This window comes from Cupriavidus necator (assembly GCF_040578825.1).
Taxonomy (GTDB): domain Bacteria; phylum Pseudomonadota; class Gammaproteobacteria; order Burkholderiales; family Burkholderiaceae; genus Cupriavidus; species Cupriavidus necator_E.
On the sequence record NZ_JBEFLI010000027.1, the window covers coordinates 1 to 55644 of the forward strand.

Sequence of the window (55644 nt, forward strand, 5' to 3'; positions counted from 1 at the left end):
CTACCCAGCGCCCACACTTATCGGTTGTTTGTTTGTTAAAGAACTGCGCTAGCGGCTTTGCCGTTTTGCGTCGCTGCGTTGTCAGCAGCAGAGAAACAAGATTATGCAGAGCTTTCTTCGTTTCGTCAACCGTTTCAGCATCTTTTTTTGCTGCGGCCAGCGCTGCAAACTTCGCTGCGCCAACTGACCGGTCGACCCCGCAACCCTTGCGGCGTCTGCGTTGCAGCGCTGCGGTGTGTTGCGAGGGGGCGAATATTAAGCGAGCCAAACGGGGTTGGCAAGCACTTTCTTGGAAACCCTCAAAAATTGCTTGCAAGTGCCGGAAATGCCGCTTCCATCGCCCCACATTGGGCTGTATAGAATGACTGTTCCGGCCCGCCGGGCCGCCTATTCCTATAGATGGGGACGTTCGATGACTATCCAAGCAACCTGGCAGCCGAGCCAGGGCAATACCATCTGCCATTTGAGCAATGGCACTGCCGAATGGCAGGCCGATCTGGATGCCGCCGCGGGCGGCGACACCAAGTACCCCAGCCCGCACGACCTGCTCGATTCGGCGCTGGCCGCCTGCACCACGCTGACCCTGCAGCTCTATGCCAGGCGCAAGGACTATCCCATTACCGGCATCCATGTCTGCGTTGCCCATGAAGAGGCGAACGGCACTTATACGATCAAGCGCGAAGTCAAGATCGCCGGCGAAGTGGCGCCCGATGTGCTGAACGACCTGCTGCGCGTCGCCAACCGTTGCCCGGTTCACAAGACGCTGTCCGGCCAGTTTTCGATTCAGACATCGATTGGCTGATCCCGGCATTGCTTCCACAAATGATAATCGTTATCATTTGATTCCTCAGGTTCAGACACGCCTGAGTCAGCAAATGGGTTAGCCGGACACGTTTTCGTGTCCGGTTTTTTCTGGCCCCCCTTCCTTCCAAACGGCTCTCGCACAAACTGTGGCAGTGCGCCATGGATGTCATCGTCCTGACGCAAGCGCTGCGATACCGTATCCCTGCCGATGCAGGCCCAACCGCGCCCACCCGTTCGGGGGACAAGGCGAACGGTGTGTTGGCTGACCCACCAAGGTTTCGTCGCTTTGCGGCCAAAGCGGCGCCGCGCGCTTTGTGTGGTCTGTATCGCAGGCTTACCATGAACGGAAAGCAGAACAACAAAAAAAGCGCCTACATATCGTAGCGAGCGGGGGGAGCGTCCTTGACCAACTTCATCGAAACGTATTGCTCGCAAGTACGGCTTGCGGGCGCGGCCGGCGTGATCGGCAAACCGGTCCTGGTCGCGCAGGACAGCACGTACACCATGCACTACGTGCCGTGCGAATACCTGAATCCCGATGCTACGCTGGTGCTGGTCAGCACCACGCCCGGCCACGCCCACATCCGGCTGGCCGCAGAGGTTACCGAGGAACTATTGCGCGCCCATGCGTCCGGACGCGTGATCCAGCGCGAGAACAAGCGGCGCGTCGAACTGGGCGGCAAGCTGGTGCGGCCCAACCTGATCCGCATGCTCGACCATTTCCGCGTGCCCGAGCTGGTAGGCCTGCCGCATGCTGCAGCGCTATGGGATGAGGGCTTCGAGCGCCTGCAGCCATTGTCTTTGCTACCGCATGCCACCACGCGGCGCGGCCTGGCGTTTGACGGCCCGCTGGAGGAATTGCTGGACGTGCCGATGCTGCGGGAGGTCCTTGAATCGCAGTTTCTCGGCGCCATCCAACAAATGCGCACCGATGCGCTCTACATCGCGCTGGGCCGTACCGCCTGGGCGGGGCTGCAGCATGCGGTCAGCCGCCGGCTGCTGGCGCGGCAACAGCTGCTGGGCATGATGCCGGTGCCGGCGCGCGCCGGCAGCATGGTGCGCTATTTCCTGCGTGAAATCGCCGCCAGCGACCTGTCGGCCAAGGACCCGGTGCGCCATCGCGTCGCCTGGCTCGACGCCGCCCATGCCGAACTGGAAGCCAATGTGCGCAAGCTGCGCCCTTCCACCGAATCGGATCCGCACGCCGCCTACCTGATAGCGTAAAGCGGCCACTCGCCTTCACCGTTGTGATGCGCCCCACCGAAGGGGGGTCCTGGCGCTGCGCATTTGCGCCGATAACGTCTCCTGAGGAAACTGACTTCCTCGCATTCCCGATTTGCGGCCCCGCGTGGGCCGCGATTTTTTTGGGCGGTCGAATGCTACAGTCGGCACAGGCTTTGCGTCAGGCAATGACCAAAACCTGTCCGAACCTGATCATGACAACGCCGCCCGCCCTGCGCTTTGCTTCACGTTTTGCCATCTATGTCACGCTGCTGCTGGCCGCGCTGCCTTCCCTCGCACTTGACAGCACGCCGGGGCTGTCGGTTTCCGCGCGCAAGCCGGGCAGTGCGCTGCCGTCCGACTGGAAAAACTTACCGGTCGCCGAAGGCAAGGCCAGAACCAACTATCAACTCGTGGCAGACGGACGTCGCACAGTGCTGCAGGCCGAGGCCAGCCATTCCGCTTCGGCGCTGATGCATGAGGGCAATGTCGACCTGTCCCGCACGCCGGTGGTCGCCTGGCGCTGGAAGGCCGAAGGGCCGATCCCGGGCGCGGACAACCGCGACGGCGCGCATGAGGACGCGCCCGCGCGGCTGGTGTTCTTCTTCGAGGGCGACAAGAGCAAGCTGTCGCTCGGCGAGCGCACCGCGATGCAGCTCGCCAGGACGCTTGGCGGCGAGGAGCTGCCCTATGCCACGCTGATGTATGTGTGGTCGTCCAGCGCCAGGCCGGGCAGTGTCATTCCCAATCCGCATACCGGCCGGGTACAGATGATCGTGGTCTCGGGCGACGCGGACGATGCCGGCAAATGGCAGAGCCTGCGCCGCAATGTGGTGAAGGACTACGAACGGGTGTTCCACGAGCCGCCAGGACCGTTGAAGGCGTACGGCATCATGACCGATACCGACAACACCAACACCACCGCGCGCGCCTGGTACGGCGATATCCGCTTCCTGCCCGGCGGCTGAGCCGGTTAAGCGGGTGGCGGTGTCTGCAGCACGCTGTGCCGCAGCGCCGCCGCTACCTGCATCATCAGCGGTGCGCCGTCATCGCCAGCGAACCCCTGCGCCGCACGCGCTTCGCGCACGCTGACGATCTTGCCCGCATCGTAGCGCCGACCGCTGTCGATGGCCGCCTCGAACGCATTGGCGCGCGCGTTGATCTGCTCCGGGTCGGCTGTCACCAACAACACCGCATGCGCAAGCACCAGGTGGCGCTGCCCGTCGGGCGCCTGCATCGCGGCCGGCGCGCGCCGCCAGTACTGCGCGGTGCCGGCAATCTTGCGCGCCGCGCCGGGCGGGCCCCATGCCAGGTTGTAGCGTCCGTCGCAGAACGAGCCGGCCACCGCCTGCCAGTGCGTCTCCACGTCCAGGGATTGCAGCGCCGTGCCGATGACCTCGCACAGGTGCTGGTAGACCGCGTCGCTGAGCGCTCCCGGCGGCCGCCCGACCGCGTAAGCCAGACTGAGGTTGAGGATGCCGGGCCCCTGGGGCACCAGCCCGCCGCCCGACATGCGCAGGAATACCGGGCAGCCCTGGCGCGCGAATTCGGCGCGCGCCGCTTCAAAGGCCGCGTGGCGCTGGTAGGTGCGCGGCACCACCAGCGACAGCGGCGCCTCCCAAAGGCCCGCTACCTGTCGCCCCTGTGCCGCGAGGTCGAGCAATGCCAGCTCGTCCTGCAGCGGATCAGCGTCAGCGGCAACAGCGGCATTGGCAAACTCAAACGGCATGGCATGTGCCCGGTGACGGCAATGCGCCGAGTCTAGCAAGGCTAGCTGTTGAGCGCATCGAAATAGGCCAGCGCCTTCGACGCGTACATCGCACCGGGGCCGCCGCCCATCTCGATATTGATGGCCAGCACTTCGGCAAGCTGCTCACGCGCGGCGCCATGGCGCAGTGCCTGGCTGGTATGGAACAGCACGCAGTCGTCGCAGCCCTTCTGCACCGCCAGCGCGACGGCGATCAGTTCCTTGACGGCTGCCGACAGGCTGCCGTCCTGCGTAGCGGATTTCATCAGCCCCTGGAAGGCACTCATCGCACCGGGCTGGGCCTTGCCGAGCGCGGCGAATTGCTGGTTGATCTGCGTGAGCCGCGTCTTCAGTTCTGTGGTCATCGGGATTCCTTTCTTGTTCGCGCGGACGGGGGCGGCGCCCGCCGTCCGCGCGCGCCGGCTTCAGCCGGCGAGGTGCTGCTTGAGCAGCGCGTTGAACTCGTTCGCCTTCTCCATCTGGCTCATATGGCCGGCATCGGCAAACACCTTGACGGTCGCGCCCGGCGGCGCGGCTTCGGCGTGCTCGGCCGGGATGATGCGGTCCTGACCGCCCCATACCACCAGCACACGCTTGCCGCCGTCCGCCAGCCGCTGGCCCGGCCGCTCGCTTTGCCGGCCGCCGCCGAAGAGGCTCTGTGCCAGCGCCGCCAGCGCTTCGGCGACGCCGTCCAGCCGCTTGTAGCGCAGCAGGTCGTCCAGCATCTGCCGGCTGACCAGGCCCGCATCGGCAAACAACAGCTCGACCACGGGTTTCAGGTCGCGGCGCGACTGCGCATTGACGAAGCCTTCGGTATAGGCGCTGTTGACCGCTTCGCCGAAGCCCACCGGCGACACCAGCGCTACCGACAGCACCCGCTGCGGCGCATCCACCGCAAGCTGCGCGGCCACGCCGCCGCCCATCGAATGGCCGACCAGGTGCGCGGTGTCGATGCCGGTCTCGTCCATGAAGCGCGCTACGAAGCCGGCCATCTGCGCCAGCGTCGTGCCCGCGAGCCGCGGCGACGACTGGCCGTGGCCGGGCAGGTCCAGCGCCACGACGGTGTACGCGTCGGCAAGCGGGTCGAGGTTGAACAGCCAGTTGTCCAGGTCACCGCCAAAGCCATGGATGAAGAGCACGGTCTCGCCGCCGCTGCCCTTGCGGGCATAGCGGACACGGATGCCGTCCACCTCGGCAAACTGGTAGGCGGAAGCGGCGTCTTCCTCGCCGCCGTCGTCCACCGGCGTTTCATAGGCCGCGACATACGCATCGATATCCGCATCGCTTACCTCCGCAGGGGCCAGCACGCCAAGCAGCGCCTTGACCGGCAGCACGTCGCCGGCCTGCGCCACCCTGCGGCGCAGCGTGCCGGCATCCGGCGCCTCCACCGCATTGGCGATCTTGTCGGTTTCCACGTCGAGGATCGGCATGCCAACGGTGATCTCGGTGCCTTCGTCGACCAGCCAGGCATTGACCGTGCCTTCCTTCATCGACAGGCCCCACTTGGGCATCACGATCGGGGTAATCGTGGAAGGAGTATTGGAAGGAGTAGCGGTTGCCATCAGTGCTTGCCTCCCTTCATGGTTTTGCGCACGGCATTGGCGATCTGCGCGGCGCTGGGGATATACAGGTCTTCCAGCGTGGGCGAGAACGGCACCGGCGTATGCGGCGGGCACACCATCTCGATGCCGGCCTTGAGCGCGCCGAAGGCCTGCTGCGCGACCTGCGCCGAGATATCGGTGGCGATATTGCAGCGCGGGCTGGCTTCATCGACCACCACCAGGCGGCCGGTGTTCTCGACCGATTCCAGCACCGTGTCCATGTCCAGCGGCGACAGCGTGCGCAGGTCCACCACTTCCGCTTCGATGCCTTCCTTCGCCAGCGTCGCCGCCGCTTCGAGCGCGCGATGCACCATCAGCCCGTAGGTGACGATCGATACGTCCTTGCCGTCGCGCACGATATTGGCCTCGCCGAACGGAATTGCGTAAGCACCCTCGGGCACCTCGCCCTCCAGCCCGTACAGGTTCTTGTGCTCGCAGAAGATCACCGGGTCGTTGTCGCGGATCGCCTGGATCAGCAGGCCCTTGGTGTCATACGGCGTGGACGGGCACACCACCTTCAGGCCGGGGATATGCGTGAACAGCGGCGTCAGCATCTGGCTGTGCTGCGCGGCCGCGCGGAAGCCGGCACCGACCATGGCGCGGATCACCACCGGGGTTTCGGCCTTGCCGCCGAACATGTAGCGGAACTTGGCCGCCTGGTTGAAGATCTGGTCGAAGCAGACGCCCATGAAGTCGATAAACATCAGCTCGGCGATCGGGCGCATGCCGCATGCCGCGGCGCCGATGGCCGCGCCCACATAGGCGGACTCGGACAGCGGCGTGTCCAGCAGCCGGTCGCCATGCTTGGCGTACAGGCCCTTGGTCACGCCCAGCACGCCGCCCCAGGCGTCCTTCTCACCATCTGCGCCGGCGCCGCCGACGATGTCTTCGCCCAGCATGATGACGCTGGGGTCGCGGGTCATTTCCTGGTCGATCGCCTCGTTGATCGCCAGCTTGATGCTCAGTTTACGAGCCATGATGTGTCTCCTGATTGTTTGGGTTTCGCTCGGCGGATCAGTAGCTGACGTAGACGTCGGTGAGCAGGTCTTCCGGCCCCGGCAGCGGCGCGGCCTTGGCTTCCTGCACGGCATGCTCGATCAGCGTGGCAACCTCGCGGTCGATGGTGTCCAGTTCCTCGCGTGCGATCACGCCGGCCTGTGTCACGGTGCGCGCGAACAGCTTCAGGCAATCCTTGTTGGCGCGGATATCGTCAAGCTCGCCGGCGGCGCGATAAGTCTGCGCATCGCCCTCGAAGTGGCCGTAGAAACGGACCATCTTGCATTCGAGCAGCGACGGACCGCCGCCTTCGCGCGCGCGGCGGATGACTTCGCCGGCGGCTTCATGGACCGCGAAGAAATCGGTGCCATCCACGGTCACGCCGGGGATGCCGAAGCCGGCAGCACGATCGACGTAGCTGTCGACGGCGGTGCCGTAGTCGCGCGAGGTCGATTCGGCATAGCCGTTGTTCTCGATCACGAAGATCACGGGCAGGTTCCACACCGCCGCCAGGTTCAGGCTTTCAAGGAAGGTGCCTTGATTGGAAGCACCGTCGCCGCAGAAGGTAATGCCGACCTCGCCCTTGCCGCGGAACTTGGCCGCCAGCGCGGCGCCGCAAATCAGCGGCGCGCCGGCGCCAAGAATCCCGTTGGCGCCCATCATTCCCCTGGACAGGTCGGCGATATGCATCGAGCCGCCCTTGCCGTTGCACGAGCCGCCCTTCTTGCCGTAGATCTCCTTCATCATCGCCACCGGATCCACGCCCTTGGCAATGCAATGGCCATGGCCGCGGTGCGTGCTGGCGATGCGGTCGCCGTCATGCAGGTGGTGCAGGATGCCGACGCCCGCGGCCTCCTCACCCGCATACAGGTGCACGAAGCCCGGGATATCGCCGCGGCCGAAGTCCACGTGCAGGCGTTCTTCGAAATCGCGGATGGTGCGCATCTTCCGGTACACCGTCAGCAGCGTCTCCTTGTCGAGCGGCAGCGCGGCAGGATCTTGCGAGGCTCTTGCTGTCATGTCTGTCTCCTTGGTTTTTCAGGTGTTGCACTTCAAGAAAGGCGGGAAAGAATGCGGGCAGGCGCGCCCGTGCTTCATCAAACGGCCGCGTGTTGCGGCAGGCTGCGCATCAGGTGGTGGCGCGCGGCATAGCGCATGCAGGCCGCCACGTCGATGCTGCGAAAAGCGTGTTCGTGCAGCGTGATGGTGACTTCATCGCCGGGGCCGAAGGCCAGCTCGCGTTCGCCGTCGAGCGCGACGATGCCGCTGCGCTGGCGCACGCGGTGCGGGCGGCCATGTTCGAGCCGCTCCCAGCCCGCCACCGGCACCGTGCACATCAGGCCCGGCGCGATCGGCGCGCGCAGGTCGAACTCGCCTTCGCCGGGCGCAGCGAGTTCGATCGCCAGCCCGCCGGGCGCGCGCCGGTCCAGCGGCTCCAGCAATCCGGCGATGGCCGACAGGCCGATGGCCTGCGGGTCGGCAAAGGACACATAGACGGCGGCGAGCGTGTCGGTCTTCCACAGCGCGCGTGCGCCGATGAAATGCTCATGCGAGATCACCGCGTCGACCAGCGCGATATCGCGGCGAAAGCCACCGTCGCCGTCACGGATGACGATATCGAGCCGCTTGTTCGATGCCAGCGCTTCCCTGTCCGGCACGCAGCGGGTGGCATAGAGCCCGGTGGCGAGGCCGGTGATGGTGGGCTCGCGCATCTCGGGGTAGGCGTTGTTGGTGCCGGTGGAGAGTCCCGCGATCGGCACCGCGCCGCATTCGCGCACTACCGCGCGGTGGGTGCCGTCGCCGCCCAGCACGATGATCGCGGCAACGCCGGCATCGGCCATGCAGCGCGCGGCATGCAGGGTGTCGTCAACGCGCGCGGTGACGGGCATATCGAGGTATTCGACGGCGGGCAGGCCGGAGTCCGGGCCCTGCCGGCGCGCCAGGTGCCGGGCCAGCATGACGCGCAGCCCTTCGCGGTCCGGCATCATCAGCACGCGCGGCACGCCGCACGATGCGAGCGCGGTCAGCAGCCGCAGCACGATATTGACGCGGTCGGCCAGTTGCAGGCTGTTGGCGTTGGCGATCACGCGGCGGATATCGCGAGCGGAAATCGGATTGGCGATGATGCCGACTACCGGCGCGCCGGCGCCCGTTGCGTGCTCCATTGCCTGTCTCCTGTTGTCGTTGTCGTGACAGGCGTATTTGCAATGGATGTGCCAGCGCGCGCAGGCACCGCAGACGCGAAAATCCGAGGGATTACCCGTATGAAAAGGACAAGCAGCGACGCTGCGCTGTGACAGGTGTCACAGCGCAGCTGTACAGGACATGGACAACCGTATCGCGGCCGCGCGGCCTCGCCGTGCAGCCTACTTGTCAGACGGCTCCGCCGCGCCGTCGCGCCGGTTCGGCGACTGGATGCCGTAGCGCTCCATACGCCGGTACAGCGTCATGCGGCTGATGCCGATCTGGCGCGCGACGGCGCTCAGGTTCCAGCCCGATGCGCGCAGGTACTGCATCAGCAGCATGCCTTCGGGCGGAAGCTGGTGCGGATCGAATGATGCGGTGTCAGCAGGCTGCATTTGTGCCGACGCCGGCAGCGCGGCGCAAGCGGCAGGTGCCGCCAGCCCGTCCGGCAGGTCGTGCAGGTCGATATAGCCGCCAGTGCAGACCGCGCGCGCGTACTCCAGCACGTTGCGCAGTTCACGCAGGTTGCCAGGCCAGCGGTGGGCATGCAGCCGCGCGCGCGCCGCCGGCGACAGCGTGATCGCATCGCCGGTACCCTGCTGCAGCAACTTGCCGATCAGCCAGTCGAGATCGGTACGCGCACGCAGCGGCGGCAGCTCGAAGCGCGCGCCGTTGAGCCGGTAATAGAGGTCCTCACGGAAGCGACCCTCGCCGACCAACTGCTCCAGGCTGTGGTGCGTGGCGGAAATGACCCGCAGCCGCACCGGCACCGGCCGCGCGGCGCCCACCGGCAGCACCTCGCCCTCGGCCAGCACGCGCAGCAGCCGCGACTGCAGCTCGCGCGGCATGTCGCCGATCTCGTCCAGGAACAGCGTGCCGCCGTCCGCCTCCTGGATCAGGCCGCGCTTGCCGCGCGGGCCCGCGCCCGAGAAGCTGTTGGGCAGGTGGCCGAACAGCTCGCTTTCGATCAGCGATTCCGGGATCGCCGCGCAGTTCACCGCGACGAAGGGCCCCTCGCGGCGCGCGCTGGCCTGGTGCAGCGCCTTGGCGAAGAACTCCTTGCCGCTGCCGGTTTCGCCATGGATCAGCAGGTTGATCGGCGAATCGAGCAGCCGCGCCGCGCGCTGCAGTTGCTGCTGCAGCGCGGCATCGCCGCCGGTCAGCGCCGCCAGCGCGGCGGGCATCGCCACCGGCGTTTCGGTGACCGGCGCCTGCCAGCGCAGCGCGGGCGGCATCACGCTCAGGTACAGCAGGCCGCCGCTGCGGTTGAGCGCCACCAGCCGCTGCTCGCTCGGGCGCGAATACACATAGCGGCCCAGGTCTTCGAGCCGCGCGTCGAACAGCTTCTCGAACGGCTGGCCCAGCACCGTGGCGCCGTCCAGCTCGCCCTCCAGCATCAGCCTGGCGCGATGGTTATGGCCGACGATGCGGCCGGCATCGTCGAGCGCCAGCAGGTACTCAGGATTGACGTCGACGAACTCGGGCGCCACGTTCAGCTTCAGGATCCAGTCGCGCCGGTGCGCGCGCAGGAAGTTGGCGTTCTCGATATGCGCGGCATAGATGCGCACCAGCTGCAGCGCCAGCCCCTGGCTGTCCTTGGCCTGCGGCGAGGTCAGCGCCGAGATGTCGAGGATGGCGTGCAGGTTGCCGTGCGTGTCGAACAGCGGCGCGGCGGTGCAGGTCAGCGGGATATGGGTGGCATCGAAATGGTCGGCCTGGTGCACGGTCAGGGCCTGGCCCGTGGCCAGCGCGGTGCCGACCGCGCAGGTGCCGGCGCCGCTCTCGCTCCATTCCGCGCCCAGGTACAGGCCCGCATGGCGCAGCGCGGCATCGCTGCGGGCGTCGCCGATATAGTCGACGGTCACGCCTTGCGCATCGGTCAGCAGCACCACGTAGCCGAGCCCGCCCACCTGGCCGTACAGGCTCTGCAAGCCATGGCGCGCGATGCGCGCGAAGTCGTCGATGCGTTCCTGGTGCTCGCGCAGCCGCGGCTGCGGCAGGATGCGCGCCTCCTGCATGCGCGACGGGTCAAGCCCGTACTGGTGTACGCAGCGCCGCCACGAGTTCTGGATGATGGCGTCGTGCGCAATCCGGTCCGCCAGCACGGCCGGCGGGGCTAGATAGGTGGTGGCCTGGACCACCGTCTCGATGTGCTCGCGTTGCCGCAGGTCCATCGCTGTCTCCTGGTCGTCGCTGCCGCCAGTCTGGCTGACTGTCGGGCGGACTATCGGGGCGCGGGCTGCGTGGCTGCGCCTCTCTGGTATTTCCGGGGCTTCTAATGTATCCGAGCGTATCGGCAGGGTGCAAATGGGAATCGCTGCGTGGGTAGTTTGTCCGGGAGGCAAGTGCTGCGCAAGGCATTGATGGCGGTTTTTTCTTCTACATGTTGTCGTTGCTCGACGCCTCTCTCGTTGTCGTTGCTCGACGCCTCTCTCGTTGTCGATGATCGATGGCTCACGCCGTTGGTGACATGTTGTCGTCGGTCAACCGCTTGGTTCCGCCCTCCTGGGCGGGTCACTTTTTGTCCGAGCGACAAAAAGTAACCAAAAAGCGCGTCGCCTGAGCGGCTGGCTATCAAGTACGCGGCGTTGGTGGTTCGGGCGGCGGTGATTTCCGTTCGATGTGGTCAGCCGTTCGACCCTGCTAACGCCAGGTGAGTCAGTGACAGTGCCTGGCGAATTCCCACTTTTGGACGATCCCCAAGACGGGCGTAGGCCGCCTGCTAACCGGGGCATCGCGTCAACGCCTACGGCTGCGCTGCGCGCGGCTCATCATCTGGGGCGAGGCGGCGGGGCCGGAAGCGCGTCGCTGCGCTCGCACAGCGACGACGCCGGTCACGGCTGAACAATCGCGGACTAGAGCGCAGTCGGTGGATCTGCCACCATTAGACGCCGCGCGCAGCGCAGCCGAAGGCGTCCCACCAATAACCTGGTTAGCAGGTTGCCAACAGCCCAAAGTCGGGTTCGTCCAATAGTCCGTCGACGCAGGCACCAGACAGGGAGCGTAGCTGGCTCGAACGGGCAACCACGCAAACCGGCAACCATCGCCGCTTGAACCACCAATACCGTGCAATGGATAGCCAGCCGCTCAGGCAACGCGCTTTTTGGTTACTTTTTGTCGCTCGGACAAAAAGTGACCCGCCCAGGAGGGCGGAACAGAACGGTTGACCGGCGACAACATGTCACCAACGGCGTGAGCCATCGATCATCGACAACGAAGGAGTCAGACGCTCGCCTCGCTCTTCAGCCTGCGCGCCGCTTCCGCCGCAATGGCGAACGAGCGCAGCCGCGCCTGGTGGTCGAAGATCTGGCCCGTCAGCATCAGCTCGTCCGGACGCAGGTCATCGACAAAGCGCTGCATGCCGACACGCACCGTGTCCGGATCGCCGACCACGGAGCACGCCAGCGAGCGGCGGATATGGTCGGCCTCGCTCTCGGTCCACAGCGCCTCGATATCGTCCACCGGCGGGCGCAACTGGCCCGGCGTGCCGCGCACCAGCGCCAGGAACTGCTGCTGCAGCGAGCTGAACAGCCGGCGCGCTTCGTCACCGGTCTCGGCCGCGAACACATTGAGGCCGAGCATCACATAGGGCCGCTCCAGCGTTTCCGACGGCCGGAAGGTGCGCCGGTACAGGTCCACCGCCTGGCGCATAAAGCCCGGCGCAAAGTGCGAGGCAAAGGCGAACGGCAGTCCCATCGCCGCCGCAAGCTGCGCGCTGAAGAGGCTCGATCCCAGCAGCCAGATCGGCACCTTCAGTCCCGCGCCGGGCACCGCGCGCAGGCGCTGGCCGGGGCGCACGTCATCGAAATACGCCTGCAATTCCTCCACGTCCTGCGGGAAGGTATCGGCGCTGTCGGCGGACAGGTGCCGGCGCAACGCGCGCGCGGTGGACTGGTCGGTGCCGGGCGCGCGGCCCAGGCCCAGGTCGATGCGGCCGGGGTACAGCGACGCCAGCGTGCCGAACTGCTCGGCGATCACCAGCGGCGAATGGTTGGGCAGCATCACGCCGCCCGAGCCCACGCGGATGGTCTGCGTGCCGTTGGCGACATAGCCGATCAGCACCGCGGTGGCGGCGCTGGCGATGCCGGGCATGTTGTGGTGCTCGGCCAGCCAGTAGCGGTGGTAGCCGAGCTTCTCGGCATGGCGCGCCAGGTCGAGCGAATTGCGCATGGCCTGGCCGGCGTCGCTGCCCTGGGGGATAGGGGCGAGGTCTAGCACGGACCAGGCCACGCCTGCTCCGGTGGGGATATGTTCGCGAGTCATGATGTCGATGGCAGGCGGCGTGCGCCACACGTGGCGCCGCCGCGGCAATGCGGATGGTTCGCTATCTTAGTGAGGCCGGGCCGAACGTGCTGGCGGCCGGATCGCGGCCCTTCGGGCGGCGTGGGTATCCATGGTTTCGGCGGCGCGTGCCTCAGGCCAGCAACGCGCGCCCGACTACGCCGCCCAGCACGCGCTGGCCGATTGCATGCCCCAGCGCACGGTAGCTCTCCCACTGCGCTTCATCGAAGAACTGGTCGCCGGTGGCTTCCTGCGGGAACGCAGGATGGGTCGCGCCGTAATGGCGCACGTCCGCCGGCGCCCATGACACCAGCCGCGGCTTGATCAGCACGATGCGGCAGACGCGCGCGCGCGGCGTCGCGCAGTCGGGCCCGGTGCGATAGACGTTGAGCAAGACCGCGCATTTGTCGGCGCTCTTGCCCGCGCCATCGCCGCCCGGCGGGAAATCCTCCGGCACGCCGAACACGCGGCTCAGCACCGGGTGCGTGGAGGCGGCCTCGGTGTCGACCACGATCTCCAGCCCATGGTCGATGCGCGCCAGCCGGATCAGGTTGGCGAGGTCGCCGAAGCGGTAGTCGGGATCGCCACCGCAATCGCACAGCACGATCAGCGACACGTCGCGGTCCGGGCGCAGCAGCTCATAGACGCCGGTGTTGTCGAAATGCCCGCCGTCCGACAGGTATTGCCAGCCGCGCCGCGTGCCGTGGAAGCGCGCGGACAACTCGCAGCCCAGGTAATACTGCGTGCGAAACAGCGCAATGCCGGCGGCCAGCCAAGGGTGCGTGGCGCGTTCGGGATGGCGCCTTGCGCGGCCCCGGCGGCCGCCCTCGCGCGCGTGGCTGGCCGGGTACGACGGCCACCACGTGCCCAGCCGCAGGTTGGCGAGGCCAAGCAACAGCGAGGTGCCCAGCGTGGTGGCGCGTCCCAGCCCGGTCGACACCGCCGCGCCCGAGATCGCGATCCAGTCGCCCACGGTGCGCGATTCGGCCAGCTTGCCCGACGACGGCCAGGACACATCGGGACAGCAGGCCCAGCCGTCGACGGTGAAGCGCGCGTAGGCATCGGGTGCGATCGTGGCCGCCGCGCCCGGCTGCGCCACGCAGGCGCCGGGCGCCAGGCACAGCGGCTTGCCCTTGCGGTCGCGCTGCACCAGTTGCTCGGCCGGGTCGACTGTAAGGTTCAGCGTGACGTTGATCAGGTGCAGCGGCGCGAGCACGCGCGGATCGTAGTAGGCGTTCAGGCTGAGTTGGTCGCCTGCCACCGGTTCGGCCACGCTGAAGCGTTCGCGGTGGCTGCCGTCCGGGTCGGCGGCCGGGTCCGGCGGCACGAAGCGTTCGCCGTTGGAGGCGCCCAGGAACGCGCGTGTCAGCCGCGCCGCGTAGAACGGCTGCAGCGTCGACAGGTTCAAAAAGCCGGCGAAACGCCCCGCCACCAGTGCCAGCACCAGCGCCACCACGGTCAGCGTGAACAGCGTCGGGCCGGTATAGGCGTTGCCATAGACCAGCCAGTCGACCGGCTCGCGTCCGTCCCACCGCACCCACAGCACCAGCCACGACCACACCACGAACAGCAGCAGCGCCAGCAGCGCGGCCGCCGCCCCCGCCAGCAGCGACACCGGCAGCCTGGCGCACAGCGCGCGCCACGGTGTGTCGATGCTGCCCTTGCGGTCTTCATCGAGCCAGCGCGAGCCGTAGCGCACCAGCCAGACCAGCACGCCGAGCAGGCCCGCGGGCAACGCCGCGCCCCAGGGCTGGTGGGCGGCGTGGGCATACAGGTAGGCGGTGCGCCCGGCGGTATCGGCAATCCCCAACGCCACCAGCCACAGCGTCAGCGTGAATGCACTGCGCAGCGCGCGCGTGGCGCGCACGCGATAGGCGGCCACGGTGGGCGGCTCGCCGCGCAGCAGCAACAGGCAATACAGCACGCCCAGCAACGTCAGCACGCCGAGCGTGGCGAACAGCCCGCCGCTGACCAGCCCATGGCCCAGCCATTCCGACCAGCGCGCCGCGGCCAGCAGGAACAGCGCGAGCAGCGTGGCCACCAGCGGCGCGGGGCTCAGGAAGCGCGCTGCCGCCTGCGGGTCGTTGGCACGCGGATAGATCAGCCAGTACGCCAGCCCGGGCGGCACCGCGCCGGCTACCGCCGACACCAGCGGCAGCCACAGCAGCGTGCTCCACCAGATCGCGCAGCGTCCTTCGTTGAAGGCCTGGCGCGCGTCGTGCAGCAGGTCCATCTCGTAGCGGCCGAGCCCATAGGACACGCCGACCGCGATGTGTTGCCCGAGCGCCAGCACCGCCAGCAGCACCAGCAGCGCGCTGCCGATCACGTAATGCATGGCGAGCCAGTTGCGCACCACCAGCGCGGCGGCATAGAGGTTGTCGCCGGCGCCGGTCGGCGACAGGTAGCGGCCGTTCTCGCGCAACCACGCCACCGCGCCGCGGCCGGGATCGGCGGCATAGGACACCGAGGTACGGATGCGCCCCGGCGGTTCGCATTGCAGCGTGTGATAGGCGTCGGCCGCTGCCTGGACCGGGCCGGTGCCGCGGCGCAGGCGGCCGGGCACGAACAGGCTGACGAAGAAGGCTCCCAGATAGCCGCCGCCGCTGACGGTGGACAGGTAGTCGAACTGCGCCAGCATCGACGCCAGGCCCGGCACCGTCTGCGCGGCAGCGGCGGTGGCAGCGGCCGGCGTGAGCGGATGCGGTGCGGGGCTTTCCGGCTCAGGCGGCGGTTGCACGGCCTCGGCAGGCAGGTCGGTAGCCGACATCGCCTGCATCACGCCCAGGCAGAAGGTGGCGCTGCGGATGCCGCCGCCCGACAGTGCCAGCGCCCAGTTGTGCTGGCCGTCAGCGGTGCGCGGCGCGATGCCCAGCTGGCGACGGCGGTGCGCGATGCGGGCGGCCTCGTCGCCGGTCCCGCTGGTTCCGTGGTGTTCCGCGGCCATGCGCGTCCTCCCGGTAGCAGTCGGTCTGCGCCAAGTATAGGCGGCGGCGCTCCGCCGTCGGCATCGCCGCGATGCGTTCGGGCTGGTTCCCGGCCTTCGCAGTGGCGCCGATCACGCTCACCATCGGCATCCTGATCGGCTTCCCGCCGACGGTGCTGGCGGTGCTGGGCGCAAGCAGCAGTTCCCGGCCGCGATGATCGGCTTCGCGGCGGCGGCAGAAGGCCATTGCATAGCACGGCCAGCCCGGCAAAAATCAAATTTGAAACTCAATATTGCATCTCGTCATTCAAATAGTGATTACGTATCGCAATTCATAATATAATTTTTAATTATCAGAAATAATGAATAAATTGAAACATTTCACTTATTTACGTTGAACACTTGCACTACGTTTCCTAGGCTAGTTAAGCAGCAGTTCCGCTGCATATTGCTTCAACGTAGCAGCCTTCAATTCAATGGAGTAAATACTCAGAGAATTGATTTCGCCACTTATTAAATTCACTTTTTGAAAAAGGAGTAGGAAGATGACCGTTTCATTGAAAGATGCCGCGGAAATTCATGAATTTACCGTTGACGAGATCGAGCCGATCGTGGCCAATGTGAAATATGCCCAGCGCAACGATGCAGAAGTACAGCCGGTTGTTGCCAACGTCAAATATGCTCGAGAATCGATCGCCTTGCTGGAGATGATGAATGGACCGTCATGTACTATGGGCTTCATGCAGCAAGTCCGACCATCTGGGATGTTGCAAAGGTCTTTGCAGATCAACTGGCCCTGTCGATAGGTTATCGGCCTGGCGGCCGCGTCGATATTGACTGCTTTATTGGTAGATATTCATCCACATATATCGGCATCCATGTGGATCATGCACATAATTTCGGGTTTACATTGCGAGATGGAAAAACTATGTTCACATGGCCCGGAACCCGTTCTGATCTTCTTGGAGCGAATTTTCCAAACTATGAGCTGTTCAAGTGGCTCCACGTTGCCGAGACCCAATCTGAGGTCTCGGTAAATGTGAATATCGCATTTTGGGAAACAGGTAACGATTCCCAACTAAATGCGAACTACGTGAAACAATTGCTGCGTACGCCTAACCGCACCCGTCGTGACATTCGTTCCTCGGGGATCGCGAATCTGAATCCCGATGACGCGCTTCTGCTTTCATCGTTAAAGGCGTTGCTTGGCGAGGCTACATTAAAAAGGCGCATGATGGTCTCCCAGCTCATCTCGGACACCAGTGGTCGCTTGAACGTTGGTCGGCCAATCGTCGAAGTCGATGAACTTGATGATGTCATAGCCCTTAACAACATAAGTACCCTGCAGTGGATACCGGTATTGGAGGAAGGCAAAGTTCTGGTTGCGGCAAACGGCCACTGTGCCAGTTTTAGATATAGCCGGCAGTTAAACGATTTCCTGCACCGTCTGTCTATCGGGCAGCAAGAATGCATCTCTCACTTATCGAACGGGAGTGAGAACCATCTCAACAGTGACTTCTTGAGTGTTGTTACAGCGCTGGCGCGGTGGGGGGCTCTTTGATGGACATTAGGAATCGATTTGCTCTCATTTTTATTTTTGTCTCTTTGTCATTTGGCAGTTTCGCTGATGAAGCGGCCCAAGTGACCTTTGCCTTAAGGCTGGCTGACAACACTTCCTCGGTATCGGCATTGCTCGCTGCCGGTCTGATCGGGGGCATTCTTTCCGGCCCAATCGCTCCTACGATACTTCAATGTATTGGTCCTCACAAGACAATGCCTGCGGTGTTTTTGTTGCAGTCGCTTCTGATAGCGATTGCATCTTTGGCCAATCATAGTTGGAGCTACATCGCGATATCAATGGCACTCGGATGCACCGGCTCTCTTCTATGGACAGCAATTATGGTAGCTATTCCATGCTATACAAACGAAGAACGGCGCATCGATCGCATAACCCGAGTAACCCAATCAGTGCGAAACATGGGATATGTCGGTGGACCTGCCCTGGGAGGATTTTTATATGGCATAGCCGACAACTCACGAGGACTATTGCTGTTAGCATCGCTGGTTCTTCTTGCCGCGCCTGCAACTGCAATATGCTTCAAGATACTTAATATTTCCGATCAAGAGACTGATCATGCGCCGACGCAAAAAAAGAAGAATGCTGGATTCGCCCTGCCCGATCTTCTTCGCTCAGCCGGAGTGATCCGTGCCGTCTCTCCGTTGTTAATGACGGTGATGCTGACGTCTACCCTCAACGTGTTGCTGATATTTCGAGTCCGTACCGAGCTGCAGCTCAGCGCCGAGACCTATGGACTCGTTATCAGCACGCTTAGTATCGGACTTATTCTTGGCCCCGTCGCTCTCTCGGGAATTTTTGCAAGGTTTGGCGATGCTGCTGGGGCCTCCATTGCCGCTAGCATCATCGGCCTTGGAATTTTATGGGTCGCTTTGACAAACGTGGCGTGGAGCATCATGTGCGCCACGTTTTTGATCGGAGCCGCAAACGGGATTCAAAATGCGCTCATGGCAAGTTTCATGATGAAGGCGATAGATCCACAGCGTCGCGTCAATCATATGCCAGCCTACGTGTTTTGCATCCAGACCGCAGTGTTACTTGGTTTCATGAGCGCCGGATTAATCAATATCTCACACGTGAGCAATGCGCTTATGGCTGTTGGAGTCGCGACAGCGATCGTCGGTGGATGCGGCTTCGCGTTAAATTCGAAAAACCGATCAAGCATTATTGCGAACAGGAGATAACTGATGGAGGGTATAGGACGCTTCGGGCCAAAGCTAACCGACACGAGAGAAATTAGACTGCAGCCTCCCCTGGATCGCATTGCAATCCACCCAAGATAAGCCGCCAAGAAAAATCACAATTTGCGCCAAGAACGCCTGACAGGTGACGAGGTTCGAGTGGCCGCCGCCCTGCTTGCGCTGGCTGTTTAGCGCAAGCAGGGCGGCGGCCAATAGAGGATCATTTCTCGATCCTCGCTTGGCTCTGATGCCCCTGTCCGATCTGTTCGCTACGCTTAGCCAATATCTGCATACCCAGGTCTTTCGCGACCTTGCCCGTCATGCCGAATATCCGGCTGCATTCACCCGTCAGCGTAAGCTCACCCTGCCAACACTGATCGCCTTTATGCTTGGTAACTTGCGCATGGGGGTGCAAGCCGAACTCGATCAATTCTTCGCCGCACTCGCCCGCCAAAATACCTTGTGCCGAGGCGTCAGTGAACAAGCGTTCGCCCAGGCTCGCAGCAAACTCAGCGGCGATGTCAGACCGTCCGGCTGATCCGGCAGATCTCGCCAGCCGGCAAGGTACGCGTGCTCATCACCAATCTGCTCGACAGGCGCCGCCATCCGGCCGCCACCTTCCGCGATCTCTACGCGGTCTACCCGGACCTGTCGGTATTCCAGACCGCGGGCAAGCGCTGAGCGCAGCGCCGACGGCCTGGCAGGTTCAGGCCGCTCCGGCCGGCCCTGGCTGGTTGGCCGCCTCGGTCGGGGCGGTGCCGCCGTGCCGGCGCTTCCATTCGTCGAAGCCGCCGGCCAGCGCCCAGGTCCTGGGATAGCCGGCGGTGCGCAGGCGCTCGGCCAGCAGCGCGGCGGACAGTTCGTTGGGGCAGGCGCAATAGACCACGATGTCGGCCTGCTCGGGCGGCACGCCGAGCGCGTCGAGGCTGTCGAGCGCGCCCTGCATATCGAGCACGACCGAGCCGGGGATGCGCTCCATCGGCACGTCGCCATGGGCGCGCACGTCGATCACCACCGGCAGGCTGCCGGCGTGCCGGCGCGCCTCCAGTTCATCGACGCTCATGCGCGGCACGCGCCGGGTGCGGCGCAGCAGCCGGAAGCGGCGCCACCAGCGCCACGCCAGGAACAGCGCAAACGCGGCCACCACCGCAATGACGGCCATATGCCCGTAGGTGCTGAACGCTTCCAGGATGGCATCGATAAAGTCGCTGAACACCACGCCGATCAGCAAGGCGCTGCCGGCCCACACCAGCGAGCCGAGCGCGTCGTAGAAGAGGAACACCGGCAGCGGCGTGGCGGTCATGCCGGCCATCGCGGTGGACAATGCGCCGGCGCCGGGCAGCAGCTTGGCGAACACCAGCGAACGCGGGCCCACGCGCAGGTACAGCGACTGGGTCTGGCGGATGCAGGAGTCGGGCGACATCGACACCTTGCAGATGGTGCGCAGCATCGGCTGCCCCAGCCGGCGCCCGGCGAAGTACCAGCCGGTATCGGCAATCAGGCAGGCGACGATCACCGCGGCCAGCACCGCGCCGATCGACGGCCCGGTCTCCTGCACGCCCAGCGCGCCGGCCACGAACAGCATCGGATACGCCGGAATCGGCAGGCCGGCCTGCTCGACCAGCACGTTCAGGAACACCAGCATCAGCCCGTGGTTTTCCAGCAAGGCCTGTAACTCTCCCACCGCGTTCTCCCCGTCAGTCCAGGATGCCAGTGTGCCAGTCGGGACGATCCGATGCACCGGGCGCGTTTGCATGGGTGTTTCAAAATTTCCTGAGGGGGAGGGCGGCAGCGGTATGCTGTTTGCGCCACTCGTCGAATTACGTTGTCCTACAACCTGGCAAAGTGCTCGGCCAGGCCAAATCCCGGTCAACCCGCAACGCACCGCCACACTATTGCCATTCTGCGCTCATTGTCGTACGATGACTGATAACTCGATTGTCCCGCAGGACCGGGTTGACCGACAACCGCCACCCTGGGCCCCGGGCCCGATCTGGAATTCGCCAATGCTCGCACCCAACGAACTCAAGCAAATCGTCTCCGAAGGACTGCTCTCGTTCCCCGTCACCGACTTCGACCGCAACGGCAACTTTGCCGCGAAGCCCTATGCCGGCCGCCTGGAATGGCTGGCCCCGTACGGCGCCACCGCGCTGTTCGCCGCTGGCGGCACCGGCGAGTTCTTCTCGCTGACCCCGGCCGACTACGCCGCCGTGGTCGACACCGCGGTCAAGACCTGTGCCGGCAAGGTGCCGATCCTGGCCGGCGCCGGCGGCCCCACCCGCACCGCCATCGCCTACGCGCAGGAAGCCCAGCGCCTGGGCGCCGCCGGCGTGCTGCTGCTGCCGCACTACCTGACCGAAGCCAGCCAGGACGGCATCGCCGCCCACGTGGAAGAGGTCTGCAAGTCGGTGGATATCGGCGTGATCGTCTACAACCGCGCCAACTCGAAGCTGGACGCCACACAACTGGCCCGCCTGGCCGACCGTTGCCCCAACCTGATCGGCTTCAAGGACGGCGTGGGCGATATCGAGGCCATGGTCAGCATCCGCCGCAAGCTGGGCGACCGTTTCTCTTACCTGGGCGGCCTGCCCACGGCCGAGGTCTATGCCGCGGCCTACAAGGCGCTGGGCGTACCGGTGTACTCGTCGGCGGTGTTCAATTTCATCCCAAAGACCGCGATGGACTTCTACCGCGCCATCGCCGCGGACGACCACGACACCGTCGGCCGCCTGATCGACAACTTCTTCCTGCCGTACCTGGCCATCCGCAACCGCAAGGCCGGCTATGCCGTGAGCATCGTCAAGGCCGGCGCCCGCCTGGTCGGGCGCGACGCCGGTCCGGTGCGCGCGCCGCTGACGGACCTGACCGATGAGGAAATGGAAATGCTGGGCACGCTGATCAATAAGCTCGGCCCGCAGTAATCCGTCCTGCCATTGCACCTCGACAGGCCGGCCGCGGGGCACATTGCCCTCCGGCCGGCTTGTTCCGCTTGTTCTCACACAAATTACGCTGACAAGGAATCCTCCCATGCACATCACCGGCGACATGCTGATCGGCGCGCAAGCCGTGCGCGGCACCGAATCCCTGCTGCAGGCTCTTAACCCGGCCACGGGCGAAGCCCTGGGCCCCGATTTCCACGGCGGCGGCCAGGCCGAGGTCGAGCGCGCCTGCGCGCTGGCCGAAGCCGCCTTCGACACCTACCGCAACACCACGCCCGAGCAGCGCGCGGCCTTCCTCGAGGCTATCGCCGCCGGCATCGAAGCGCTGGGCGATACGCTGATCGAGCGCGCCCACCTGGAAAGCGGCCTGCCGCTCGCGCGCCTGCAGGGCGAGCGCGGCCGCACCGCCGGCCAGCTGCGCCTGTTCGCCACCGTGCTGCGCGAAGGCCGCTGGCAGCAAGCCACCTTCGACCCCGCGCTGCCCGAGCGCAACCCGCCGCGCCCGGACCTGCGCATGCAACGCATCGCCATCGGCCCGGTGGCGGTATTCGGCGCCAGCAACTTCCCGCTGGCCTTCTCCGTGGCCGGCGGCGACACCGCTTCGGCACTGGCCGCCGGCTGCCCGGTGGTGGTCAAGGCGCACTCCGCGCACCTGGGCACGTCCGAGCTGGTCGGACGCGTGATCCAGAAAGCGGTGCAGGACGCGGGCCTGCCCGAAGGCGTGTTCTCGCTGCTGCTCGGCGCGGGCAATGTCGTGGGTACGGCGCTGGTGTCGCATCCGGCGATCCAGGCAGTGGGCTTCACCGGTTCGCGCTCGGGCGGCATGGCGCTGATGCAGGCGGCCAACAGCCGGCCGCAGCCGATCCCCGTGTATGCGGAGATGAGCAGCATCAATCCGGTGTTCCTGCTGCCGGGCGCGCTTGCGGCACGCGGCGCCGAGATCGGCCGGCAACTGGTGGACTCGCTGGTGCTCGGCGTCGGCCAGTTCTGTACCAACCCTGGCCTGGTGATCGGCATCGAAGGCCCGGCGCTGGAACAGTTCCGCGCCGCGGCGCTCGACGCACTGGCGGGCAAGCCGGCGGCCACGATGCTGACGCCTGGCATCCACGCTGCGTATGAAAAGGGCGTGGCGCAGTTGTCGTCGCTGGAGGGGCTGCAGCGCATCGGCGACGGTGTCGCCGCCACGGGCGTGAACCAGGCCCGTCCGGTGATGTTCGAAACCACCGCGGCGCAGTTCCTGGCCGACCACCGGATGCAAGCCGAAGTGTTCGGCCCGTCGACGGTGCTGGTGGCCTGCCGCGACCTGGAGGAATTGCTCGTGCTGGCTCGCCAGCTCGAAGGGCAACTGACGGCAACCATGCAGCTCGACGACGCCGATCACGACGCCGCGCGCCGCCTGCTGCCGGTGCTGGAACGCAAGGCCGGACGCGTGCTGTGCAATGGCTATCCTACCGGCGTGGAAGTCGCCTATGCGATGGTGCATGGCGGGCCGTTCCCGGCGACTTCGGATGCGCGGTCTACGTCTGTGGGGGCGACGGCGATTGACCGGTTCTTGCGGCCGGTTTGTTACCAGAATCTGCCTCAGGCGTTGTTGCCGGAGGCGGTGAAGGGATAATCCCGCCGGCGGTTTGCACCCCTCTCCCGCGCGCGGGAGAGGGGTGCGATCACCAGCGATGGTGGCTTCAATCTGGCTCGCAGTGAGCTAGCCCTTTGCCACTGCGCCACTACTACTCCGCAAAGGTTGGTAAACCCCAAAACGCCCTCGGACTGAGGGCGTTTTGTGCCTTTTGCTGCGGTGAGGCACAGCCGGCATGGCCGGCCGCAAGCTCGCGCTCAAGCCTCCAGCTTGATCCCCGCCTGCTTCACCACGCCAGCCCACCGCGCCTGCTCGGCAACAAAGAACTTGCCGGTTTCAGCCGGCGTCATCGTCACCACTTCAGCCCCCTGCGCCACCAGTTGCGAACGCAGCTCCGGCGCGCGGATGATTTTGATCAGCTCGGCGCTGAGCCGTGCCACCAGCGCATCCGGCATGCTGGCCGGCGCCATCACGCCCTGCCACGTGCCTGACTCGAAATTCGGCACGCCCTGTTCGGCGATGGTCGGCACGTTCTGCAGCAGCGGCATGCGCGTGCGCTTGGACTGGGCGATGACCTTGAGCTTGCCCGACTGCACATGCGGCAGCGTGGCCAGCATGCCGTTCATCAGCACCTGCGCGCTGCCGCCGACGGTATCGGCAATCGCCTGCGAGCCGCCCTTGTACGGCACGTATTGCCACTTGGCGCCAGTGGCCTGCTCCACCGCCACGCCAGCCAGGTGCGGCGCGCTGCCGATCGCGGTCACCGCGAAATTGAGCTGGCTGCGCTTGGACAGCTCCACCAGTTCCTTCACGCTGTTCACCTGCACCGACGGATGCACCACCAGCAGGTGCGGCGAGTAGGCCAGCATCGTCACCGGCTTGAGGTCCTTGGCGATATTGAACGTGAGCTTGGTGTAGACCGACGGGCTGATCGCCAGCGCGCCGATATCGCACAGCATCAGCGTGTGGTTGTCGGTGGCCTGCGCCACCAGCGCCGCGCCGACGTTGCCGTTGGCGCCCGGCTTGTTGTCCACTACCACGGACTGGCCCAGTGCCTCGCCAAGTTGCTTGCTGATCAGGCGCGCGACGATGTCGGACGAGCCGCCGGCGGTGTACGGCACCACCAGGCGGATCGGCCGCGTCGGCCAGGCCTGCTGCGCGGCGTGTGCGCCGGTGGACAGGCCCGCGAGCGGGCCGGCGGCGATACCCGCGGCCAGCGCGGAAGTCTGCTTGAGGAAGCTACGGCGTCCCTGGGTCATGATGCGATGTCTCCATTGTTGTGTTGCGCGGGCGCCGGCGCGGCACAGCGTGTGTGCGGCGGCCGGCGCGGTCGGCAAGTAGGTTGGTTGCGGTTGAGATTGCGGTTGCGGTCGCGCTCAGTCCAGCACGATGCGGCCCTTCTCGATCACGTTCTTCCAGCGCTGCAGCTCCTGCGCCTCGAACTGGTTGAACTGCTCCGGCGTGTTGGCGACCACTTCAAAGCCGTTTTCGGACAGCTTCTGGCGCATCTTGGGATCGTTCAGCGCCGACACCAGCGCACCGTGCAGGCGGGTCTTCACGTCGGCGGGCAGGCCGCGCGGCGCGGCGACGCCTTGCCACGAGTAGACCTCGACTTCCTTGACGCCGGCTTCGGCCATGGTGGGCACGTTGGGCAGTACCGCCGAGCGCTTGTCGGAAGTCACCGCCAGCGCCTTGAGCTTGCCGGTGCGGACGTGCTGCAGCACCGCGTTGATGTTCTGGAACGACACGTCGACCTGGCCGGCGAGCAGATCCGAGATCGCCGGCGCGCCGCCCTTGTAGGGCACGTGCAGGCCGTCGGTACCGCTCTTCTGCCAGAACAGCGCAGCGGTCAGGTGATCGGACGAGCCCGCGCCGGACGAGGCAAAGCTGACCTTGCCCGGGTTCTTTTTCATATACGCCACCAGGTCCTGCACCGTATTGGCCGGGAACTCCGGCTTGGCCACCAGCACGTTGGGCGCACGCACCGCCACCGTCAGGAGGTCGAAATCCTTGGCCGGGTCGTAGGCCAGGTTCTTCTGCAGGAACGGGTTGACGGCGAAGACGCCGATGGAGGCCACCATCATGGTGTAGCCATCGGCCGGCGCGCGCTTGACGAAGGTCGCGCCGATCGCGCCGGTGGCGCCAGGCTTGTTGTCGACCACGAAGGGCTGGCCGAGCTTTTCATTGAGCGGCTGGGTCAGCATGCGCGCGATGGTGTCGCTGGAGCCGCCGGCCGGGAACGGCACCACCACCGAGACCGGACGTTGCGGCCAGTCCTGCGCCGCGGCCGCGCCACCGGCGGTCAGGGCCGCCACGACGAAGATGGAGCCGAAAGCAAAGGCATGCAGCCAGTTGTGCAGGCGCGCGGCGCCGCTGCGTTGGGATGAAAACATCGTTGTCTCCTGCAAAATCTCTTCTAAGGGATGGCCGGCTTGACTATGACGGCGCCGGCCCTGCCGCTTGTCTGGTTGGTTGGGCGCGCCTCGCGGCATCGCTGCCGCGCTGCCGTCAGCGCACCATGCAGGGCGCCTTGTTGTTGAACTTCCAGCCCGGAATCAGGAACTGCATGGCGGCGGCGTCGTCGCGCGCGCCCAGTCCCTTGCTCTGGTACAGCGCGTGCGCGCGTGCCAGCGCATCCATGTCGAGCTCCACGCCCAGGCCCGGGGTCTTGGGCACCTGCACCAGGCCGCCCTCAATCTTCAGCGGCGCCTTGGTCAGGTGCTCGCCGTCCTGCCAGATCCAGTGGGTGTCGATGGCGGTGACGCGCCCCGGCGCGGCCGCGGCCACGTGGGTGAACAGCGCCAGCGAGATATCGAAATGGTTGTTCGAGTGCGAACCCCAGGTCAGCCCCCATTCGGCGCACATCTGCGCCACCCGGACCGAGCCCTGCATGGTCCAGAAATGCGGATCGGCCAGCGGGATGTCGACCGACTGCAGCCGCACCGCATGGCCCATCTGGCGCCAGTCGGTCGCGATCATGTTGGTGGCGGTGGGCAGCCCGGTGGCGGTGCGGAACTCGGCCATGATCTCGCGGCCGGAATAGCCGTCCTCGGCGCCGCACGGGTCTTCGGCGTAGGCCAGCACGCCGCGCTTGTCGCGGCACAGGCGCACCGCTTCGGCCAGCGACCAGGCCCCGTTGGGATCCAGCGTGATGCGCGCCTTGGGGAAGCGCTCGGCCAGCGCGAGGATCGCTTCCATTTCTTCCTCGCCGCGCAGCACGCCGCCCTTGAGCTTGAAGTCGTTGAAGCCGTAGCGCTCGTAGGCGGCCTCGGCCAGGCGCACCACCGCCTCCGGCGTCATCGCCACTTCATTGCGCAGGCGGAACCAGTCGTTGTCGGCATCGGGCTCGGTGCGGTAGTCCAGCGTGGTGCGCTGGCGCTCGCCGATATAGAACAGGTAGCCCAGCATCTCCACCGCGTCGCGCTGCTGGCCTTCGCCCAGCAGTGCCGCCACCGGCACCTCCAGGTGCTGGCCGAGCAGGTCGAGCAGCGCCGCTTCCAGTGCGGTGACGGCGTGGATGGTGATGCGCAGGTCAAAGGTCTGCAGGCCCCGGCCGCCGGCATCGCGGCTGGCAAAGGTGGCGCGCACGCGGTTCAGCAGGGCCTGGTACTGGCCGATGGGCTGGCCCACCAGCAACGGCCGCGCATCCTCCAGCGTCTGGCGGATGCCCTCGCCGCCCGGTACCTCGCCCACGCCGGTATGCCCGGCGCTGTCGCGCAGGATCACGATATTGCGCGTGAAGTACGGGCCATGGGCGCCGGACAGGTTCATCAGCATGCTGTCGTGCCCGGCCACGGGGACCACGGTGAGCTCGGTGACTACCGGGGTATGGGTGGGAGCGGCGGCGGATTGGGTCATTTCGGGGGTGTCTCCAGGCATTTCCATGTCGGGCGCAGTTTCGTTCACCCGGCACATGTTGCGTATGTTATCTGTCATCGTATGACTGATAACCCAGTATAATGAGGGCATCTCGACCCGGTCAAGTCCGGGAAACCCCGCCCGTATCCGCCATGCCGAACTCCACGCCTGTACAGTCCGCCCCGCCTGTCACTCCCGCGCCGCTGCGCCGCCGCGGCCGCACGCTTGCCGAGGAAGTGGTGCAAACCCTCGGTGAAGACATCCGCCAGGGCCAGCTCAAGCCGGGCGACAAGCTACCGACCGAGTCGGAGATCATGGCGTCGATGGGTGTCAGCCGCACCGTGGTGCGCGAAGCGCTGTCGCGGCTGCAGGCCAGCGGCATGGTAGAAACGCGCCATGGCATCGGCACCTTCGTGCTGGCCCGCGCCGCCGAAGCGCCCTCGCCTTTCCGTATCGGGCCGGATGCGCTGGGCACCGCCATGGACGTGATGGCGATGCTGGAATTCCGCGTCAGCCTTGAGGCCGAGGCCGCCGGCCTGGCCGCTACCCGCCGCACCGATGCGCAGCTCGCGGCGATGCGCCAGGCGCTGGACGATCTGAAGCGCAACGCCGGCGCCGGCAACGACGCCGTGGACAGCGACTTCGCCTTCCACCTGGCCATTGCGCGCGCCACCGGCAACCGTTATTTCACCGACATCATGGGCCACCTGGGCACCATGGTGATCCCGCGCAGCCGCCTGCAGGTCAGCACGCCCGAGCGCGAGCAGTACCTGGAGCGCGTCAATATCGAACATGAAAACATCTACGACGCGATCGAGCGGCGCGACCCGGACGGGGCCAAGGCGGCGATGCGCATGCACCTGACCAACAGCCGCGAACGGCTGCGCAAGGCCTCCGGCCCGGCCTGACCGGCTGGCCATCCGCTTAAGCGCGGCTGGCCAGCCTAGTCATACGATGTCTAATGAGATAGGCGCCGTGCGCTCACGGCGTCAGCCGGCAGCGGCGTGCGAAATCGACCAGCTCTACCAGTGAAGACACTTGCAGCTTGGCCATGATGCGGGCCTTGTAGCTGCTGACGGTCTTGTTGCTGATGAAGAGGCTGGCGCTGATGGCCTTGTACGACATGCCGCGCGCCAGCATCTGCAGCACCACCAGCTCCTTGTCGGACAGGCGCCGCAGCATCTCCTCGTCGGCGGACATGGCCTGGCGCGGCGCACCGTCGCGGCCCATGGCCGGGAACACGGTATAGCCGGCCAGCACCGCCTCGACCGCGCGCAGGATTTCCTTGATGTCCTGGGTCTTGCTGACGAAGCCCTGCGCGCCCGCCTGCCATGAGCGGCTGACGAACACCGCCGGGTCCAGCGCCGTCACCACCAGGATGCGTATCTGTGGATGGATCGCGCGCAGCCGTGGCGCCACGTCGAGCCCGCTCGAGCGCGGTATGTCGAGGTCGAGCAAGACCAGGTCCGGCATGCGCGCGCGCACCAGCTCGATCGCGCACTGTCCGTTGTCAGCCTCGATCACCTCTTCCACGCCGAGCAGTTGCAACAGGTGGTTCTTGAGCACCAGCCGCATCGCCGGATGGTCGTCAACGATCAGGATGGTTGTCATGCTTGGTTCCGTAGTCGTGGAAGGCATCGGCTGAAGGAACAACCAGCGCATCCCTGCAAGGGGGTGGGATGGCTCTGCGGCGTGCAGGCAGGCCGCTGCGATGCAGCGGCCAGTATAGGGAGCCACGGCGGCGCGGAGGTTGGGCGAATTCTGCAACGTATTGCAGGCCGCGCCCTATGGCGGCCTCAGACGCAAGGGCACGCCTGCCGATGAACCAGGGTGCCTGCCCCTTCCCACGACAAGGGCAACGGTAAATGGCCAGTGGTGCTACTCTCTAAGCCGGTGATTCATCCTGGAGAGATCACGTGCCCCGCAAGACCCCCATCGAGCGCTACCGCAACATCGGCATCAGCGCGCATATCGACGCCGGCAAGACGACGACGACGGAACGCATCCTGTTCTACACGGGCGTCAACCACAAGCTGGGCGAAGTGCACGATGGCGCTGCCACCATGGACTGGATGGAGCAGGAGCAGGAGCGCGGCATTACCATCACCTCGGCCGCCACCACCGCCTTCTGGAAAGGCATGGCCGGCAATTATCCCGAGCATCGGATCAACATCATCGATACGCCGGGACACGTCGACTTCACCATCGAGGTCGAGCGCTCGATGCGCGTGCTCGATGGCGCCTGCATGGTCTACGACGCGGTGGGCGGCGTGCAGCCGCAATCCGAAACCGTCTGGCGCCAGGCCAACAAATACGCGGTACCGCGTATCGCCTTCGTCAACAAGATGGACCGGGTCGGCGCCGACTTCTTCCGCGTGCAGACGCAGATCGCCGATCGCCTCAAGGGCCGGGCCGTGCCGATCCAGATCCCGCTTGGCGCCGAGGACCACTTCCAGGGCGTGATCGACCTGGTCAAGATGAAGGCCATCGTCTGGGACGATGCCAGCCAGGGCGTGCATTTCGAATACCAGGAGGTGCCGCCCGAACTGCTGGCCACCGCGCTTGAATGGCGCGACAAGATGGTCGAGGCCGCCGCCGAAGCCGACGAGACGCTGCTCAATCAATACCTGTCGGGTGAGCCGCTGACCGAGGAACAGATCAAGCGCGGCCTGCGCAAGCGCACCATCGCCAACGAGATCGTGCCGATGTTGTGCGGCAGCGCATTCAAGAACAAGGGCGTGCAGAGCATGCTCGATGCCGTGATCGACTACCTGCCGTCGCCCGCCGATGTGCCGGCCATCCTCGGCCACACCGAGGACGATCGCGAGGCCGAGCGCCATCCCAACGACGAGGAGCCGTTCTCCGCGCTCGCCTTCAAGATCATGACCGACCCCTTCGTCGGCCAGCTGATCTTCTTCCGCGTCTATTCGGGCGTGGTCAACTCGGGCGACAGCGTCTACAACCCGCTCAAGGGCAAGCGCGAGCGCCTGGGCCGTATCCTGCAGATGCATGCCAACGTGCGCCAGGAGATCAAGGAAGTGCGCGCGGGCGACATCGCCGCCGCGGTCGGGCTGAAGGAAGCCACCACCGGCGACACGCTGTGCGACCCCGACAAGGTCATCATCCTGGAACGGATGAGCTTCCCCGAGCCCGTGATCTCGCAGGCCGTTGAGCCCAGGACCAAGGCCGACCAGGAAAAGATGGGCGTTGCGCTGGGCCGCCTGGCGCAGGAAGACCCGTCCTTTCGCGTGACCAGCGACGAGGAATCCGGCCAGACCATCATCTCCGGCATGGGCGAGCTGCACCTGGAAATCCTGGTCGACCGCATGCGCCGCGAGTTCGGCGTGGAAGCGTCGGTCGGCAAGCCGCAGGTGGCCTACCGCGAAACCATCCGCAACCCGATCAAGGACGTGGAAGGCAAGTTCATCAAGCAGTCCGGCGGGCGCGGCCAGTATGGCCACGTGGTGCTCAACCTCGAGCCGCTGCCGCATGGCGGCGGCTACGAGTTCGTCGACGCGATCAAGGGCGGCGTGGTGCCGCGCGAATTCATCCCGGCGGTGGACAAGGGCATCAAGGAAACCATGCAGTCGGGCGTGCTGGCCGGCTATCCGGTGGTCGACATCAAGGCGACGCTGGTGTTTGGTTCATACCACGATGTCGACTCGAATGAGAATGCCTTCCGCATGGCCGGCTCGATCGCCTTCAAGGAAGGCATGCGCCGCGCCAGGCCCACGCTGCTCGAACCGATGATGGCGGTGGAGGTGGAAACGCCGGAGGAATTCACCGGCAACGTCATGGGCGACCTGTCCTCGCGCCGCGGCATGGTCCACGGCATGGAAGACATTGCCGGCGGCGGGGGCAAGATCGTGCGCGCGGAGGTGCCGCTGGCAACGATGTTCGGTTACTCGACCACGCTGCGGTCTCTGACCCAGGGGCGTGCGACCTTCACGATGGAGTTCAAGCACTATGCCGAGGCGCCGGCCAATGTGGCGGAGGCGGTGATTTCGGCGAAGAAGGTGGGATAGCGGGCGGCTGCGGCATACCGGTACGATCGACTTCGTTGACGCGTCCGGCCCTTACCCCAACCCTCTCCCGCAAGCCGGAGAGGGCGCACACAGCTGGCAAACTAATGCGCATCCAGGCCCACCACCGCATTCAGCAGGCGGCGGCCGTCATCTTGAAAATCCCCTGCGCATTCCCCGCATCAAACCCCAGGTCATAACGCCTGGGCGCCGCCGCTTCTTCAGCGAAGCGATCGCGCGTGATGAACTCATAGAACGATCCCGGCACCTCGCGCTCCACCAGTTCGCCCTGCGCTCCGACGAAGGCGCGGCGCACGGTATCGGCCCGGAACGCCGTCTGCCTGACGCGGCCGCTGCGCGACACCTCGACCTTGTCCTTCATCGGCCGGCCCAGCTGCTTCTGCTGCTCGGCCAGCGCGAACACGTCGTCGACCCGATCGGTGGCGTGGTTGAAGGCGTTGCCTTCGGTGGCGATCCAGGCCATTTCGGCCGACTCACCCAGCAGCGTTTCATAGTCGGCCAGGCGCGGCACGGCATGCTGGCGCTCGAAGCACGGCACCAGCAGGCCGACCAGTGCGGCGCCGTCCGCCACATCCAGCGCGCCGTCGCGTTCCAGCTGCCACAGCAGCGTCTGTGCGCGCGGCGTCAGCGGGTCGGTGGAGGTGCTGGTGACACGGCTGACCGCGGCGCGGAACGCTTCGCTGAAACGTTCCGGATGGAATTCGCTGACGAAGAACTGGGCGATCGCTTCCGGCGCATCGGCATGCGCGTACGAGCGGCCGGTCATGCCGATGCGGTCCAGCGGATAGGTGCCGTTGAGCACGTAGCCGAGCGGGCGCAGGATGCGGGTGAAGGCGGCCTCGCCTTCGGGCAGGGCGCCGTTGTCATGCCATTTGACCGTGCGCAGCGCGCCGTGGTCGAAGGTGACCTTGCCGCCGGCGGCGGCGACGTCGTCGGTGTAGGCGCGGCCGGTGGGCACGCGCTCCAGGATGCCGCCGAACAGTGCCATGTTCAGCGCCTGGGCGATTTCGGCACGGGTGGCGCGGCCTTGCGGGTCTTGCGGCAGCGCCGCGGGCAGCTTGACCAGCGCGAGCAGTTGCGCGGCGCGGGCGGCGCCGACGTTGGCGGTGAGAAGTGTGGAGATATTGGAATTCATGGGCGCGGATGGGTGAGGACTGAGTGCGGGCGCCATGCAGGCAGCATGGCGCCGATCCGCGGGGCAGGATAGGGCCGGGCACGGGGCGCGCACAAGCGCGCATTCCGCACAACATTGTGCATGCGACGCACGACCCGCGGCGGCGCTGCTTGAACGCCCGGCCGCGCTGTGCCCCTACCGCCTTTTTTGCAACCCGCGCGAAAGAATTACCACGCCAGCGCCCGTCCCCTACGCCGCGGCACGGCCCCACGCCGCCTGCGGCGCAGGCATGGTCATTGCGCGTGCCATGCGTTCCGATCCGCTTTTCGCAAGGAGCACAGCATGCAAACCCAACCTCCCAGCAGTGAAGGCGCAGCCATCGTCGGTTCCGGCGTGGGTGAAGGCCCGGGTCCCGAAGTCATGGCGGCTTCCAGCCTTGACGGCACCAAGGCGTATTCGTCCGATGGCGAACACGTAGGCACGATCTCCGAGATCATGCTTGACGTGCCGCACGGCCGTATTGCCTACGCGGTGCTTACCACCGGCGGTTTCCTTGGCATCGGCGATACGCTGCACGCCATCCCGTGGAATGCGCTGGTGATGGACACCGACGAAAAGTGCTTCCGGATCGCCGTGACGGCGGACCGGATCAAGTCGGCGCCCGGCTTCAACAAGGATAGCTGGCCATCCATGGCCGACCCGCAGTGGGGCCAGTCCCTGCACGAGTACTACGGCCGCGATCCGTACTGGGTCAGCCCGCCGCTGTAATTCCGGCGGAAATCCGCTGTCGGCCGCCGCCCGCGCCCGGGCGGCGCCTCGCCAGGCCCTGCCGGCCGCGGCGGGCAGCTTGCTTTGCGGAGCAAGGCTAGGCAAAGTCTTGCGAGACGCACTGGCCGGCGCCTTGCCGGCGCGGCTCGGGAGACAATAATGAGGACACCCGACGGCAGCGTGACGCCCTCGCCATCTCCGCAACATCCCTCCCCGCGCACGCCTGCAGCGACAACCGCTGATGCCCCGGCTTTCCTGGCCGGCGGCGGCGACATGGGCGCGCTGATCCGCGCGCACGACTGGGCCGCCACGCCGCTGGGCGCGCCCGCGGCCTGGCCGCACAGCCTCAGGACCGCCCTCATCATGCTGACCTCGCGCCAGCCCATCTGGATCGGTTGGGGCGAGGCGCTGCACTTTTTCTACAACGACGCCTACAAATCGATCATCGGCGGCAAGCACCCCGCCGCGCTCGGCCAGCCCACTTCGGTGGTCTGGCGCGAGATCTGGCCCGACATCGGTCCGCTGCTGGCCACCGCGATGACCGGCACCGAAGGGACCCTTCGTCGAGCAGAAGCTGCTGATCATGGAGCGTAACGGCTATCCGGAAGAGACTTACTACACCTTCTCGTACAGCCCGGTGCCCAATGACCACGGCGGCACCGGCGGCATCATCTGCGCCAACAGCGACGACACCGAACGCGTGCTGGCCGAGCGCCAGCTCAACGTGCTGCGCGACGTGGCGGCATCCGCCACCGACGCGCGCACGTGGCGCGAGGCGTGCGAGCGCACCATGCGCGCGTTGTCGCGATGCCGGTGACGGCCACGCGCTGCAGCGTGCGCGCGCCGGGCTCGGCGATGTACGCGTCACCACGGAACTGGCCGCGCTGCGCCACGCCGACGAGGCCCTGCGCACCGCGCAGAAGATGGAAGCCATCGGCAAGCTGACCGGCGGCGTCGCGCATGACTTCAACAACCTGCTGCAGGTGATTGGCGGCAACCTGCAACTGCTGGCGCGCGATCTGGGCGACGATCCGGGCGCTGGGCGACGGCATCGAGATCGACACCGTGGTGGCCGGCGGCCTGTGGAATACGCTGGTCGATCCGTTCCAGGTCGAGAACGCCCTGCTGAACCTAGCGATCAACGCGCGCGACGCGATGCAGGGCCACGGGCGGCTGACCATCGAGGCACGCAACGCGTCGCTGGATGAAGGGCTGGAAGAGCTGACCGCAGCGCAGCTTGCACGTCAGCAGCCGGGCGCCGCACAGTACGTGATGCTGGCGGTCACCGATACCGGTATCGGCATGCCGCCCGAGGTGCAGGAACACGTGTTCGAGCCGTTCTTCACCACCAAGCCGGAAGGCCAGGGCACCGGTCTGGGCCTGAGCATGGTGTATGGCTTTGTCCGCCAGTCCGGCGGACACGTGAAAATCCACAGCAAACCCAGCCACGGCACCACGGTCCGGCTGTACCTGCCGCGCGTGCAGCAGGCCGAGGATCCCGACACCGAACTCGATGCCGCCGATGCGCGCGGCGGCCCTGAAACCGTGCTGGTGGTCGAGGACGATGACGCGGTGCGCGCCACCGTGGTCGACATGCTGGAAAGCCTCGGCTACCACGTGCTGCACGCGCGCGATGCGCAGGGGCGCTGGCGCTCGTCGAGCGTGGCGAGCCGGTGGACCTGCTGTTCAGCGACGTGGTGATGCCGGGCCCGCTGCGCAGCACCGAGCTGGCGCGCAGGGTGCGCGAGCGCATACCGGGCGTCGGCGTGCTGTTCACCTCGGGCTATACCGACAGCGTGATCGGCACTGCTGCGCGCCGGCGCGGTTGACGTGCTGCTGACCGATGTGTCGCTGCCGGGCGGCTCGGGCGTCGAACTCGCACTGGCCGCACGGCGGCACCATCCTGAGCTGCGCGTGGTGTTTGCCACCGGCTATGCGCTGGCGCTGACGCCGCCGCAACGCGAGGTGCTGGGCGACGTGGCGGTGCTGCGCAAGCCGTATGCGGCGCACGAGCTGTTTGGTGCGCTCTCTGGCGCGCTGTCAGGTGTCGCGGCCAGCGACAGCACTGCCACGGGCAAGCCCTGAGGCAGGAAAGCGCTCAGGCGGCGAGCAGCCAGCGCGCGGCCAGCACGGCGACGCCGATGCCAGCCACGCCAGGCAACAGGCGCGGCACCGCACGCGGCCCATAGGACAGTGCAAGCGCCACCGCAAAGGCGCTCGCCGTCAGCGTGCCGAGCCAGGCCACCGTGCCCAGCGGCCAGCCGTCGGCGCCGATATGGACCGACCACGCCAGCGCGAGCGCCAATGCACCGCCTGCCCTTAGCCGGGTCACCGTTTGCAGCGATGGCACGCTGCCGCGGCCGTGCAGGTCGGCATGGTGCCGTTCCAGCGACAGCGCCAGCGCGGCAAACCCCGCGCTCGACAGGGCAAAGGCAGCCAGCGCGTTCATGCGGCCTCCTGCCCGGCGGCCACCTTGGCGACGCCCTCGCGCGTCTGGCGCGCCGGCCGTGGCGCGGGCTGGCGCCGGCCCAGCTTCCACGCCGCTGCCCCCAGGGCAATGCCCAGCGCGAGCGTGACCAGGTCAAAGCCGGCCACCGCCGCCGGCCCGCGGCCCTGCAGCAGCGTCACGCCCAGATGCGACTGGGTGGTCAGCGCGTTAAGCAGCGGAATGCCGCCGAACAGCACCGCGCCCGCCCATAGCTGGGCACGCCACATCGCGCGCGTGGGGCGCAGTTGCGCCAGCACCGCGCAGGCGGCCCAGGCAATGAAGAACCAGCGGATCTCGGCTTCGGGGCGCTGCGCCATCTCCACCGGCAGCAGCCGGTTGGCCCAGAAGTAGCTGGCAAAGGCCACCGGCAGCCCGGCGATCGCGCCGATATTGAGCGCCTCGACCAGCCGCAAACCGAAGCCTGGCCGCGCGCCGGCGGCAAGCGCCTTCGCTTGCTGCTGGCGCGTGCGCACCGCCCACAGTATCGCGCCGGTGGCGACCATTGCCGCGCCGGCCAGCCCGCACAGGAAGAACAGCGCGCGCAGGCCCGGCGCGGCGAATCCGGCGATATGCAGACCAGTCATCACGCTGCGGGTCAGTTCGGCGGGCGGCGGGTCCTCGGCATAGGCGCGCAGCAACGTGCCGCCGGTGCCCGAGAACTCGAGCGTGGGCGCGTTGTGCGCCAGCGTATGCGGCTGGGCGCGGGTAATGGACACGGTGGCATTGGCATCGCCCGGCAGGTTAACCGCCACGCGCCGCGGCGGCTCGCCCTGCCAGCGGCGCTGGGCCTGCGCCACCATCTCGCCCACGGGCGCCAGTGCGGCTGGCGTGCCGGAGGCCGTGGGCTGCGGCGGGCGCTGCATCGCCTCGGCCTGGAACGCGCGCTGGTCGCCGCGGTACGCGGCCTCGATGCCCCACGGCATATACATGAACAGCAGCGTGACCAGCCCCGTGTAGGTGATCATCAGATGGAACGGCAGCGCCAGCACCGCCAGCGCGTTATGCGCGTCCAGCCATGAACGCTGGCCCTTGCCGCGGCGGAAAGTGAAGAAGTCCGCAAAAATGCGCCGGTGCGTGATCACGCCGCTGACGATCGCCACCAGCATGAACATGGCGCAGAAGCCGGCGATCCAGCGCGCCCACTTGGCCGGCATGTAATGCAGGTCGAAATGCAGCCGGTACAGGAACTCGCCGCCGCGCGTCTCGCGCGCGGCCTGCAGCGGCGCGCCGCTGGCCGGGTCCAGCAGCCGGGTGTCGAAGCGGCGCGGCTTGCCGTCGGCATCGCGCGGCGCGTTGGCGGGCTTGTAGAGCCACAGCACGCTGGCGGACTGACGGCGTTCGTCGGGCAGCGTGATAATCCAGCGCGCGGCATCGGGAGCCTCGCGGCTGAGATAACGCACCGAATTGTCCACCACCTGCGCCGGGGGCACGCTCGCCGCCGGTCCGGTGCGATGCAGCTCGGGCCGCATCCACAGCGAAATCTCTTCCTTGAAATAGCTCGCGGTGCCGCCGCAGAACATCAGCAGCAACACCCAGCACACCAGCAGCCCGGCCCACGTGTGCAGCCACGCCATCGATTGCCTGAAGCCCGCGCGCATCAGGCGCTCCGTCCCACCGCGAGCACCGCCCACAGCAGCAAGGCCGGCAACGCCAGCCCCGCCCATGCGCGCCACGCGCTGCGCACCGCGAAGACCCACACTGCCGCGGCGGCATAGATGGCGAAGGACAACAGCGTAGCGGCGGTGACCGCATCGGGGCGCGCCATCGGCAAGGTCACGGACAGCGCGGCAGTGACCAGCGCCGCCAGCAGGTAGCCGCCCGCAATGGCCGCGACGGCGCGCGAGGCGACGCCCGCGCGATAGCGCCAGCCGGGTGCGTGTGGCTTGCTCATCGGGACACCCGCCGGGCCGAGCGTGCGTGGACCGTGACGGGCAGCGCAGACAGCGGCATGGGTGCGATGCGGCGACGGAAGCGGTGAGCGGGACTGCTACACATGGTGTTGGACCAGAACGAATTCGTCACGAATGATAACAATTCCCATTATTGTTCTCAAGGACAGACATTGCGGCCAGGCGGAGACGCCGGGAGCGAACACAAAAAAATGCGGGCGCCTTGAAAAAATCCCCTTGTAATGAGATCGATTCCCATTTACTATTCGATCACTGCCTGACGCACGGTGCTTCACCAGCCAGGCAGGCCGGCCAGATCCAGCGCCGCCGCGGTACGCGGCCTCGCCCGGGAGCTGACAGGACAAGGATTTCCGGATGCCGCCGCGCGGCGTTCGACACCGACTTTTGTGGGGACCGCTCCGTCACGCGGAGCGTTTGGCAGTAGCCAGTCTTCGGAAGATCGGGAAAGCAACCAGACCCCGCTTTCCCGATCGCGTCTTCCGCAGGCAAGCCAAGCCGCCTTTTTATGCAGCGCGTCGTGCAGGCACGGCGCGCCGCCAGGGACGACAGGCCTGAGCGCCTGGCCGGCCCTGGCGTTTCCAGCCTGAAATTCCGCCAAGCCACAGACGCCGCCCGCGCGGCGCCAGGCCGGGCGCCGCCCTGCCCTGGCAGGGCGCCAGCCGCAGCAGCAAGCCCATGCCATCCGCCATGTCATTCGAGAGGCCCGACCCGATCCACCTCAAGCGCGCCGGCCTGAAGGCCACGTCGCCGCGGATGCGGATCCTTGAAGTGTTCCGCACCAGCGCCCGGCGCCACCTGAGCGCGGAAGACGTCTACCGCATCCTGCTCGCGCAGGACGAGGACGCCGGGCTGTCCACGGTGTACCGGGTGCTCAACCAGCTGGTACAGGCGGACATCCTGCTGCGGCACAGCTTCGAGTCCGACCACGCCGTGTTCGAACTCAATGAAGGCGGCCACCATGACCACCTGATCTGCGTCGCCTGCGGCCGCGTGGAGGAATTCCGTGACGAAGGCATCGAGCAGCGCCAGCGCCAGGTGGCCGCCGATAACGCCTTTGTTTTGCGCGAGCACATGCTGGTGCTGTACGGCGTCTGCCCGGAATGCCGCGCGGGTGCCGACGCGGCGCGCGCGCCGGAACCGCTGTCCACGCAGGCCTGAGCACCGGCCTCCCCGCGGGACTCGAGTCAACTGGCCAGAGCGCCCGCCACCGCTTGCCGCGCCCCTGCCGGAGCCATCCATGGAGCGCCTGACCAAACCCCTGTCCGAACTCAAACGCCTGCTCAGCCTGTGCCTGCGGCAGGAACCCGGCTGTCACGACTGCCAGCTACGCGCGGTATGCGTGCACCGCCCCGACCATACCGGCTGCAACTGGAGCGCCGAAGTCGATTTCCCCGAACGCACCGACGCCGACGCCGTGCGTCACCTGCGGCAAGCACGGCGTGTGGTGATGATGGTGCGTGAGCAGTACAACGTGGCCGCCGCAGCGGTGGCGGGGTCGCAGGCTGCGCATCAGTGATGCGCGATCAGTGAATCGAAGGAAAAACCGCGGCGACTCGCGACTGAATGGAAAGATGCGTCGGAAGGCGAGCGCCGGGCTCGCGCTCAGATATCGAGTTGCGCTGCAGTGATGCCGAGTGCGGCGGCAATCCGGTCGCGCGAAGCCTTGCGCAGGCGGGTGCCGTTCTCCTGCTGCGCATAGGCAGGCTGTGAAATGCCGAGCCGCGCCGCGACATCCGCCTGGGTAAGCCCAAGATGCTCGCGCCAGGCACGCACCGGCGGCACATCGTCAGCCATCACGCGCCGTACCACCTCATGCGGGATCAGGGCGGTGGCGCGCGCGTATTGCGCGACATAGTCGGCATAAGGGATCACGACAAACGCCGGCTGGCCATCCTGGCCGATGATGGTCTGGATGCTAATAGGTGCGTTCATCCCGCTTCCTCACTTCCTGGATTTCCACAATTCTTATTGCACCGTCCCAGTCGAACAGAATTCGGTAGTGACCGACTCTGAGCCGATAGCCATAGGCGTGATTCGACAGTGCCTTGACGTGCTGGCAGTCGGGCATTTGCGCCAGGTGTTCGACCGCATCAAGGATGCCGATGCGTATCGGTCTGTCGAGTTTCCGGACTTGCCTGGCGGCCTTCGTTGTCCAAAATATCGAGTTCATCACTCGAATATAAGCCTATTATAAGCAAGCTCGGCGTTTTGGCAAAGAATATAAGGCTTTTCTTATCTGCAAGAAGTCAGCGCTTGGCCATCGCCGCAGCAGCCCCAGACCGCTGCACCGCCCCACCCGTCGGCCGCAATACCAGCCAAACCGCCACGCCGATCAGCGCACCGCCCACCGCATGCGCCCACGACAGTGCCTCGCCCAGGAACAGCGCGCCCCAGACGATGCCGAACGGCGGGATCAGGAAGGTAACGGTCAGCGAGCGCACCGGGCCGAGATCGGCGATCAGGCGGTAATAGAGGATGTAGGCCAGTGCCGTGCAGAACATGCCGAGCCCCAGCATGGACGCCCACACGCCGGCGCCGGCATCGGGCAGCGTATTGTGGCGCCACAGCGAGACGGCGCAGAACGGCAGCAGGAAAAGCGTAGCGCCCACCATGCTGCCGGTGGCGACCAGACGGCTGTCCAGACCGCCGCGATCGGTGATCCAGCGCCGCGCCAGGAAGCCCGACAATCCATAGCAGGCGGTCGCGACCAGGCACGCCAGCGCGCCCAGCAGCACCTCGGCCGAGAACGCCACCGGGCCGGTGCGCGTCAGCACCGCCACCCCGGCCACCCCCAGCAGCACGCCCAGCGCCTTGGCGCGTGTCAGCCGTTCGGAGAACGCGGCCGCGCCGATCAGCACGCCCATCAGCGGCGTCATCGCGTTGAACACGGCCGAATAGCCGGCCGGCAGCCACAGCGCAGCAATCGCGTACATCGCGAACGGGATGCCGGAATTGACCACGCCCAGCACCAGCACCGCGCGCCATTTTCCACGCATGTCCCAGCGCAGCCCCAGCAATGGCAGGCACGCGGCCAGCGTGACAGCGCCGATCAGCACGCGCACGAAGGCGGTGGGCATCGGCGCCAGCACCGGGGCGCCGATGCGGATAAACAAAAAGCTGGCGCCCCAGATGGCGGCCAGCGCTAGCAGACGGGCGAAATCGGCGGGTTTCATTGGCGGATCGGGGGTGCGCTGGCCGGTGCCAGGCATGAAGAGGGTTGCGCGATTTGACACTTGTCCCGGAGCGGCCGCAAGCCGATTTCGGACCTGTGCTCGGTTCCAGGAGGTGTGGCAAGGCCCTTGGGGCCGCGGAGTATTCGATGGCGTTGACGGATCTACAACGCTGTTAGCGGCTCTTTTGAGCACGATGCTACACAAATCTCGCGCATTTTTCGTAAATTGCCTGCACCAATACCCTTCGGAGGAGGGGGACCAGAAACGGAAACGTGACAATCCGCATTCGATTAAATTAAACTCTGGTCTGCGCCAGAGTTAATTGACCCCTCCGACGCATTCCCGACAAGCCGCCAGGATTCTGGCGGCTTCTTTTTTTGTGCCGACGAAATAAAGTAGCGCATTGCGCACAAATTGGCGCTCAAGCCATTCCGGGCCGAACCTTCGCGGACAGGGCTGCCTACATCACAACTCCGGTCACAACTGCGTCACCCTGCCGCAGAACGTCTGCAACCCCGAACATCCGGGCCGCGCATGCGCGTCAACCAGCGCGGCGGCTGCCGCGTTCCCAGCCTCATGAAACGACAGTTCCTTGGCCTGCTTGCCCGCGTCTACGTCCTGCAATTCGCCCTTGAAGTCCCTGCCACGGTGGCCATGCTTGCCGACATGCTGCTGGAGTACGGCTTCCAGGTCGACATCGGCACGATCCGCCCGTTGCTGCGAACGCTGCAGATCGAGGGTTACCTGGAAAGCGTGCTGCGCGACGGCATCGGCCGTGTCTACCTGCTGACCGAACGCGGACGCGAAGAACTGACGGCCAGCCGCCAGCGCATCGACGAGCTGTACCGTCGCCTGCATGCGGGCGCGCCGGATACAGATGAAGCGCCGCGCCAGGCCTGAACCGGCGGCCCCCAATCCCACCTTGCTATGACGGCACTGACAGCACGCAAGCGTACCCGTTTCTGCGAAGCCCGCCCGCGCCATCCGCTGCGCGGATTCTCCCCGCTTACGTCTTCCCTGCCTTGCCTGCGTAGCGCCTGCTCAGTTCGGCAAGAATGCGGCCGCGGTTGGCGCTGGCCCAGCCGAAGTCGCTCCTGATCGGGCCGTTACACGATTTTTTGAGTCCTCGTGGCGTGCACCTCTGCCGGTTTTGCATCGGAGAGCCGGAAACCCGTCTGCAGCACCTCCCGCAACACTTCCGGCGCCACCCCCTGCGAAAACAGGAACCCCTGCGCCCCATCGCATCCCTGCTCGCGCAGGAACGCGAACTGCGCCGCCGTTTCGACGCCTTCGGCAATCACCTTCAGGTGAAGCTGGTGCCCCAGCGCGATGATGGCCGCCGCCACGGCCTGGTCGTGGCCGGGGGTGTCCACGCCGTCGACAAAGGACTTGTCGATCTTCAACCGGCTGATCGGCAGCCGGGTCAGGTAGTTGAGGCCCGAGTAACCGGTGCCGAAGTCGTCGATCGATACCCCCACGCCAAGCTCGCGCAGCCGGCGGAAGGTCTCGATGGTGGTCTCGCCGCCGTCCACCAGGATGCCTTCGGTGACCTCGATCACCAGCCCCTGCGGCGGCAGGCCGGCCTGTTGCAGGCAGCGCGCCACGGTGTCGGGAAAATTGGCCTGGCGTAGCTGCAGCGGCGAGATATTGACCGCCACTTCGATCTCGCACGCAAGTTCCAGGCGCAGCGCCTGGATTTCGCGGCAGGCGGTGGCCAGGGTCCATTCGCCCAGCGGGGCGACCAGGCCGCTCTGCTCGGCGATGGGGATGAACTCCGACGGCTGCATCGGGCCGCGTTCCCGAGTATCCCAACCGATCAGCGCCTCGACGCCGGTGATGGCGAGCGTGGCGGTATCGACGATGGGCTGGTAGCGCAGGCGGAATTCGTTGCCGGCCAGCGCGCGGCGCAGCAGCCCTTCGATGGTGAAGCGCGCCAGCGAGGCCTCGGCCATTTCGCTGGCAAAGCGGCAAAGCTGCGCGCGCCCGCCCTGCTTGGCGGCGTAGACGGCGGCGTCGGCGGCCTTGAGCAGGTCGGTCAGTGAATCGCCATCGTCCGGGAACACCGCCATGCCGATCGACGGCGTCACCCGCAAGCGCTGCCCGCCGGCCTGCAGTTCTTCATTGACGCGCGCCTGCAGCTTGGCGGCAATCAGCTCGGCCTCGCTGTCATGGCGCAGGCCGCCCAGCACCACGCCGAATTCATCGCCCCCCATGCGCGCCACCAGGTCACCCTGGCGCACCGCGCCCTTGAGGCGGTCGGCCATGGTGCGCAGCACGTCATCACCCACTGGGTGGCCGAGCGAGTCGTTGATGTGCTTGAAGTGGTCGAGGTCGAGCAGCAGCAGCGCCACGCGCTCGCCGTGGCGGCGCGCGTGCAGCAGCAGCGGTTGCGCGCGCTCGTTCAGTTCGGCGCGGTTGGGCAGGCCGGTGAGCGGATCGTGCAGCGCCAGGTGGCGGATGTATTCGTCGACGCGGCGGCGCTCGGTCAGGTCGTAGGCGATGGCCTGATAGCCGGGCGAAGGTGCGGCCGAGGGGGCCAGCGAGCCCGCTGCATCCGCCATCGCAGGTGTCACCGCCGACAAAGCGGTCACCGCCATCTGCACCGGCATGCGCGAGCCGCCCTTGCGCACCCAGGTCCATTCGCGTTCGTCGGTCAGGCCCAGCCGCGCCTTGGCCACCAGCGCGGGCAGCCCGGTCGGGACCGGCTCGCCCAGCTCCTGCCTCAGAGCCCGCGCATGGGCGGCCAGCTCGTCGGCGACATGCAGGCCGTTCATGGGCATGCGGCCCACCAGCTCGGCCGCGGTGTACCACAACATGCGCTCGCCCTCCGGGTTGATGCCCGTGATCAGGCCATCGTCATCGAAGGTGATCACGCCGAACCTGGCATGGTCGAGCAGCCCGGCATAGCGCGCGGCATGCATCGCGCTGCGTTGCTGCGCCTGGCGCTGAGGCTCCAGGTCGGTGATGGCCCACAGCCAGTGCGCGGCGCCGCCCTCGGCCGCCGGCAGCCGTGCCGCGCCGGCGCGCAGCGCGAAGCGGCTGCCGTCGTCGCGCATGCCGGTCAGTTCGCGCTGCGCCGCCGCCGGCGCCGCCGTGCCGCCGGGAACCACGCCGGTGGCGCCCGTCACCAGCGTGTCGAAGCTGCGCCCGGCAAGCGCCGCGGCAGCGGTGCCAAAGAGTTGCCCGGCGCGCTCGCTGGCGCGCATCACCACGCCCTGCGCATCGGTCAGGACAAAGCCGTCCGCCGCTTGCGCCATGCAGGCCTGCAACAACGCGCTGTCGTCTTCCCAGGCATGGACCGCCTGCGCCTCGCGTTGCCGCGCCGTGCTGCGCTGGCGCGCCAGCGCGTAAGTGAGCCAGGCCAGCAGCGCCGTGGCGAGCGTGCCGGCGACCAGCGCCATGCGCGCCTGGCGCGGACCATACGCGGCCTCGAACGCGGGCCGCGTGGCCGCGCGCAGCGTCCAGGTGCCGCCGCCATACTGGATCTGGCGCTCGCCTTGCAGCAGCGGCACGAGCCCGTCGTCACGGCGTTCGCCCTCGGTGGGGCCGCCGGACAACAGCGCACCGGATCCCGCCGGCGTGCCTTCATACAGCGAGATCTCCAGCTCGCCCGCCGCCGGCGCGGCCACCGCCCGCACCAGGTCGCCCAGGCGCAGCGACACGTAGACATAGCCCACCACCGCCTGGCGCCGCTGCGCCACGGTGCTGACCGCCACGCCGTCGCCATAGAGCGGCAGGAACAGCAGCGCGCCGCGCTGGCGCTCCGGTGCCTCTGACTCGCGGATCAGTTCCAGCCCGCGCGTGAGGCGCGCTTCGCCGCTGTCGCGGGCGGCTTCGAGCGCGGCGCGGCGGGTCGGCTCGGACAGCATGTCGAAGCCGGCGGCGCGCGCGTTGCGGCCAGCCAGCGGTTCGATATAGAAGATCGGCGCATAGAGCTCGCGTGCGCCCGCAGGACGGACGCCGTAATCGGCAAGCCCTTCGGCACGCGCGGCTGCCTCGAGCCGCGGCACCTGCTTCGGCGAGGCCAGCGGTGCGTAGCCGATCGACTGCGTACCCGCGGGAAGCTCGTCGAGCTGGGCGGTATAGAGATAGTTGCGCCATTGCGCGCGCGAAGTGGCCGGATTGGCCGTCATCAGGCCGGCCACGCCGCGCAGCAGGCGTTCGTTCGCCAGCATGCGCTCGCGCAGCGCGCTGCCAGCCTGCCCCAGCAGCACGTCGAAATGCTGCTGCGCGAGCTGGTGCTCCAGCCGCAAAGCCTGGCGCCACGCCCCCGCCGTGAGCAGCGCACCGCCTGTCGCGACCAGCAGCGACAGCAAGGCAGGGGAAAGCGCAGTCAGTCTCATGGTCGATTGGTTCGGGCATGCGCACCAACGCAATGACCCACATTAACGGCGCACTATACCGTGGCAGGCCTTGCCGGCACACCCCCCGCGGGCCGCCCTGAGGCCGGGATCGATACCGGGCGGGGCAACGTCAGGGGCAACGCATCATCGGGGGTCGCTGTCAAACCCGGTTTGCCCGCCTGCTCCGCCGCGGCGGGGTGTGGTAGGGTTGCATCGCAGCCGCCCCCCCGCGACGCGCGTCTGCATCCGCCGGCTGCCGGCGAGCCATACCGGCTCCATGGCCCCACGGCGCCCGCCCCCGGGCCCGCCACACCGGTTTGCGCCCAACTTTCGCCCACATGCACGTCTACACGCCCACGCTGAAAGCGCGCATTGCGATCATTACCACCGTGCTCGCCGCGGTATTTGGCACCGGCATCATCCTGGTGGCCCTGTACGACGCGCACCGTGACCTGCATGCTGCACTGCAGGACCAGCAGGATTCCGTCGTCAAGCTGACCACCGACCAGCTCGACACCGCCATGGACGACCGCATCATGCTGCTGTCGCACCAGGCCGATCAGATCGGCAATCTCCTTGCGCAGGCGCGCGGGGCGCAGGCCGCCGCGGTACGGCAGCGCGTGCTGGATACGCTGACCGCGGCGATTCCTGTGCCTGGCGCCTTCAACGCGCTGCTGGTCGCCGACATGCAGGGCAATATCGTCAGCACCAGCGGGCCGGCCGCCGAGGTCAGCGACCGCGGCTACTTCCGCGAGGCCGCGCGCTCGCTGGCACCTGTGGTCTCGCCGCCGATCCGCTCGCGCACCACCGGCCGCCTTGGGGTGCTGGTGGCGGTGCCGGTGCTGTCGGCGCAGCGGACCTTCGTTGGCCTGGTGGCCGGCTGGCTCGACATGTCGAGCGCGAATTTCATGGTCGAGATCCTGCATAACCGGCTCGGCACCACCGGCTATTACTGCCTGGTGTCGGCCGGGCGGGAACCGGTCTATATCCGCCATCCCGATCCGACGCAGGCGCGCCAGCCCGCGCTGCCGGTCAACGACACCTGCGGCGAGGACGACAGCCCCGCGCAGTTTGAGTTCATCACGCCGGCGCGGCCGGTGATCGCGCGCTACCTGATGTCGACCACCGGCTGGGAACTGGTGGCACTGCTGCCGGCGCGCGAAGCCTACGCGCCGCTGCACCAGATGCAGCAACGCTTCCTGAGCATGGCGGGGGTGGCAATGGCGGCAGTGGCGCTGCTGATCTGGCTGGCGGTGCGGCGCCAGCTCGCGCCGCTGACGCGGCTGCACAAGGTCGTGCTGGCCAGCACCAATGACCTGTCAGCCTTCGAGCGCCTGCCCACGCGGCAGCAGCGCGACGAGATCGGCGACCTGTCGCGCGCCTTCATCAAGCTGATGCGCGACGTGCGCGACCGCCGCCAGGCACTGGACCGCAGCGAACGGCGCCTGCGCGCGGTCACCGACACGCTGCCGTCGCTGCTGGCCTTTATCGACACCGAAGAGCGCTACGTCTTCAACAACCTGGCCTACGAGCATGTCTTCGGCCTGAAACCGGAGGAACTGCGCGGCAGGACCATGCGCGAGGTGCTGGGCGAAGCGCGCTATGCGCGCGCGCAGCCGTTCCTGCAGCGCGCGCTGGCGGGCGCGGCGGTGACCTTCGAGGCCGAGGAGCACGATCCCGAATACCACTGCATGGAAACCAGCTTCCGGCCGGAATGGAGTGCCGATGGCAGCGAGGTGGTGGGCGTGCATATCCATGTGCAGGACATCACCCAGCGCAAGCTGGAGACCCAGCGGCTGGCGCGCATGTCCCGCACCGATCACCTCACGCAACTAATGAACCGTAGCGCCTTCGACAGCCAGTTGCAGGCGGCGATGGCGCGCAGCCGCGAGCACGGTACGCTGATGGCGCTGCTGTACCTCGACATGGATCGCTTCAAGGCCGTCAACGATATCCACGGCCACGCCGCGGGCGACCTGCTGCTGCAGGCGTTTGCCCGGCGCGTGCGCGCCTGCGTGCGCGACAGCGATACCGTGGCGCGGCTGGGCGGCGACGAGTTCGCGGTGGTGCTGGAGGATATCGGCCAGCCGGCGGTGGCGCGCCGCGTGGCTGAGGCGATCCTGCAGGCGATGGACGAGCCCTTCCACTTCGAGGGCGTGCCGGCCGACGTGGATGTCAGCATCGGCGTAGCCCTCTACCAGGGCGGTCCCGTGCAGGACCGCGAACTGATGCGGCTGGCCGACGTGCTGCTATACCGCGCCAAGGGCGCGGGCCGCGGCCGCTATGAGATCGGCCCGCCGGAACTGGCGGACGAACCTGCCCCGCAGTCAGTCCGTCAGTGAATGGTGCCGCGGGGCTTGCCCGGTGCCGGCCCGCCGGCCGCCTCCGCGCCCTCGGGCTCGAACGGCACATGGCGTCCGTCGCTGGACTGGTAGCCTAGCTGCGCATCGGCGCCCAGCATCTTCTCCCACGCGATCATGGCCTGCGCCACGGCTTCGGGCGCGCCCTTGAACACCACCACGTCGTTGCCGCAGTTGGGGCATTCGCCGCCGAACACGGCATCGATGCCGGGCAAGCCGGGCACATCGAGCGTATCGAAGGTGGTAAATGCGGTCTTGCAATGGCCGCAGACAAGCTGCGCCGGGCGCAAGGCCTCAACCTTTGCGCGTGCCTGTGCCGCACGCTCCTCGGGGGTACCCCGCCGTTTCGCCTCGCCCATGATGTGCCTTCCTTCCCCGTGCTGCCGGTGTGTGTGGTTATGCATTGCGCCGGCCGTTGCGGCCGGACCGTGCGGATGCCTGTTAGATGCGATGGCGGGGGTGGTGGTGCCCGGCCATCGCATCAGGGAGCCGAAGGTGATGCCGGCGCGGCCCGCGGCCCGCCATCCCGAAACGCTTCGTGCAGGCCGCATTGTAACCAGCGCCGTGCTGCAATTACCGGGCCGACAGGAACCATTGCCGCCTGCTATTGTGAATAACGATGCCCCGTGCGGGCGCGGATGCGCCGCTGCCGGCACCGCGGGCATGCCAGCCGCACCGCGCCACGCCGCCAGCGGGCATTGCCCATGCGCCGCCTTGCCGGCCGGTGCCGGCTTGTCACACTCCGCCACCTACCCCCAAGGAGGAAGCTCCATGATCCGACCCACCGTGCAGGAAAACGCCGCCCGCTACGCCGACTGCATCGCCGCCTGCAATGCCGCGTCGGCCGCCGCGCTCAAGTGCGCGGCCGCCTGCCTGGAAGAACAGGATGTGCGCAAGATGGCGCGCTGCATCGCGCTGGACATGGATTGCGCCGGCATTGCCCAGCTCGCCGCGTCGTACATGCTGCGCAACAGCGAGTTCGCGCCACTGGTATGCGAGGACTGCGCCGAGGTCTGCAAGTGGTGCAAGGAAGAATGCGAGCGCCATGACGCCGAGCACTGCCAGGAATGCGCGCGCGCCTGCGCGGTCTGCATGGAGCAGTGTCTGAAGGCGACCGCGTAGCGCCAGCCTGCGGCGGCCGTCCCCCGGCTGCCGTTCCGCTTGCGACGACCAGCGCACGCCTGCGCGCCGCCGGCGGTGAGGCGGTATTCTGATGGACAACGCGCGCCGGCCCCCGCGCCGGTGTGTCGGCCTGCGCGCCACGCGACGTCGCACCAGCCGCCCCCTGCCTTGCAAAGGAGTCTGTCCATGTCCGACCCGTCCACCTCCAACACCCGCATCGAGAAAGACAGCCTGGGCGATGTCCCCGTGCCCGCCGACCACCTGTGGGGGGCGCAGACCGAGCGCTCGCGCCGGAACTTCCGCATCGGCACGGAAAAGATGCCGCCGTCCCTGATCGAGGCCTTCGCCATCCTGAAGCTGTGCGCCGCGCGCGCCAACCGGCAGCTGGGCGTGCTCCAGCCCGAGCTGGCACAGGCGATCGAGCAGGCCGCCGGCGAGGTCATCGAAGGCCGCTGGCCGCAGGAGTTCCCGCTGTCGGTCTGGCAGACGGGTTCGGGCACGCAGACCAACATGAACCTGAACGAGGTCATCGCGAACCGGGCCATCCAGCTGCTTGGCGGCGAGGTCGGCAGCAAGAAGCCGGTGCACCCGAACGACCACGTCAACGCCAGCCAGTCGTCCAACGACAGCTTCCCGACCGCGATGCATATCGCCGCCACGCGCGCGATCCGGCAGGAGCTGCTGCCGGCGCTGGAGCAGCTGCAGCAGACTTTCGCGCGCAAGGTGGAAGCCTTTGCCGATATCGTCAAGGTCGGCCGCACCCATCTGCAGGACGCGGTGCCGCTGACGCTGGGGCAGGAATTCTCCGGCTACATGACGCAGGTGGCCGATGCGCAGTCGCGGCTGCAGCAGGCCATGCTGCGCGCGATGCCGGTGGCGCAGGGCGGCACCGCGGTGGGCACCGGCCTGAACGCGCCGCATGGCTTTGCCGCGGCGTTCGCGCGCGCGCTGGCGGACTACACCGGCCTGCCGTTCGAGCCCGCGCCCAACCGCTATGCGCTGCAGGCCTCGCACGACGCGCTGGCCGACCTGTCGGGTGCGCTCAATACCACCGCGTCATCGTTCCTGAAGATCGCCCGCGACTTCATGCTGCTGGGCTCCGGCCCGCGCGCGGGTTTTGCCGAGCTGGTGCTGCCGGCCAACGAGCCGGGCTCGTCGATCATGCCCGGCAAGGTCAACCCGACCCAGGCCGAGGCGCTGGCGATGGTGTGCTGCCGCGTGATCGGCAACCACACCACGGTGACGCTGGCCAACGGGCTCGGCACGCTGGAGCTCAATGCCTACAAGCCGGTGATCATCTACAGCGTGCTGCAGTCGGTATCGCTGCTGGCCGGCGCGGCATCGAGCTTTGCCGAGCATATGGTCGAAGGCGTGGAGGCTGACCGCGAGCGCATTGCCGAGCTGCTGGAGCGCTCGCTGATGCCGGTCACGGCGCTCAACCCGCATATCGGCTACGACAAGGCCGCGGAGATCGCCAAGCTGGCGGTCAAGCGCAACCTGTCGCTGCGCGAGGCGGCGATCGAGTCGGGGCATGTCACCGAGGAGCAGTTCGCCGAGTGGATCGACTTGAAGGGGATGACGCGCGAGGTGTAGAGGGCGCTGCACGGGGTGGCGATTGTTAAGCATGGCTGCCTAATCCGTCCAATCTTCACCCATTTATCCAAGTACAGCCAACGTCCATGATAGGGCCATACCTTCTGACAAGGAGCCCGACATGGCCGCCACGCAATCCTTCGCCCACCCTTCCACCCAACGCCGCGCCGCCCTGGTAACAGGCGCCTCGCGCGGCATCGGCCGCGCCATCGCGCTGCGGCTTGCCGCCGACGGCTTTGATGTCGCCATCGGCTATGCCGGCAGCGCCGGGCGCGCCGAAGAAACCGTGGCCGCCGCGCGCGCGGCCGGCGCCGACGCCATCGCCGTGCAAGGCGACGTGGCGCAGGCACAGGACGTGGCGCGCCTGTTCCACGCCGCGCAGCAGGCCTTCGGCCGCCTCGACGTGGTGGTCAACAGCGCCGGCATCATGTCGATGGCGCCGGTCGCCCCCGCCAGCATCGAGACCTTCGACCAGACCATTGCCACCAACCTGCGCGGTGCCTTCCTGGTGCTGGGCGAGGCGGCTGCGCGGCTGCGCGAAGGCGGGCGCATCATCGCGCTGTCCACCAGCGTGATCGCGCGCTCCTTCCCGGGCTATGGGCCCTATATCGCGGCCAAGGCCGGTGTGGAAGGGCTGGTGCGGGTGCTGGCCAACGAGCTGCGCGGGCGCGGCATTACCGTCAACGCGGTGGCGCCGGGGCCGGTGGCCACCGAGCTGTTTCTCGACGGCAAGTCCGACGAGCAGATCGCCCAAATGTCAAAGCTCCCGCCGCTGGAGCGACTTGGCACGCCAGAGGACATCGCCGGCACGGTGGCCTTCCTGGCCGGGCCGGATGGTGCCTGGGTCAATGCGCAGGTGCTGCGCGCCAACGGTGGTTTTGCCTGAGCTCAGCGTTGCGCCGCGCCGAAGAACTCGCAGCGCTGGCGCGCCAGCGCTTCACGCGAGTAGCCGTGGCGCACGCGTAGCTGGTGTTCCACGGCGTCGGCCTGGTCGAGGCAGGCGAACATCAGGTCATCCTTCACGCGCTGGGTCACGCCCTTCAGGCGCGGGGCCTCGTAGGCGACCTGGCGCGCGCGGCAGCGCAGGAACAGCAGGGTTTCCTGGGTGGCGGCGACTAGCTGGTCGTGTTCGATGCGCTTGCATTCGACCAGGTCCTGCGCCGACGCGCCGGTGGCGACGAGCAAAGGCAGGCACAGCCATCGGCGCAGCGAGCGGAGCATGGCAAAGGGGGCGATAGGCCGGTTGGGGGTCTGGATCGCATCATTGCCCAGACCCGCGCACAGTGCAAGCCACAGCGCAGGCAACACGCTGTTGCGTCCCGTGCGATGTGGGCCGCCGGCCGGATTCCGTGTCCAGCCCTCTGGACAATCGCCGGCCAGCCCTGACGAGCATTGATGCACCCCTCGGCGCGACTCCGCGGGGGCCAATGCCCCGGCATGGCAATATACGGGCGGCAGCCGCCGCCCCGTACCCAATTCGCAACCCATGGACCTGAACGCCTTGCGCCTGTTCGTCGACATCGTCGATGCGGGCAACCTGAGCGCGGCCGCCCGCAAGCTCAAGATGACGCGCGCCAATGTCAGCTACCGGCTGAAGGCGCTGGAAGAAGAACTGGGCGTGCAGCTCCTGCGGCGGACCACCCGCCATGTCGAACCGACCCCGGTCGGGGCGGGCCTGTACGAGCATGGCCGCAATATCCTGGGTGAAGTCGCGGCGGCCAACGCGCTGATCAGCAATATGGGCAAGAGCCTGCAGGGCCACGTGCGGCTCTCGGTGCCTACGGGACTGGGCCACACGCTGCTGTCGCCCCTGCTGGTGCAGTTCAAGCAACGCTATCCCGACATCACGCTCGATGTCGTGTTCGACAACCGCGTGCACAACCTGGTGTCCGAAGACGTGGAAGTGGCGCTGCGCATCATCTCCACGCCGCCGGATTCGGTGGTCGCGACCGAGATCGGCGAGGTCGACTGGATCCTGTGCGCCTCGCCGGCATACCTTGCCGGCCATCCCGCGCCAACGGAGCTGGCCGGGCTGCGAACGCATGCCATCGTCTGCGCGTCGCCGGTCGGGCAGAAGCTCAAGGCATCGGGCACGCGCCTGGATGGTGACGCGAAAGAAACCCGCGAGCAGGTGGTGCTGGAGCCGACGCTCAGTTCAGAGAACTTCGCGTTCCTGAAGGAAGCCGTGCTGGCGGGACTCGGCATCGGTATCTTCCCGATCTATGCCATCGGTGCCGAACTGGAACGTGGCGCGCTGGTGCCGCTGTTGTCCGACTACCGCATCAGCGTGTTCGGCAGCCGGCTCTACATGCTGACCATGCCCAACCGCTACCAGACGCTGGCCACGCGCTACCTGCTGAACTTCCTGAAGACCGAGCTGCAGGCGGTGTGGCCGCGGCTGCACCGCTAGGGCGGCGCGCGCTTTGCCCGCGATGCGCGGGACGGCAGGCACACTATATTAGGAGCACAAGGATAACTGTTGGCGCATCCTGAGGAGCATTCCATGGCCCTGGCTAGCACGCTCGCAAACTGCCTGAGCAGCAAGAATACCCAGTACGACATCATCCGCCACCCCTACACCCTCAGCAGCATGGCCACTGCCGAGGCAGCGCACGTTCCCGGAGACAGACTGGCCAAGACACTGTTGCTCGAAGATGAACGCGGCTACGTCGCCGCGGTGATTCCGTCGAGCCACCACCTGCAGATGGCAGCCATCTGCGAACAGACCGGCCGCAACCTGGTGCTGGCACACGAGGACGAAATCCGCGAGATCTTCAAGGATTGCGACCTCGGCGCGATCCCGCCGGTGGCCATGGCCTACGGCATGCAGACCTATGTGGACGACAGCCTGATGGAACAGCCCGAAGTCTTTTTCGAGGGCGGCGACCACCAGGAGCTGGTCCACATGAGCAGGGAGCAATTCTCGCAACTGATGTCGGACGCCAGGCACGGCCACTTCTCGCGCCGCATGATGTAGCGGCGCAATGTCGCTGCGGGCAGCTTGCCCGCGCACGACACGCGGTCACCATGGCGGGCGCAAGGCCCGCGTGGTGGCCGTTTTTATTTTCACCCGATGGGGTTATTTGCGCCCGCTGCAATCGAGCTTGTAGCGGCCCAGCACCGTCATGCCCTGCCGCAGCACCAGGCCGACTTCGCACACCGCGGCGGGATGCGGTGCGACCGTCAGCGTCGATACGCGCACCGGCTGCCCTGGCACCACATGCACCGTGCCGGCCTGCGCCGCCGAAGACGCGGCGTTGCCGCTGCGCGTGCTGACCTTCACCTCATACTGCAGCTCCGCTTCGTGCGCCGAGGCGACATACGGCGCGATCTGCGCCGTGCCGTTGGCCGACTGGATATCGAGCCATACCTGCAGGTTCATGTCGGCTTGCATGGTCGCTCCTTGCGAAAGGCGGCACACATGGCCGCGTCAGTCTCCGGGCAGCGCCGGCGCGCTGTCATCCTTCAGGTCGACGCCGGAACGGCCCAGCGCCACCGCGCCGCGCAGCAGGAAGGCAAGCCGCTCGGCCGCCTGCGCATACGGCAAGCCTTCGGGCCGGATATTGGAGATGCAGTTGCGCTCGGCATCGGTGCGGCCCACGCGCGGCGCGTAGGTCAGGTAGATGCCAAGGCTGTCGGGCGAACTGAGCCCGGGGCGCTCGCCGATCAGCATCACCACCTGGCGCGCACCGAGGATCTCGCCGATCTCGTCGCCCAGCGCTACGCGCGACTGCTCGGCCACCACGACCGGGCCGACATGCCAGGTCTGCGGCAGGCGCTGGCGGGCGGCCTCGAGCACCGGCAGCGCATGCGTCTGCGTAGCCAGCGCGGACAGGCCGTCGGCCATCACGAAGACCACGTCGGGCGCCTGCTGCGGCCGCGCCGCCGCCAGCGCGTCGCGGCCGGCATCGTCCAGGCGCCGGCCCAGGTCGGGGCGCCGCAGGTAATGGGTGCGGTCCGGCGCGGCGCTATGCACCGCGATGTGCGCGAGCCCGGCCGCGTCCAGCGCCGCGGTCACGGCGCCCACGTCCAGCGGCAGGTGCACCGCATCGCGCGCCTGCGCGTGCGCCAGCCCGAAGGCTAGCACGGCATCGGTGGTCTGGCTGTGGCCGGTGCGGCCGATGGCAACGCGTGCGCGGGTGAACTGGCGCAGGCGCTGCCATGGGTCGGTATCGGTCGTGGCGGGAGTCTGTTCAGACATGGTGTTCGCGCGAGGAAAGTTTGCGTTTGACCGGCTTTACGCTCGGTTCACAGGCTGTGCGCCATCTGCAGCAGCGGCTGGCGCTCGGCCGGCTCCAGCAGCCGGCCGGTGGCATCGGCAATGCCCATGCGCTGCAGCCATGCCTCGAACTCGGGGGCCGGGCGCAGCCCCAGCACCTCGCGCAGGTACAGCGCATCGTGGAACGACGTGCTCTGGTAGTTCAGCATGATGTCATCGGCGCCCGGCACGCCCATGATGAAGTTGATGCCGGCCACGCCGAACAGCGTCAGCAACGTATCCATGTCGTCCTGGTCGGCTTCGGCATGGTTGGTGTAGCAGACATCGCAGCCCATCGGCACGCCCATCAGCTTGCCGCAGAAGTGGTCCTCCAGCCCGGCGCGGATGATCTGCTTGCCGTCATACAGGTATTCAGGACCGATAAAGCCCACCACCGTGTTGACCAGCAGCGGCGAGAACGCGCGCGCTACCGCATAGGCACGCGCCTCCATGGTCTGCTGGTCGACACCGTGATGCGCGTTGGCCGACAGCGCGCTGCCCTGCCCGGTCTCGAAATACATCAGGTTGTCGCCCACCGTGCCGCGCGCCAGCGCCTGCGCGGCGTCGTGCGCCTCGGCCAGCAGCGACAGGCTGATGCCGAAGGCCGCATTGGCGCCCTCGCTGCCGGCCACCGACTGGAACACCAGGTCCACCGGCGCGCCTTGCTCCATTGCGCGCAGTGTATTGGTAACGTGGGTCAGCACGCAGGATTGCGTCGGGATGTCGTAGCGGCTGCGCAGCTCGTCGATCATGCGCAGCAGCGAGACGATGGTGCCGAGGTTGTCCGAAGCCGGATTAACGCCGATGGTGGCATCGCCACAGCCATACAGCAGCCCGTCGATGATCGACGCGGCAATGCCCTTGGGATCGTCGGTGGGGTGATTGGGCTGCAGCCGCACCGACAACCGGCCGGGCAGCCCCACGGTGCTGCGAAAGCGCGTCACCACCTGGCATTTGCGCGCCACCGCCACCAGGTCCTGGTTGCGCATCAGCTTGCTGACCGCCGCCGCCATCTCGGGGGTGATGCCGGGCGCTACGCGCGCCAGCGTGGCCGTGTCGGTCTCGTGCAGCAGCAGCCAGTTGCGCAGGTCGCCCACGGTGGTGGCACCGATCGCGGCAAAGGCCGCCGCGTCGTGCCGGTCGACGATCAGCCGCGTGACCTCGTCATCCTCGTACGGCACCAGCGCTTCGTTCAGGAACTGCGTCAGCGGCACCTCGGCCAGCGCGAGCCGCGCCGCCATCCGTTCCTGCTCATTGGCGGCAGCTACACCCGCCAATGCATCGCCGGACCGTGCGGGGCTGGCCTTGGCCAGCAATGTGCGCAGGTCGGCAAAGACGTGGCGCTGGGTGCCGATGGTGTGGGTATAGGCCATGCGTCGGAATCCGTCTGGGACTGCGTCGAGGGGCTTGGTGAAGCTGACGCCAATTGGGGGCGCCGGTTCCCCTAATATAGCCACCCTTGGCGCACGCGGCTCGGGTGGCGTGTATGCGGGGCCGCAACGCCCTAAATGGATTTGGCTGCCTGCCAAGATGCCTCCTCGCCAAGCGAGGCACTTGCGTAACCCCGCCGGCACACCGGACAATC

General features: G+C 67.0%; 51 protein-coding genes and 2 pseudogenes. 25 read left to right on the top strand and 28 right to left on the bottom strand.

Annotation, left to right across the window (positions count from 1 at the left end):
• The coding region (locus AB1I47_RS15195) for a hypothetical protein (RefSeq protein ID WP_354684572.1) at nucleotides 1-316 on the bottom strand (316 nt) is incomplete at its 3' end.
• A gap of 96 nt (nucleotides 317-412) precedes the next feature.
• On the opposite strand from AB1I47_RS15195, the gene AB1I47_RS15200 reads away from it, so the two are divergent.
• From AB1I47_RS15200 to AB1I47_RS15215, 4 genes are all read left to right on the top strand, one after another.
• Nucleotides 413-802 (top strand): OsmC family protein, encoded by a 390-nt coding sequence (locus AB1I47_RS15200; protein ID WP_354684573.1) that lies wholly within the window; start codon nucleotides 413-415, stop codon nucleotides 800-802.
• Between the two features lie 161 nt (nucleotides 803-963).
• Nucleotides 964-1188, top strand: coding sequence for a hypothetical protein (locus AB1I47_RS15205; RefSeq protein ID WP_354684574.1), 225 nt, complete (start codon nucleotides 964-966; stop codon nucleotides 1186-1188).
• Nucleotides 1189-1206: 18 nt separating this feature from the next.
• The gene (locus tag AB1I47_RS15210) at nucleotides 1207-2028 is read left to right on the top strand and encodes a hypothetical protein (protein WP_354684575.1); all 822 of its coding nucleotides are present in this window, start codon (nucleotides 1207-1209) and stop codon (nucleotides 2026-2028) included.
• A 212-nt stretch (nucleotides 2029-2240) separates the two neighbouring features.
• Nucleotides 2241-2993 carry a DUF3047 domain-containing protein gene (locus AB1I47_RS15215; protein WP_354684576.1) on the top strand — a complete coding sequence of 251 codons (753 nt, stop codon included), beginning with the start codon at nucleotides 2241-2243 and terminating at the stop codon, nucleotides 2991-2993.
• 5 nt (nucleotides 2994-2998) lie between these two features.
• Here the strand turns inward: AB1I47_RS15215 and AB1I47_RS15220 are convergent, their stop codons facing one another.
• From AB1I47_RS15220 to AB1I47_RS15260, 9 genes are all read right to left on the bottom strand, one after another.
• Nucleotides 2999-3754 (bottom strand): lipoyl protein ligase domain-containing protein, encoded by a 756-nt coding sequence (locus AB1I47_RS15220; RefSeq protein WP_354684577.1) that lies wholly within the window; start codon nucleotides 3752-3754, stop codon nucleotides 2999-3001.
• Nucleotides 3755-3795: 41 nt separating this feature from the next.
• The gene (locus tag AB1I47_RS15225; RefSeq protein WP_354684578.1) at nucleotides 3796-4137 is read right to left on the bottom strand and encodes a carboxymuconolactone decarboxylase family protein; all 342 of its coding nucleotides are present in this window, start codon (nucleotides 4135-4137) and stop codon (nucleotides 3796-3798) included.
• Nucleotides 4138-4197: 60 nt separating this feature from the next.
• A complete protein-coding gene (locus AB1I47_RS15230; protein ID WP_354684579.1) occupies nucleotides 4198-5334 on the bottom strand; it encodes an acetoin dehydrogenase dihydrolipoyllysine-residue acetyltransferase subunit in 1137 nt (378 codons plus the stop codon).
• The gene (locus tag AB1I47_RS15235; RefSeq protein ID WP_354684580.1) at nucleotides 5334-6350 is read right to left on the bottom strand and encodes an alpha-ketoacid dehydrogenase subunit beta; all 1017 of its coding nucleotides are present in this window, start codon (nucleotides 6348-6350) and stop codon (nucleotides 5334-5336) included. Before AB1I47_RS15235 ends, AB1I47_RS15230 begins: the two co-directional genes overlap by 1 nt.
• 37 nt (nucleotides 6351-6387) lie before the next feature.
• On the bottom strand, nucleotides 6388-7389 hold the full coding sequence (locus tag AB1I47_RS15240) for a thiamine pyrophosphate-dependent dehydrogenase E1 component subunit alpha (RefSeq protein WP_354684581.1): 1002 nt from the start codon (nucleotides 7387-7389) through the stop codon (nucleotides 6388-6390).
• A gap of 77 nt (nucleotides 7390-7466) precedes the next feature.
• Nucleotides 7467-8534, bottom strand: a complete 1068-nt coding sequence (locus AB1I47_RS15245; protein WP_354684582.1) for an ATP-NAD kinase family protein — start codon at nucleotides 8532-8534, stop codon at nucleotides 7467-7469.
• Nucleotides 8535-8735: 201 nt separating this feature from the next.
• Nucleotides 8736-10727, bottom strand: coding sequence for a sigma-54-dependent Fis family transcriptional regulator (locus AB1I47_RS15250; protein WP_354684583.1), 1992 nt, complete (start codon nucleotides 10725-10727; stop codon nucleotides 8736-8738).
• 1048 nt (nucleotides 10728-11775) lie between these two features.
• Entirely contained in the window at nucleotides 11776-12816 is a 1041-nt protein-coding gene (locus AB1I47_RS15255; RefSeq protein ID WP_354684584.1) for an LLM class flavin-dependent oxidoreductase, read from the bottom strand.
• A gap of 151 nt (nucleotides 12817-12967) precedes the next feature.
• Complete coding sequence (locus AB1I47_RS15260; protein ID WP_354684585.1) at nucleotides 12968-15778, bottom strand: hypothetical protein; 2811 nt, start codon at nucleotides 15776-15778, stop codon at nucleotides 12968-12970.
• A gap of 71 nt (nucleotides 15779-15849) precedes the next feature.
• Between AB1I47_RS15260 and AB1I47_RS15265 the strand changes: the two genes are divergently transcribed.
• From AB1I47_RS15265 to AB1I47_RS15285, 5 genes are all read left to right on the top strand, one after another.
• Nucleotides 15850-15975, top strand: a complete 126-nt coding sequence (locus AB1I47_RS15265) for a hypothetical protein (RefSeq protein ID WP_354684586.1) — start codon at nucleotides 15850-15852, stop codon at nucleotides 15973-15975.
• Nucleotides 15976-16302: 327 nt separating this feature from the next.
• Nucleotides 16303-16563 carry a hypothetical protein gene (locus tag AB1I47_RS15270; RefSeq protein WP_354684587.1) on the top strand — a complete coding sequence of 87 codons (261 nt, stop codon included), beginning with the start codon at nucleotides 16303-16305 and terminating at the stop codon, nucleotides 16561-16563.
• Nucleotides 16482-17318, top strand: a complete 837-nt coding sequence (locus AB1I47_RS15275) for a hypothetical protein (protein ID WP_354684588.1) — start codon at nucleotides 16482-16484, stop codon at nucleotides 17316-17318. The genes AB1I47_RS15270 and AB1I47_RS15275 overlap by 82 nt, the downstream gene beginning before the upstream one ends.
• Nucleotides 17318-18517, top strand: coding sequence for an MFS transporter (locus tag AB1I47_RS15280; RefSeq protein WP_354684589.1), 1200 nt, complete (start codon nucleotides 17318-17320; stop codon nucleotides 18515-18517). Before AB1I47_RS15275 ends, AB1I47_RS15280 begins: the two co-directional genes overlap by 1 nt.
• 244 nt (nucleotides 18518-18761) lie before the next feature.
• Nucleotides 18762-19052 carry a hypothetical protein gene (locus tag AB1I47_RS15285; RefSeq protein ID WP_354684590.1) on the top strand — a complete coding sequence of 97 codons (291 nt, stop codon included), beginning with the start codon at nucleotides 18762-18764 and terminating at the stop codon, nucleotides 19050-19052.
• Nucleotides 19053-19220: 168 nt separating this feature from the next.
• On the opposite strand, the gene AB1I47_RS15290 is transcribed toward AB1I47_RS15285, so the two are convergent.
• Nucleotides 19221-20198 (bottom strand): DedA family protein/thiosulfate sulfurtransferase GlpE, encoded by a 978-nt coding sequence (locus tag AB1I47_RS15290; protein ID WP_354684645.1) that lies wholly within the window; start codon nucleotides 20196-20198, stop codon nucleotides 19221-19223.
• 322 nt (nucleotides 20199-20520) lie between these two features.
• On the opposite strand from AB1I47_RS15290, the gene kdgD reads away from it, so the two are divergent.
• Both kdgD and AB1I47_RS15300 read left to right on the top strand, forming a co-directional pair.
• Entirely contained in the window at nucleotides 20521-21435 is a 915-nt protein-coding gene (kdgD, locus tag AB1I47_RS15295; protein WP_354684591.1) for a 5-dehydro-4-deoxyglucarate dehydratase, read from the top strand.
• Nucleotides 21436-21541: 106 nt separating this feature from the next.
• The gene (locus AB1I47_RS15300; protein WP_354684592.1) at nucleotides 21542-23068 is read left to right on the top strand and encodes an aldehyde dehydrogenase (NADP(+)); all 1527 of its coding nucleotides are present in this window, start codon (nucleotides 21542-21544) and stop codon (nucleotides 23066-23068) included.
• A gap of 218 nt (nucleotides 23069-23286) precedes the next feature.
• Here AB1I47_RS15300 and AB1I47_RS15305 read toward each other — a convergent pair whose 3' ends face one another.
• From AB1I47_RS15305 to gudD, 3 genes are all read right to left on the bottom strand, one after another.
• Nucleotides 23287-24288 (bottom strand): Bug family tripartite tricarboxylate transporter substrate binding protein, encoded by a 1002-nt coding sequence (locus AB1I47_RS15305; RefSeq protein ID WP_354684593.1) that lies wholly within the window; start codon nucleotides 24286-24288, stop codon nucleotides 23287-23289.
• A 117-nt stretch (nucleotides 24289-24405) separates the two neighbouring features.
• On the bottom strand, nucleotides 24406-25422 hold the full coding sequence (locus tag AB1I47_RS15310; RefSeq protein WP_354684594.1) for a Bug family tripartite tricarboxylate transporter substrate binding protein: 1017 nt from the start codon (nucleotides 25420-25422) through the stop codon (nucleotides 24406-24408).
• Nucleotides 25423-25537: 115 nt separating this feature from the next.
• Nucleotides 25538-26887, bottom strand: coding sequence for a glucarate dehydratase (gene gudD / locus AB1I47_RS15315; RefSeq protein WP_354684595.1), 1350 nt, complete (start codon nucleotides 26885-26887; stop codon nucleotides 25538-25540).
• A gap of 152 nt (nucleotides 26888-27039) precedes the next feature.
• Here gudD and AB1I47_RS15320 point away from each other — a divergent pair, with 152 nt between their 5' ends.
• Complete coding sequence (locus AB1I47_RS15320; protein WP_354684596.1) at nucleotides 27040-27795, top strand: FadR/GntR family transcriptional regulator; 756 nt, start codon at nucleotides 27040-27042, stop codon at nucleotides 27793-27795.
• A 73-nt stretch (nucleotides 27796-27868) separates the two neighbouring features.
• On the opposite strand, the gene AB1I47_RS15325 is transcribed toward AB1I47_RS15320, so the two are convergent.
• Nucleotides 27869-28498 carry a response regulator transcription factor gene (locus AB1I47_RS15325; RefSeq protein ID WP_354684597.1) on the bottom strand — a complete coding sequence of 210 codons (630 nt, stop codon included), beginning with the start codon at nucleotides 28496-28498 and terminating at the stop codon, nucleotides 27869-27871.
• Between the two features lie 305 nt (nucleotides 28499-28803).
• Here AB1I47_RS15325 and fusA point away from each other — a divergent pair, with 305 nt between their 5' ends.
• On the top strand, nucleotides 28804-30912 hold the full coding sequence (gene fusA / locus AB1I47_RS15330) for an elongation factor G (RefSeq protein WP_354684598.1): 2109 nt from the start codon (nucleotides 28804-28806) through the stop codon (nucleotides 30910-30912).
• A 130-nt stretch (nucleotides 30913-31042) separates the two neighbouring features.
• Here fusA and AB1I47_RS15335 read toward each other — a convergent pair whose 3' ends face one another.
• Nucleotides 31043-32065 carry a DUF1338 domain-containing protein gene (locus AB1I47_RS15335; protein ID WP_354684599.1) on the bottom strand — a complete coding sequence of 341 codons (1023 nt, stop codon included), beginning with the start codon at nucleotides 32063-32065 and terminating at the stop codon, nucleotides 31043-31045.
• Nucleotides 32066-32386: 321 nt separating this feature from the next.
• Between AB1I47_RS15335 and AB1I47_RS15340 the strand changes: the two genes are divergently transcribed.
• The 3 genes and pseudogenes from AB1I47_RS15340 to AB1I47_RS15355 form a co-directional block, all read left to right on the top strand.
• Nucleotides 32387-32812: a PRC-barrel domain-containing protein gene (locus tag AB1I47_RS15340; protein ID WP_354684600.1), complete on the top strand. Its 426-nt coding sequence runs from the start codon at nucleotides 32387-32389 to the stop codon at nucleotides 32810-32812.
• Nucleotides 32813-33085: 273 nt separating this feature from the next.
• Nucleotides 33086-33614 (top strand): annotated as a pseudogene (locus AB1I47_RS33830) (PAS domain-containing protein); the annotation flags it as partial.
• Nucleotides 33615-33657: 43 nt separating this feature from the next.
• Nucleotides 33658-34897: pseudogene (locus AB1I47_RS15355) on the top strand (ATP-binding protein); the annotation flags it as partial.
• A gap of 13 nt (nucleotides 34898-34910) precedes the next feature.
• Here the strand turns inward: AB1I47_RS15355 and AB1I47_RS15360 are convergent.
• The 3 genes from AB1I47_RS15360 to AB1I47_RS15370 are packed head-to-tail and all read right to left on the bottom strand — an operon-like array spanning nucleotide 34911 to nucleotide 37191.
• Nucleotides 34911-35261, bottom strand: coding sequence for a DUF3325 domain-containing protein (locus tag AB1I47_RS15360; RefSeq protein ID WP_354684603.1), 351 nt, complete (start codon nucleotides 35259-35261; stop codon nucleotides 34911-34913).
• Nucleotides 35258-36898, bottom strand: coding sequence for a PepSY-associated TM helix domain-containing protein (locus AB1I47_RS15365; protein WP_354684604.1), 1641 nt, complete (start codon nucleotides 36896-36898; stop codon nucleotides 35258-35260). Before AB1I47_RS15365 ends, AB1I47_RS15360 begins: the two co-directional genes overlap by 4 nt.
• Complete coding sequence (locus AB1I47_RS15370) at nucleotides 36898-37191, bottom strand: DUF3649 domain-containing protein (RefSeq protein ID WP_354684605.1); 294 nt, start codon at nucleotides 37189-37191, stop codon at nucleotides 36898-36900. The genes AB1I47_RS15365 and AB1I47_RS15370 overlap by 1 nt, the downstream gene beginning before the upstream one ends.
• 694 nt (nucleotides 37192-37885) lie before the next feature.
• Here AB1I47_RS15370 and fur point away from each other — a divergent pair.
• Together fur and AB1I47_RS15380 are read left to right on the top strand one after the other, a co-directional pair.
• On the top strand, nucleotides 37886-38368 hold the full coding sequence (gene fur, locus AB1I47_RS15375; protein WP_354684606.1) for a ferric iron uptake transcriptional regulator: 483 nt from the start codon (nucleotides 37886-37888) through the stop codon (nucleotides 38366-38368).
• Nucleotides 38369-38447: 79 nt separating this feature from the next.
• Nucleotides 38448-38726 carry a hypothetical protein gene (locus AB1I47_RS15380; protein ID WP_354684607.1) on the top strand — a complete coding sequence of 93 codons (279 nt, stop codon included), beginning with the start codon at nucleotides 38448-38450 and terminating at the stop codon, nucleotides 38724-38726.
• An 86-nt stretch (nucleotides 38727-38812) separates the two neighbouring features.
• Here the strand turns inward: AB1I47_RS15380 and AB1I47_RS15385 are convergent, their stop codons facing one another.
• From AB1I47_RS15385 to AB1I47_RS15395, 3 genes are all read right to left on the bottom strand, one after another.
• On the bottom strand, nucleotides 38813-39142 hold the full coding sequence (locus tag AB1I47_RS15385; RefSeq protein WP_354684608.1) for a helix-turn-helix domain-containing protein: 330 nt from the start codon (nucleotides 39140-39142) through the stop codon (nucleotides 38813-38815).
• Complete coding sequence (locus AB1I47_RS15390; RefSeq protein WP_354684609.1) at nucleotides 39126-39380, bottom strand: type II toxin-antitoxin system RelE family toxin; 255 nt, start codon at nucleotides 39378-39380, stop codon at nucleotides 39126-39128. The genes AB1I47_RS15385 and AB1I47_RS15390 overlap by 17 nt, the downstream gene beginning before the upstream one ends.
• A 76-nt stretch (nucleotides 39381-39456) precedes the next feature.
• Nucleotides 39457-40383, bottom strand: coding sequence for a DMT family transporter (locus AB1I47_RS15395; RefSeq protein ID WP_354684610.1), 927 nt, complete (start codon nucleotides 40381-40383; stop codon nucleotides 39457-39459).
• Between the two features lie 576 nt (nucleotides 40384-40959).
• On the opposite strand from AB1I47_RS15395, the gene AB1I47_RS15400 reads away from it, so the two are divergent.
• The gene (locus AB1I47_RS15400) at nucleotides 40960-41283 is read left to right on the top strand and encodes a PadR family transcriptional regulator (RefSeq protein ID WP_354684611.1); all 324 of its coding nucleotides are present in this window, start codon (nucleotides 40960-40962) and stop codon (nucleotides 41281-41283) included.
• A gap of 206 nt (nucleotides 41284-41489) precedes the next feature.
• Here the strand turns inward: AB1I47_RS15400 and AB1I47_RS15405 are convergent, their stop codons facing one another.
• Entirely contained in the window at nucleotides 41490-44726 is a 3237-nt protein-coding gene (locus AB1I47_RS15405) for a bifunctional diguanylate cyclase/phosphodiesterase (RefSeq protein WP_354684612.1), read from the bottom strand.
• Nucleotides 44727-45064: 338 nt separating this feature from the next.
• Here AB1I47_RS15405 and AB1I47_RS15410 point away from each other — a divergent pair, with 338 nt between their 5' ends.
• Nucleotides 45065-47068: a sensor domain-containing diguanylate cyclase gene (locus AB1I47_RS15410; RefSeq protein WP_354684613.1), complete on the top strand. Its 2004-nt coding sequence runs from the start codon at nucleotides 45065-45067 to the stop codon at nucleotides 47066-47068.
• Here AB1I47_RS15410 and AB1I47_RS15415 read toward each other — a convergent pair.
• Nucleotides 47062-47445: a hypothetical protein gene (locus AB1I47_RS15415; RefSeq protein ID WP_354684614.1), complete on the bottom strand. Its 384-nt coding sequence runs from the start codon at nucleotides 47443-47445 to the stop codon at nucleotides 47062-47064. The two genes, AB1I47_RS15410 and AB1I47_RS15415, sit on opposite strands and share 7 nt — an antisense overlap.
• Before the next feature lie 412 nt (nucleotides 47446-47857).
• Here AB1I47_RS15415 and AB1I47_RS15420 point away from each other — a divergent pair, with 412 nt between their 5' ends.
• The 3 genes from AB1I47_RS15420 (at nucleotide 47858) to AB1I47_RS15430 (ending at nucleotide 50687) form a co-directional block, all read left to right on the top strand.
• Nucleotides 47858-48208 carry a four-helix bundle copper-binding protein gene (locus tag AB1I47_RS15420; protein WP_354684615.1) on the top strand — a complete coding sequence of 117 codons (351 nt, stop codon included), beginning with the start codon at nucleotides 47858-47860 and terminating at the stop codon, nucleotides 48206-48208.
• Between the two features lie 186 nt (nucleotides 48209-48394).
• Complete coding sequence (fumC, locus tag AB1I47_RS15425; protein ID WP_354684616.1) at nucleotides 48395-49801, top strand: class II fumarate hydratase; 1407 nt, start codon at nucleotides 48395-48397, stop codon at nucleotides 49799-49801.
• Nucleotides 49802-49922: 121 nt separating this feature from the next.
• Nucleotides 49923-50687 carry an SDR family oxidoreductase gene (locus tag AB1I47_RS15430; RefSeq protein WP_354684617.1) on the top strand — a complete coding sequence of 255 codons (765 nt, stop codon included), beginning with the start codon at nucleotides 49923-49925 and terminating at the stop codon, nucleotides 50685-50687.
• Between the two features lie 2 nt (nucleotides 50688-50689).
• Here AB1I47_RS15430 and AB1I47_RS15435 read toward each other — a convergent pair whose 3' ends face one another.
• Nucleotides 50690-51022: a hypothetical protein gene (locus AB1I47_RS15435; RefSeq protein WP_354684618.1), complete on the bottom strand. Its 333-nt coding sequence runs from the start codon at nucleotides 51020-51022 to the stop codon at nucleotides 50690-50692.
• A gap of 265 nt (nucleotides 51023-51287) precedes the next feature.
• Here AB1I47_RS15435 and AB1I47_RS15440 point away from each other — a divergent pair, with 265 nt between their 5' ends.
• Both AB1I47_RS15440 and AB1I47_RS15445 read left to right on the top strand, forming a co-directional pair.
• A complete protein-coding gene (locus tag AB1I47_RS15440) occupies nucleotides 51288-52211 on the top strand; it encodes a LysR family transcriptional regulator (RefSeq protein ID WP_354684619.1) in 924 nt (307 codons plus the stop codon).
• Nucleotides 52212-52304: 93 nt separating this feature from the next.
• Nucleotides 52305-52778: an aminoacyl-tRNA deacylase gene (locus AB1I47_RS15445; RefSeq protein WP_354684620.1), complete on the top strand. Its 474-nt coding sequence runs from the start codon at nucleotides 52305-52307 to the stop codon at nucleotides 52776-52778.
• Between the two features lie 102 nt (nucleotides 52779-52880).
• Here AB1I47_RS15445 and csgH read toward each other — a convergent pair whose 3' ends face one another.
• From csgH to AB1I47_RS15460, 3 genes are read right to left on the bottom strand one after another with little or no spacing between them, the layout of a single operon-like run.
• Complete coding sequence (gene csgH, locus AB1I47_RS15450; protein WP_354684621.1) at nucleotides 52881-53195, bottom strand: curli-like amyloid fiber formation chaperone CsgH; 315 nt, start codon at nucleotides 53193-53195, stop codon at nucleotides 52881-52883.
• A 36-nt stretch (nucleotides 53196-53231) separates the two neighbouring features.
• Entirely contained in the window at nucleotides 53232-54002 is a 771-nt protein-coding gene (eutC, locus tag AB1I47_RS15455; protein ID WP_354684622.1) for an ethanolamine ammonia-lyase subunit EutC, read from the bottom strand.
• A 47-nt stretch (nucleotides 54003-54049) separates the two neighbouring features.
• On the bottom strand, nucleotides 54050-55432 hold the full coding sequence (locus AB1I47_RS15460) for an ethanolamine ammonia-lyase subunit EutB (protein WP_354684623.1): 1383 nt from the start codon (nucleotides 55430-55432) through the stop codon (nucleotides 54050-54052).
• Between the last annotated feature and the right edge of the window lie 212 nt (nucleotides 55433-55644).

Excerpts from the sequence above, each read along its gene's own strand:
- AB1I47_RS15440 (WP_354684619.1), top strand. The coding sequence starts at position 51,288 with ATGGACCTGAACGCCTTGCGCCTGTTCGTCGACATCGTCGATGCGGGC.
- AB1I47_RS15420 (WP_354684615.1), top strand. The coding sequence starts at position 47,858 with ATGATCCGACCCACCGTGCAGGAAAACGCCGCCCGCTACGCCGACTGC.
- AB1I47_RS15275 (WP_354684588.1), top strand. The coding sequence starts at position 16,482 with ATGTACTATGGGCTTCATGCAGCAAGTCCGACCATCTGGGATGTTGCA.
- AB1I47_RS15415 (WP_354684614.1), bottom strand. The coding sequence starts at position 47,445 with ATGGGCGAGGCGAAACGGCGGGGTACCCCCGAGGAGCGTGCGGCACAG.
- gudD (WP_354684595.1), bottom strand. The coding sequence starts at position 26,887 with ATGACCCAATCCGCCGCCGCTCCCACCCATACCCCGGTAGTCACCGAG.
- AB1I47_RS15395 (WP_354684610.1), bottom strand. The coding sequence starts at position 40,383 with ATGAAACCCGCCGATTTCGCCCGTCTGCTAGCGCTGGCCGCCATCTGG.
- AB1I47_RS15380 (WP_354684607.1), top strand. The coding sequence starts at position 38,448 with ATGGAGCGCCTGACCAAACCCCTGTCCGAACTCAAACGCCTGCTCAGC.
- AB1I47_RS15325 (WP_354684597.1), bottom strand. The coding sequence starts at position 28,498 with ATGACAACCATCCTGATCGTTGACGACCATCCGGCGATGCGGCTGGTG.
- AB1I47_RS15400 (WP_354684611.1), top strand. The coding sequence starts at position 40,960 with ATGAAACGACAGTTCCTTGGCCTGCTTGCCCGCGTCTACGTCCTGCAA.
- AB1I47_RS15310 (WP_354684594.1), bottom strand. The coding sequence starts at position 25,422 with ATGTTTTCATCCCAACGCAGCGGCGCCGCGCGCCTGCACAACTGGCTG.
- AB1I47_RS15245 (WP_354684582.1), bottom strand. The coding sequence starts at position 8,534 with ATGGAGCACGCAACGGGCGCCGGCGCGCCGGTAGTCGGCATCATCGCC.
- csgH (WP_354684621.1), bottom strand. The coding sequence starts at position 53,195 with ATGCAAGCCGACATGAACCTGCAGGTATGGCTCGATATCCAGTCGGCC.
- AB1I47_RS15405 (WP_354684612.1), bottom strand. The coding sequence starts at position 44,726 with ATGAGACTGACTGCGCTTTCCCCTGCCTTGCTGTCGCTGCTGGTCGCG.
- AB1I47_RS15205 (WP_354684574.1), top strand. The coding sequence starts at position 964 with ATGGATGTCATCGTCCTGACGCAAGCGCTGCGATACCGTATCCCTGCC.
- AB1I47_RS15360 (WP_354684603.1), bottom strand. The coding sequence starts at position 35,261 with ATGAACGCGCTGGCTGCCTTTGCCCTGTCGAGCGCGGGGTTTGCCGCG.
- AB1I47_RS15230 (WP_354684579.1), bottom strand. The coding sequence starts at position 5,334 with ATGGCAACCGCTACTCCTTCCAATACTCCTTCCACGATTACCCCGATC.
- AB1I47_RS15390 (WP_354684609.1), bottom strand. The coding sequence starts at position 39,380 with ATGAACTCGATATTTTGGACAACGAAGGCCGCCAGGCAAGTCCGGAAA.
- AB1I47_RS15305 (WP_354684593.1), bottom strand. The coding sequence starts at position 24,288 with ATGACCCAGGGACGCCGTAGCTTCCTCAAGCAGACTTCCGCGCTGGCC.
- AB1I47_RS15285 (WP_354684590.1), top strand. The coding sequence starts at position 18,762 with ATGCCCCTGTCCGATCTGTTCGCTACGCTTAGCCAATATCTGCATACC.
- AB1I47_RS15370 (WP_354684605.1), bottom strand. The coding sequence starts at position 37,191 with ATGAGCAAGCCACACGCACCCGGCTGGCGCTATCGCGCGGGCGTCGCC.
- AB1I47_RS15265 (WP_354684586.1), top strand. The coding sequence starts at position 15,850 with ATGCGTTCGGGCTGGTTCCCGGCCTTCGCAGTGGCGCCGATCACGCTC.
- kdgD (WP_354684591.1), top strand. The coding sequence starts at position 20,521 with ATGCTCGCACCCAACGAACTCAAGCAAATCGTCTCCGAAGGACTGCTC.
- AB1I47_RS15250 (WP_354684583.1), bottom strand. The coding sequence starts at position 10,727 with ATGGACCTGCGGCAACGCGAGCACATCGAGACGGTGGTCCAGGCCACC.
- AB1I47_RS15335 (WP_354684599.1), bottom strand. The coding sequence starts at position 32,065 with ATGAATTCCAATATCTCCACACTTCTCACCGCCAACGTCGGCGCCGCC.
- AB1I47_RS15340 (WP_354684600.1), top strand. The coding sequence starts at position 32,387 with ATGCAAACCCAACCTCCCAGCAGTGAAGGCGCAGCCATCGTCGGTTCC.
- AB1I47_RS15240 (WP_354684581.1), bottom strand. The coding sequence starts at position 7,389 with ATGACAGCAAGAGCCTCGCAAGATCCTGCCGCGCTGCCGCTCGACAAG.
- AB1I47_RS15410 (WP_354684613.1), top strand. The coding sequence starts at position 45,065 with ATGCACGTCTACACGCCCACGCTGAAAGCGCGCATTGCGATCATTACC.
- eutC (WP_354684622.1), bottom strand. The coding sequence starts at position 54,002 with ATGTCTGAACAGACTCCCGCCACGACCGATACCGACCCATGGCAGCGC.
- AB1I47_RS15225 (WP_354684578.1), bottom strand. The coding sequence starts at position 4,137 with ATGACCACAGAACTGAAGACGCGGCTCACGCAGATCAACCAGCAATTC.
- AB1I47_RS15435 (WP_354684618.1), bottom strand. The coding sequence starts at position 51,022 with ATGCTCCGCTCGCTGCGCCGATGGCTGTGCCTGCCTTTGCTCGTCGCC.
- fumC (WP_354684616.1), top strand. The coding sequence starts at position 48,395 with ATGTCCGACCCGTCCACCTCCAACACCCGCATCGAGAAAGACAGCCTG.
- AB1I47_RS15445 (WP_354684620.1), top strand. The coding sequence starts at position 52,305 with ATGGCCCTGGCTAGCACGCTCGCAAACTGCCTGAGCAGCAAGAATACC.
- AB1I47_RS15460 (WP_354684623.1), bottom strand. The coding sequence starts at position 55,432 with ATGGCCTATACCCACACCATCGGCACCCAGCGCCACGTCTTTGCCGAC.
- AB1I47_RS15255 (WP_354684584.1), bottom strand. The coding sequence starts at position 12,816 with ATGACTCGCGAACATATCCCCACCGGAGCAGGCGTGGCCTGGTCCGTG.
- AB1I47_RS15365 (WP_354684604.1), bottom strand. The coding sequence starts at position 36,898 with ATGCGCGCGGGCTTCAGGCAATCGATGGCGTGGCTGCACACGTGGGCC.
- AB1I47_RS15280 (WP_354684589.1), top strand. The coding sequence starts at position 17,318 with ATGGACATTAGGAATCGATTTGCTCTCATTTTTATTTTTGTCTCTTTG.
- fur (WP_354684606.1), top strand. The coding sequence starts at position 37,886 with ATGCCATCCGCCATGTCATTCGAGAGGCCCGACCCGATCCACCTCAAG.
- AB1I47_RS15430 (WP_354684617.1), top strand. The coding sequence starts at position 49,923 with ATGGCCGCCACGCAATCCTTCGCCCACCCTTCCACCCAACGCCGCGCC.
- AB1I47_RS15320 (WP_354684596.1), top strand. The coding sequence starts at position 27,040 with ATGCCGAACTCCACGCCTGTACAGTCCGCCCCGCCTGTCACTCCCGCG.
- AB1I47_RS15260 (WP_354684585.1), bottom strand. The coding sequence starts at position 15,778 with ATGGCCGCGGAACACCACGGAACCAGCGGGACCGGCGACGAGGCCGCC.
- AB1I47_RS15235 (WP_354684580.1), bottom strand. The coding sequence starts at position 6,350 with ATGGCTCGTAAACTGAGCATCAAGCTGGCGATCAACGAGGCGATCGAC.
- AB1I47_RS15270 (WP_354684587.1), top strand. The coding sequence starts at position 16,303 with ATGACCGTTTCATTGAAAGATGCCGCGGAAATTCATGAATTTACCGTT.
- AB1I47_RS15200 (WP_354684573.1), top strand. The coding sequence starts at position 413 with ATGACTATCCAAGCAACCTGGCAGCCGAGCCAGGGCAATACCATCTGC.
- AB1I47_RS15300 (WP_354684592.1), top strand. The coding sequence starts at position 21,542 with ATGCACATCACCGGCGACATGCTGATCGGCGCGCAAGCCGTGCGCGGC.
- AB1I47_RS15385 (WP_354684608.1), bottom strand. The coding sequence starts at position 39,142 with ATGAACGCACCTATTAGCATCCAGACCATCATCGGCCAGGATGGCCAG.
- AB1I47_RS15220 (WP_354684577.1), bottom strand. The coding sequence starts at position 3,754 with ATGCCGTTTGAGTTTGCCAATGCCGCTGTTGCCGCTGACGCTGATCCG.
- AB1I47_RS15215 (WP_354684576.1), top strand. The coding sequence starts at position 2,241 with ATGACAACGCCGCCCGCCCTGCGCTTTGCTTCACGTTTTGCCATCTAT.